This window comes from Streptomyces sp. NPDC001156 (assembly GCF_053598275.1).
The window spans coordinates 1-51,629 of sequence record NZ_JBSFJX010000055.1; the positions used below are offsets into that span (position 1 = coordinate 1).

The following is a 51,629-nucleotide window of genomic DNA, read 5'->3' on the forward strand; positions in this document are numbered from 1 at the left end:
CCGGTCAGGCACATCACCCGCCACCAGGGCTGGCCCTTGTGCGGTGGCTCGGGCTGGGCGTCGGGGCCCTGCGCGGAGCCCTTGCCCATGTCGGAGAGCCCCTCCAGCATCCACGCCCGCAAGCGGCTCGCAGGTGGGTGTTCGGTGGTGGCCATCGGCAATGCTCTCCTGTGTACGGCTCGGTGCGGGACTGGGCCATCACACGGACGGCCGCACCAGCGTATGCGGAGAGTGACGCCTGGGCCCACGGATGTATGCGGCGGGCGCGTCAAGCTTCCGTTAAGAACGAGGGGTCGGGCATCAATGATGCGTCGAACGGATATCAGGAACGCATCAAAACCCCAGGCCGGATCTCGTACCGTTATGCGGCTCGAGCGGCGGACCGCCCTGCCCGCGGCGAACACGCTGCGTCATGACGCAGGTGGTCTCCCCCGGCTGCGAGTGGGCTTCCCGCCGCGTGATGGACGTACTCGCGCACCAGCCGGAAACCCGCGGTCCAGGCGAGCAGACGGCTGGCCCGGTTGTGGACCGAGCAGTTCCAGCTCGGGATGTGACCGCGTGCGGTGATGTCCGCGCAGGGAGCGCGGACACAGCGAGGCCGAGACCGTGGCGGCGGCGTTGGGGGAGGGTGAAGACGGCCGCATCCTCGTACCTGGTGCCGCGGAAGTGCGTACAGGCCACCGCCAGCAGTCGGCCCGTCGCGTCCACAGCCGTCCAGCCGTGACCGGAGGAGGCGAGGCTCGCCGGGCCGCCCCAGGGGGTGTGGATCCTCTCCGCCTCGGGGCCGAGTGCGGCCAGGGCGTCGGCGTCCCCGCGGCCGAGACGGCGTACGGTCGCGTCCCGCGGGGTGGGGGCGGGCTGCGGATCGGCCTGGAGGGTCCAGACCATGCGTTCCCAGGGCGTGAGGCGGTCGAAGGCCGCCCGCAGGGTGGGCAGGAAGCGGGCCGGGGCGTCGATGTAGCGGTGTGCCAGGGGTGCCGGGGCCTCACGGGTGAGCACGTCCGGCGTCCCGCGGAGCACGGTGAATCCCGCGCAGGACACGGCGATCGCGCGGGGCTGGACCGGCCGGTCCGCCCACCAGTGGCCGATGCCGGTGCTCAGTACGTGTTCGCCGACGACGGTCGGCCCCGGCGAGCCCGCGGGCGGCCAGCGGGTGAGCGGCGGCAGTTGGTCGGGTACGAGTTCGATCATCGACGCCTCCGCGTGAGGACGGTGAAGACGCTTCGATGGCGAAGGAGCTCGGACGGCGAAGACGCTTCGGCGGTGAAAGAGGACGAATGGAGGGGGCGAGCGCTTGTGGCCGGACGCTCGCCCCGCCCTGGGTCGGCGTTACCCCTGGTTGGCCTTGTTGCCGTGGTTCGCCTTCTTCTTGCGGCGGGCCTTCTTCTTCCGGGCTCGCTTGGACATGTGGGTCAACTCCTGTTCTGTGATGTGTTGTTCAAGCGCTGCGGCCGACCAGCAGGTCCGCCAGCTTGTTGAGGCGCTTGACCGTGCGCTCCTCCTGCGCGGCCGGTGCCGGGTCCATGCGCTCGTTGCGGTCGTAGTAGGCACCGTTGACGATCTCCACCGCCGGGTCGCACAGCCGGACCACCGAGGCGGCACCTTCGGCGGGGGCGGCGCCTTCGAGCCCGTACAGCGACAGGAGCGCCGTGTCGCAGACGCCCGGGTGCACGGAGACGGCGGTGACGCGCAGGTCGGCCGCGAAGACGGTGAGCGCCAGCTGGGACTGGGCGTAGGCGGCGAGCCGTGAGTAGCGGCGGGTCCGGTTCGGGTCGGACCACTGGATCGACGCCGTCCGGTGCAGGGAGGACGACACGTTCACGACCCGGCCGCCCGGCTCGCTCGTGAGGGCCGGCTCCAGCAGGCAGGTCAGCAGGTAGTGCGCGAGGAAGTTGACCTGGAAGGCGATCTCGTTGCCGTCCGCGGTGACGGTGTGGCGTTCCGGTGCCGCCATGCCGGCGTTGTTCACCAGCACGTCCAGGTGCGGGTGTTCGCGCACGACGCGGTCGGCCAGCGCCTCGACCTCCTCCAGGCGAGCGAAGTCGGCTGCACAGGCCTTCAGTTGGGCCTCTTCGATCCGGGTCGTGGCGACGAGACGGTCGACGGCCGCCTGTGCCTCCTCGGCGGTGCGACCGTGCATTAGCACGGTGGCGCCGCGCTCGGCGAGCCGGCGGGCGGTCTCCAGCCCGATGCCGGAGGTTGCTCCGGTGATCAGAACGGTACGGGACGAAAGGTCGGACATGGTCCATTCCGGGGATGCGGGCACGCCGGCTCGGCCCGTGCGGGCGGCCGGTGAGGTGCGGATATGAGAAGGGGGCGCCGGACGTAGGTCACGGCGCCCCGAGGGCTACGGACAACGCGTCGGCGTCAGTGGACGACGGCGGACACGGGCGTTTCCGGGCAGCGAGGCGCACGACGGGTCACGCCGGGACTCGGCGGCCGGTCGAAGAGAAGCCATGCGCTGTTCACGCCGTCCATCGAAGTCGTTCCGCAGGTCCAGGACAAGCCCGACACGTGATCCCATACGCCGATCTGACGTGCGCATACGCGATCCTGACGAGGTCGTCCGGCGGGGCGGAGGCGTGGTTCGGTGAAGGCTGGGCTCCCACAAGATCACGATGCCGACCACCTCGATGCCGGCGAACGGCAGGACCGGTCCGCCGACATCCGCGGCCCGGGAAGGCCAAAGGGGAGCCCGACTGTGCAGGGAGCCTGAACTCACCTGCTCAGCACGGTATTTGCGCCTTTCATACGTGGCGTGCGGGCAGCCCGTCAAAGTCCCGTCAAACCGCCTTGATGAAGCGTCAGGGGCGCGTCAACGCGGATCGTCCGTGGGCGGAACCGGTCGCAGACTGAGCGGCAACGGGGGACGGGCGACCGTCCGTGGCCTGACGTGGGAGGGACCGTGACCATCACGGCCGGAACAGCGCATGCTCCGCAAGGGGAAGGCGCGCCACCACGGCAGCCGACGGTCGTCCCGCCCGTGGGGGGGACCGGTTCGCGGCCAAGAGGGGGGCCGCGACCGGGCGGGCGGAGGCCTCGCTTCCGCCGCGAGACCGTGGCCGCGCGGGCCGCTCTGCGCCGCCGCTGCTGGGCCACTCTGCCCGCGCGCCTGCGCTTCCTGCGTGCGGTCACGGTCTCGCTCGCCGCCGCCCTGGCCCTGCTGCTCCTGCTGGCCGGCCTGGCCGTCACCGGCACCTGGGACTCCGTCGCCGGCCGCGACGCGCCCCGCACCACCAGTGCCGCCGACCTGAACCTCGCCCTGAACGACATGGACGCGCAGGCCGCCAACATCCTGCTGTCCAGCGGGGACGCGGGTCGTGGGCGCCTTGTGACGCCGTACGAGAAGGCCATCGGCTTCTACGGGGCCGCGCGCCGCGAGATCGGTCACGACCTGCGCGCCCTGGCCGTCGCAGCCCAGGGCGCCCCGGCCGACGAGCGGACCGTCGAATCGCTGACCGACGACTTCGCCGAGTACCAGGAGCTGATCGGCCGCGCACTGGAGAACGACGCGCGCAGCGGCGGCAAGACGGCCGCACTGGCCGACTACCGCACGGCGACGGATCTGCTCCAGCGGAGCCTGCTGCCGGACGCGCGGCGGCTGGTGGAGTCCAACAACACGGTGTTCAACGGACAGTACGCCCAGGCCCGCTCGACCCTGTCCGCGCAGCTCACCGCCGTGCTGATTCTCGGCGCGCTGCTCCTCGCGGTGCTGGTCGTACTGCAGTGGTATCTGGCCCGCCGCTTCCACCGGATCCTCAACCCCGGTGTGCTCGCCGCCACGGTGTGCACCCTCGTCGCGGTACTCTTCGGAGGACAGATGCTGTCCGCCTCCCTGGACCACCTGCGGGTTGCCCGCCATGACGCCTTCGACTCCGTCGTCGCCCTTTCCCGCGCCCGCGCCATCGCTTACGACGCCAACGCCGACGAGAGCCGCTACCTCCTCGACCCCGGGCGCCGCGACCAGTACGCGCGTTCGTTCCTCGCCAAGTCCCAGCAGCTGTACGGCATCGAGGGCGCCACCCTCGCGACGTACGACGCCGGGTTCGCCGTCGGCTGGAACGCCTACCGCACCGACCACCACGATCTGCGTTTCACCGGCGAGTTCCGGCGCGAACTCGACAACATCACCTTCCCCGGTGAGCGGGCCGCAGCCGAGCGGACCGTCGGCACCTACGCCGTGTACCAGCGCGACGACCGCAGGATTCGCGCCCTGCTGGCGGCCGGCAAGGAGCACGAGGCGGCGGAGTTCTGCATGGGCTGGGAGCCCGGCACGTCCAACGCGCACTTCGGGGAGTGGATGGCCGCGCTGGACCAGGTGACGGACATCAACCGCGCCCACTTCGTGTCCTCGGTACGCGAGGGCCGCTCGGCCGTGAGCGGACTGCTGCCGTGGGCGGGCGGCCTGCTGCTCGCGGCCGCCGCCCTCACCGCCCTCGGACTGCGGCCCCGGCTCGCCGAGTTCCGCTGAGCCCTCCCCGGGTGTCAGACGTCCGCCAGCCTGGCCTCTTCCAGGTCCAAGGAGCGCTGCAGGCGCCTGCGGGTGGTGTCGCTGATCGCGTGCTCGTCGTACAGGCGCTGCAGTTCCGCCGTCTCGACCTCGATGAGGTCGCGGCGCAGCTGGCGGTAGACCAGGTCGGCGGATTCTGCGGGCACCCCGCCGTTGGTGTCCGTGAGGCGGTCGCGGGCGTCGTCGAGGCGGGCGTTCAGAGCCCGGCGGAGCCGGTCGAGGACGACGTCCGGCGCCACCTCCAGCGCGGCCAGCTCGTCCAGGCGGCGGATGCCGGCCCCGGCCAGGCTGCAGCGGGCCGCCGCCTCCTCGCGTTCCGTGTGGTCGGGTTCGAGGGCGATGCCCGAGCGGCGGACGACCGGGGCCAGGGTGAACCCCTGGACGACAAGGGTGACGACCACGACCGACGTCGTCAGGACGAGCACGAGCGGCCGCTGTTGCAGAGTGGCGCCGTGTGCCGTGGCCACCGGGATCGACAGGGCCGCGGCCAGGGGGACGACCCCTCGGGTGCCCGCCCAGGTAAGGACCATCGGCACCCGCCAGTTCATGCGCTGGATCCCGCCCCTGCGCTGCACGACCGCGGACAGGGGCGCCACCCACAGCAGACGCACGGCGATGAGCGTTCCGGCGACGGCCAGCGCGTACAGCGGCCAGGTCCGGTCGCCGTCGGACAGCGCCCGCACCTGTGCGGGCAGCGCCAGGCCTATCAGGCTGAAGACGACGCTCTCGAGCAGGAACACCACCGTGCCGTACACCGCGTGCAGTTGGAGCCTGATACGGGCGTTGGTGAGCCGGTCGCCCCGCCCGCCGAGGACCACCCCGGCGACCACGACGGACGTGACGCCGGACGTGTGCGCGGCCTCCGCGAGGACGTAGGCGGCGTACGGCGTGACCAGGGCGATCACGGTCTCCAGCACCGGGTCCTCGGTGCGCCGCCGGATCAGCGTCACCACTCCGGCCAGCGCGGCACCGATCACCGTGCCGCCGCCGGCGAGCAGCATGAACTCGCCGCCCGCCGCGCCCCAGTCGGCGGCCGCGGACGCCACGGCGACGCTCACCGCGACCCGGAACAGCACCAGCGAGGTCGCGTCGTTGAACAGGCTCTCCGCCTGGACCATGACCTGGACCTTGGGCGGCAGCGCCAGCCGCCGGCCGAGCGCGGTGACCGCCACCGGGTCGGTGCTGGCCAGAACCGCGCCGAGGACGAACGCCATGGGCCAGGGCAGCGGTGTCACCAGCGAGGCCACGGCGGCCACCGCGGCCGCCGAGGCAAGGACAAGTCCGACGGCGAGAATGCCGACCGGCTTCCACACGGCGCGCAACTCGCGCCAGGACATGTCCTCGGCGCTCGCGTACAGCAGTGGCGGCAGCACCACGAGCCCGATGACCTCGGGACTGATCTGGATCTGGGGTGTCCCCGGCAGCAGTGCGACGGCAAGGCCCGCCACCACGAGCAGCGAGGGCGCGGGGATACGCCAACGGCGCGCGAAGGTCGCCACTACGGTAGCCAGTATCACCAGTGAGAGAACTGTCCCTACGCTGCGCATGCCGTCCCCTGGGCTCGAACGGAGCCACCTTGGCTCCTCGCCGACCAGACTTCCCGGCACACCGCGTTCACCCTATCGGTCCAGCACTCGTCAAGACAGTGTCAAGGTCCACGTGGGCGGCGCCAAGGAACCGCTAACGGCCGTGCCGACGGGGTCACGGAACGGCTTCCGTGGGAGCAGTGACTGCGAGAAGTGACCTGTTCCCCGCGTGGGAGTTGAGCCAGTGAGCGGAGCGCCTCGGCTGCGATGAGTGACGTACGGCCCGGACGACTGAAGGTGTACCTCGGGGCCGCCCCGGGAGTGGGTAAGACCTACCGCATGCTCGACGAGGGGCGGCGGCGGGCCGCCCGGGGCGCGGACGTGGTGGTCGGGTTCGCGGAGTGCCATGGCCGTCGGCGTACCGAGGAGATGCTGGAGGGGCTGGAGATCGTGCCCCGGGCGCGGTGCGAGTACCGCGAAGGGGTGTTCCCCGAGATGGACCTGGACGCGGTGCTGGAACGCCGGCCCGATGTCGCCCTGGTCGACGAACTGGCCCACACGAACGTTCCCGGCGGCGGGCGCAACCCCAAGCGCTGGCAGGACATCGAACGGCTGCTGGCGGCCGGGGTCGACGTCATCACCGCCGTCAACATCCAGCACCTGGAGTCCCTGAAGGACGTCGTCGAGAAGATCACCGGGGTGCCGCAGCACGAGACGGTGCCCGACGAGGTGGTACGGCGGGCCAACCAGATCGAGCTGGTGGACATGCCTCCCGAAGGGCTGCGCCGCCGTATGGCGCACGGCAACATCTACGCGCCGGAGAAGATCGACGCCGCCCTCGCCCATTACTTCCGGCCCGGGAATCTGACCGCGCTGCGCCAGCTGGCCCTGCTGTGGGTGGCCGACCGGGTGGACGACGCACTGCAGTCGTACCGCGCCGAACACGCCATCGGCCGGGTGTGGGAGACCCGCGAGCGGGTCGTGGTCGCCCTCACTGGTGGCCCCGAGGGCGACACGCTCATCCGGAGGGCCGCCCGCATCGCCGACCGCTCGGCCGGAGGCGATCTGCTCGCCGTGCACGTGGCCCGCAGCGACGGGCTCGCCGCCGGGGTCTCGCTCGCCTCGCTGGCCCGGCAGCGGCGGCTCGTCGAGGACCTCGGCGGCAGCTACCACTCGATCGTCGGCGACGATGTCGCGGCAGCCCTGGTGGAGTTCGCCCGCGCCGAGAACGCCACCCAGCTGGTCCTCGGCGCCAGCCGTCGCGGGCGTCTGGAGCGGTTCCTGACGGGTCTGGGCACGGGGGAGACCGTGACCGCGCTCAGCGGGGACATCGACGTCCACCAGGTCACTCACGAGCGCGCCGGACGAGGCACCCTCCTGCCGTCGCGTCGCCGCACTCTGTCGACAGGCCGCCTGATCGCCGGGCCGGTGGCCGGCCTGGTGCTGCCGTTGCTGCTCACCGTCGCCCTCGCCCAGGTGCGCGGCGCCCTGAACCTCACCAGCGACGCCCTGCTGTTCCTGCTGGCTGTGGTGGGTGTGGCCTGCATAGGCGGGGTCGCCTCGGCGGTGATCGCCTCCGTGACGGCGTCCCTGCTGCTCAACTACTGGTTCATCCCGCCCATAGGGCAGTTCACCCTCGGCGATCCGAACGCGCTGATCGCACTCGCCGTCTTCGCCGTGGTGGCCGCCGTCGTGGCAGCCGTCGTCGACCGTTCGCTGCGTCTGTCCCGGCGCTCGGCACGCGCCGCTGCCGAGGCGGAGACCATGTCCTCCCTGGCGGGCAGCATCGTGCGCGGTGGCCAGACCATTCCGGCCCTGCTGGAACGCACTCGGGAGACCTTCGGAATGGACTCGGCCGAACTGGTGGACGAACCATCGGATGCCGAGGGCGTCACGGCCGTGCCGGCGGGTCCCGGCGCCTTCCTCGCGCTGCGCGGGCGCACCCTGTCGTCGTCCGAGCGGCGTGTGCTCGCCGCCTTCGCCGCCCATGTGGGATCCGCCGTCGAGCGGGCCCGGCTGGCCGAGGCCGCCGCCGAGGTCGAACCGGTCAAGGCCGCCGACCGGATGCGTACGGCGCTGCTGCGGGCCGTCGGTCACGACCTGCGCACCCCACTCGCGGCGGGCTGGGCCGCCGTCACCTCGCTGCGCAGCCGCGACGTGCAGTTCTCGCCCGAGGACCGGGACGAGCTGCTGGCGACCGCCGACGAGTCCATGGCGAAACTCAACCGGCTGGTGGAGAACCTGCTCGACCTCAGCCGTCTCGAGGCAGGGGCCCTCACTCTGAAACTGCGCGTCACCACGCTGGAAGAGGTGCTGCCGATGGCGATGTCGGACTTCTCCGGGGTGGAGGCGGGGAACCTGGAGGACATCCCGCCGGTGCTGGTGGATCCGCCCCTGCTGGAGCGTGTGATCGCGAACCTGGTGAGCAACGCGGCCCGCCACAACCCGGCCGGTGCAACCGTCCTGGTGACCGCCAGCGCCCTCGCAGGCCGTGTGGAGCTGCGCGTCATCGACCGCGGCCCCGGTCTGCCGCCCACCGGCCGCGACCGGCTCTTCGAGCCCTTCCAGCGCCTCGGCGACACCGACAACACCACCGGCCTCGGCCTCGGCCTCGCGCTCTCCAAGGGCCTGGCCGAGGCGATGAACGGAACCCTCACCCCTGAGGACACCCCCGGCGGCGGTCTGACCATGGTGCTGTCGCTGCCCGTCGCCGAGCCGTCCCAGCAGCCCCACTGGCAGGGCGCGCAGAGCGTGGGTGGCCTGTCATGACAGGCCGGGCCGGCATCCGGGGGCCGCGCGGCACGGGGGTCGGCCGCGGCTCGACGGGATCCTCGCCCACCCGTGAGCGCCTCGCTTCGGCGGCGCCTGCCGCTCGCACCCGGCCTTGACGGGATCTCCCGGCGGAGCGCCTCCATGTCCGCCTGCGCGGAACCGTTCGTGCGGGTCGTGGACCGGCCGACGGCGCCCGCAGGATCTGGCGCGCTGTGCGAGCGGGATGGCGCCTTCTGCCAGTGCGGGGTGCACCGGCCGTCCGTAGCGTTCTCGGTGGCAGCAGCCGGGGTCATCGACCGCGAAGCGACACGGAGAGAAGAGAGTCATGCCTGCAGCACTGGTGACCGGAGCCTCGTCCGGCATGGGCCTGGAGACGGCCAGGAACTCCTCGAGAAGGGGTTCACCGTCTACGCCGTCGCCCGCCGGGTCGAGCGGATGCGGGACCTGGAGCAGCTGGGGGCGGTGACGCTCGGGATGGACATCACCGAGGAGGCGGACGGCGCGGCCGTGGTCGAGCGCCTACGACGATCTCGCGCACAAACTGGCGGTGTCCACCCGGGAGAGCTACCGGCCCGGGCGCAGCACGTCCGCGTCCCGTCTGGCCGATGTGATCGTCGGGTCGATCTGCTGCCGGCCGGCAGTGTGTCGACGGACGCCGTCGCCAGATCGCTGACCGTGAGTACCCGCACCCTGCAACGGCAGCTGAACCTCGAGGGCACCACCTTCCAGACGGTGCTCAACGACACGCGTGAAGCCCTGGCCCGCCACTACCTCGCACACTCCGCGCTGACCGTACGGGAGATCGCCTTCCTGCTCGGATACGAGGACCCGAACTCCTTCTACCGGGCTTTCCACTCCTGGACCGGAAAGACCCCCGCCCAGGCGTACAGCGAGGCGGACTGACCGGGGCGCAGGCCGGCACCCAGGGGGACGGGGGCGTGGCGACCACGCGACGTAAAGCGGGGGCTGCTACTCCAGACCGGACATCTTGAACACGGTCCGGGCGGTCTCGCGCTCGATCCGCTCCTGGACACGACGCAGCGCCGTCGCCCCGCACAACAGGGAGCCGAGGTCCTCGGACTTGCGTACGTCCTCGTGGAGGCGGTACCAGAGGTCCGGATTGTTCACCAGCACCTGGGGGTCCAGCTCGACCCGACTGCCGAGCGCGTCCCGCAGCACGAGCCGCTGGGAGACGCCCTCCTGGGAGCGCAGCGACACCAGCATGTCGGTCCGGACCCGCTGGCTGCCCAGCAGCCCGCGCGCGGCCAGCCACCCCTCGCCCGCGGTCACCCGCCGAGGGAAGAGCACGACGAAGAGCAGCCCCGAGAGCGCGAGCCACAGCGCGGCACGCCACCACGTCGTGTTGCCGGAGCCCCAGTCGATCAGGAGCAGCATGGCGAGGAGCATGGCAGCGCACCGGATCGAGCTGTGCAGGTCTGCGGACCAGCGGCGGTCGGACACCGCGTGGTCGCCCTCCTGCGCGTGCGCGCCGACCGTCGCGTTCGGCGCGTCGTTGCTGCTTCCCATAGCGCCGACGATAGGGACCGCGTGAGCCGCCGCAACGCGCCTTGATACGACTCTGACGGGCCGGGGGCCGTTCTTGATGCGGCGCAAGCGGCGGTCGGTGGTTACCCACGTCACACAGGCGTCAAGGCACCGTCAAGCTCGGCGGGTTGAGCGCGAAGAACGCGCAAGGACCGGCCGGTGGCGGCGTGCGCGGGACACAACCTTGGTGCGTCCGCGTGCGACCGCCCGCGCGCGGATGTCGATCCGGCACGAAGGAGCAATCGCCGATGTCCGTTCTGACCGCCGACCCGGGCGCCGTACCGGCCGACGAGGAACCGCCCGACACCGGCGAGCGCCACCGGCTCACCGCCACGACGGGCCTGGCGGCGCTGTCCCTGGACGCGATGGCATCGGTGGCGTACGGACCCGAGGCGATCGTCCTCGTGCTGGCCGCCGCGGGCGCGCACGGCCTCGGCTTCACGCTTCCCGTCACGCTGGCCATCGCCGGACTGCTGGCCGTACTCGTCGCCTCCTACCGGCAGGTGATCGCGGCCTTCCCGGACGGCGGCGGCTCGTACGCCGTCGCCAAGACGCATCTGGGGGCGCGGACGAGCCTCGTGGCGGCCGCCTCCCTGGTGCTGGACTACGTGCTGAACGTCGCCGTCGCCGTGACGGCCGGCGTGGCCGCCCTGACCTCCGCCTTCCCGGCCCTGTACGACGACCGGCTGTGGCTGTGCCTCGCGGTGCTCGCAGTGATCACGGCGGTGAACCTGCGCGGCATCGTGGAGTCGGCGAAGGCGTTCATCGTGCCGACCGTCGTGTTCGTCGGGTCGATCCTCGTGCTGATCCTGGTCGGTCTGTTCCGGTCCGCGCCGGCGAGCACCTTCTCCGCGGCCGGGCACGCCTCGGTCCTCGCGGACAACGCGTCCACCGTGGGCGCTCTGCTGCTGCTGAAAGCCTTCGCTTCGGGTTGTGCCGCGCTGACCGGCGTCGAGGCCATCGCCAACGCCGTCCCCTCCTTCCGGGTGCCGCGCGTCAAGCGTGCCCAGCGGGCCGAGGTCGCCCTCGGCACCGTGCTCGGCGTGATGCTCATCGGCCTCTCGGTGCTGATCTCCAGATTCCACCTCCAGCCGGTCGAGGGCGTCACCGTCCTCGCCCAGCTCGCCGACGCCTCGTTCGGCCACAACTGGGCGTTCTACGTCATCCAGTTCGCCACGATGATCCTGCTGGCCCTGTCCGCCAACACCTCCTTCGGCGGCCTTCCCGTTCTGCTGAAGCTGCTGGCCCGTGACAACTACCTGCCACACGTCTTCGCCCTGAAAGCCGAGCGGCAGGTGCACCGCCACGGCGTGCTCGCCCTCGCCCTTGTCTCCGCCGGGCTGCTGGTGTTCTCGGGCGGTGACACCAACACCCTGGTGCCCCTCTTCGCCATCGGCGTGTTCATCGGCTTCACCATCGCCCAGGTCGGCATGGTCCGGCACTGGCGAGGGGAGCGGGGGCCGGGATGGCTCGGAAAGGCGTTGCTCAACGGATTCGGCGCCCTGCTGACCGGCGTCGCCGGCGTGGTCGTCACGGCGAGCAAGTTCGCCGACGGCGCCTGGCTGATCGTGATCGCTCTGCCTCTGCTGGTGCTCGCCTTCGAGACGGTGCACCGCGCCTACACCCGGATCGGTGAGCGTCTTGGCCTTGGCCGCATCCCCGAGACCCCGCACCGGGACCGCTCGGTCGTGGTCGTGCCCGTCTCCTCGCTGTCCCGTCTGACCTCGGAGGCCCTGACAGCCGCCGCCTCGCTCGGCGACGAGGTCCGCGCGGTCACCGTCTGCCATCCCGACCCGGAGGACCGCGCCCAGATGCACGCCCTGGAGCGTGCCTGGGCCGAGTGGGACCCCGGCGTGCCGCTGGTCCGGCTGACCAGCGAGCGCCGTTCCCTCGGCCGACCCATCGCCGCCTACGTCCGTGAGGTCTGCGCGACCGAGCCGGCCACTCGAGTGACCGTCCTGATCCCGGAGACGGAGCCGGACCGGCTGTGGCAGCGCCTGCTGCAGAACCAGCGGGGGGCCGTGGTGGCGAACGCGGTGCGACGGGAGACCGACGCGGTCATCTGCAGGCTGCGTTTCCGGCTGTTCTGACGAATTTCCGACCGGGACGGCGCCGCCTCCCCGCAGGTCACGGCGGGCGCCGTAAGAGTCCCGTCAAAGGCGCGCAGAGGGCCGTAAGGGACCCGTCAACGGAAGTCGAAACCGGCCAGGAGGGCTGTTTCTCTTAACCGTCCTTGTCCAACGAACCTCAACCCAGGAGTTCACGATGGCCGATCTGGCCTTCGTCGTCACCACGATCGCGTGCTTCGCGCTGGTGATCTTCGTCGCCAAGGGGGTGACGAAGCTGTGACCGCCGAGAACATCGTCGGCCTGGTCGTGGCCGTCGCCCTGCTGGGCTATCTCGTCCTCGCCCTGATCTTCCCGGAGAGGTTCTGAGAAACGACATGGGTCCCGTACTTGCAGGCGTGCTCCAGCTGCTCGCCCTGATCGCCGCACTGGCGCTCTGCTACGTCCCCCTCGGCAACTACATGGCCAAGGTCTACTCCTCCGACAAGCACTGGCGCGTCGAGAAGTGGATCTACAAGGGCATCGGTGCCAACCCCAACACGGAGATGCGCTGGCCCGCGTACCTGCGCGGTGTGCTCGCCTTCTCCGCGGTCAGCATCCTCTTCCTCTACCTGCTGCAGCGGCTCCAGGGTGTCCTGCCCGGTTCGCTCGGCTTCCAGGCCATCGACCCGGACCAGGCGTTCAACACCGCCGTGTCCTTCGTGAGCAACACGAACTGGCAGTCGTACTACGGCGAGCAGGCCATGGGCCACGTCGTGCAGACCGCCGGTCTGGCCGTCCAGAACTTCGTCTCCGCGGCCGTCGGCATCGCCGTCGCCGTCGCGCTGGTGCGTGGCTTCGCGCGCTCGCGCACGGGTGAGCTGGGCAACTTCTGGGCCGACCTGGTCCGCGGCACCATCCGCATTCTCGTACCGCTGGCCGTGGTCGCCGCGGTCATCCTGGTCGCCTGCGGTGCCATCCAGAACTTCGCCGGCATCCACGAGGTCGGCCAGTTCACGGGCGGCTCCCAGCAGTGGAACGGCGGCGCGGTCGCCTCGCAGGAGGCCATCAAGGAGCTGGGCACCAACGGCGGCGGTTACTTCAACGCCAACAGTGCCCACCCGTTCGAGAACCCGACGCCCTTCAGCAACCTCTTCGAGATCTTCCTGCTGACGGTGATCCCGTTCGCGCTGACCCGCACGTTCGGCATCATGGTCGGCTCGGTCAAGCAGGGCTACGCGATCCTCGCGGCCATGGGCACCATCTTCGTGGGCTTCACCGCGCTGATGATGTGGACCGAGTTCGCGCACCACGGCCCGGCCTTCCAGATCGCCGGCGGGGCGATGGAGGGCAAGGAGGTCCGGGTCGGCGTAGGCGGCTCGTCGATCTTCGCCGTGGCGACCACCCTCACCTCGACCGGTGCGGTGGACTCGTTCCACTCCTCGTTCACCGGCCTCGGCGGCGGCATCACCATGCTCAGCATGATGCTGGGCGAGATCGCCCCCGGTGGGACGGGCTCCGGTCTGTACGGCATCCTGATCTTGGCGATCATCGCGGTGTTCATCGCCGGTCTGATGGTCGGCCGTACGCCCGAGTACCTGGGCAAGAAGATCGGCTCCCGCGAGATCAAGCTTGCGGCCATATACATCCTGATCACCCCGGCGCTGGTCCTGGTGTTCACCGCGTTCGCGATGGCCCTGCCGACCCCGGCGCACTCGATGACGAACAGCGGGGCGCACGGATTCGGCGAGATCCTGTACGCCTACACGTCCGCCGCCAACAACAACGGCTCGGCCTTCGCCGGTCTGAACGCGGACACCCAGTGGTTCAACAGCACCCTGGGTCTGGCGATGTTGTTCGGCCGCTTCCTGCCGATGGTGTTCGTCCTGGCGCTGGCCGGCTCGCTGGCCGAGCAGAAGCCGGTCCCGGTCACCGCGGGCACCCTGCGCACCGAGAAGCCGCTGTTCACCGGTCTGCTGGTGGGCGCGATCCTGATCATCACCGGTCTGACGTACTTCCCGGCGCTGGCGCTGGGTCCGCTGGCCGAGGGGCTGGCGTCATGACCACTCGCATAGAGAAGCAAGAGGACACAGTGTCCACAGCCACTCCGACCCGGGCGCCGCACAGCGACGTACCCACCGGGCGCAAGACCGCCGAGGGCCGTGTCGGCGCGGGCCTCTTCGACCCGAAGCAGCTCCTCAAGTCGCTGCCGGAGGCCCTCCGCAAGCTTGACCCGCGGGTGATGATCAAGTCCCCCGTGATGTTCGTGGTGTGGGTCGGCTCCATCCTGACCACGGTGTTCTCCTTCAAGGATCCGGGCGACTGGTTCGGCTGGGCGATCAGCGCCTGGCTGTGGCTGACCGTCATCTTCGCCAACCTCGCGGAGGCCGTCGCCGAGGGCCGCGGCAAGGCGCAGGCCGACACCCTGCGCAAGGCCAAGACCGACACAGTGGCGCGCCGGCTGCTGCAGGACGGCAAGACCGAGGAGCGGGTGCCCGGTACCGACCTCAAGATCGGTGACCTGGTCGTCTGCGAGGCCGGAGACATCATTCCCGGTGACGGTGACGTCATCGAGGGTGTCGCGTCCGTCGACGAGTCGGCGATCACCGGTGAGTCGGCGCCCGTCATCCGTGAGTCCGGCGGTGACCGCTCCGCGGTGACCGGCGGTACGAAGGTGCTGTCCGACCGCATCGTCATCAAGATCACGACGAAGCCGGGCGAGACCTTCATCGACCGGATGATCAGCCTCGTGGAAGGCGCCTCCCGGCAGAAGACGCCGAACGAGATCGCGCTGAACATCCTCCTGGCATCGCTGACGATCGTCTTCCTGCTGGCGTGTGCCACGCTGCCGCCGTTGGCGAACTACGCGGGCACGCACCTGACGATGGTCGTGCTGGTGGCCCTGCTGGTCTGTCTCATCCCGACCACGATCGGCGCCCTGCTGTCAGCGATCGGTATCGCGGGCATGGACCGCCTGGTCCAGCGCAACGTCCTCGCGATGTCGGGCCGTGCGGTCGAGGCCGCCGGTGACGTCTCCACGCTGCTGCTCGACAAGACGGGCACCATCACGCTCGGTAACCGCCAGGCCGCCGAGTTCCTCCCCGTCAAGGGCACCACCGAGGCCGAGGTCGCGGACGCCGCCCAGCTCTCCTCGCTGGCCGACGAGACCCCCGAGGGCCGCTCCATCGTCGTCCTGGCGAAGGAGAAGTACGGCCTGCGCGAGCGTCACCAGGGCGAGTTGGCGCAGGCCGACTGGATTGCCTTCACCGCCCAGACCCGTATGTCGGGTGTGGACGTCGACGGCAGGAAGATCCGCAAGGGCGCGGCCGGTTCGGTCATCGCCTGGGTGCAGGAGCAGGGCGGCACGGTCGCCGAGGACGCGGACACGATCGCCAACCGCATCTCCGAGTCGGGCGGCACTCCGCTGCTGGTCGCCGTCAAGGACGACCAGGGTGCTCGGGTGCTGGGCGTGATCTACCTCAAGGACGTCGTCAAGGAGGGCATGCGGGAACGGTTCGACGAGCTGCGCCGCATGGGCATCAAGACCGTCATGATCACGGGTGACAACCCGCTGACCGCCAAGGCGATCGCCGAGGAGGCGGGCGTCGACGACTTCCTCGCGGAGGCGACTCCCGAGGACAAGATGGCGCTGATCAAGCGGGAGCAGGCGGGCGGCAAGCTCGTCGCGATGACCGGTGACGGCACCAACGACGCCCCGGCCCTGGCGCAGGCGGACGTCGGCGTGGCGATGAACACGGGTACGTCGGCCGCCAAGGAAGCCGGCAACATGGTCGACCTTGACTCCAACCCGACCAAGCTCATCGAGATCGTGGAGATCGGCAAGCAGTTGCTGATCACCCGCGGTGCTCTGACGACGTTCTCCATCGCCAACGACGTCGCGAAGTACTTCGCAATCATCCCGGCGCTGTTCGCGGCGGTCTACCCGGGCCTGGACAAGCTGAACATCATGCAGCTGTCCTCCCCCGACTCGGCAATCCTGTCCGCGGTCATCTTCAACGCGCTGATCATCATCGCGCTGGTGCCGCTCTCCCTCAGGGGCGTGCAGTACCGGCCGGTTGGCGCCGACAAGATGCTGCGCCGCAATCTCGGGATCTACGGTATCGGCGGCCTGATCGCCCCCTTCATCGGCATCAAGATCATCGACATGATCATCTCTCTCATCCCCGGAATCGGCTGATCGCGATGAACAACTCCGTTTCGAACACCGCCCGGTTGCTCGGGGCGGGCCTGCGCGCCCTCCTCGTGCTGACCCTGGTGACCGGCGTCATCTACCCGCTGGTCGTCACCGGCATCGCCCAGGGGCTGTTCAGCAACAAGGCGAACGGTTCCGAGATCAAGGCGGACGGCAAGGTCGTCGGCTCCTCGCTGATCGGTCAGGCCTACAACCTGCCGTTGAAGAAGGGGCAGGAGACCCCGGACCCCGACCTGAAGTGGTTCCAGGGCCGTCCGCAGAACGGCCTCGGCGCCAACAGCGTCAACACCCAGTACAAGCTGATCCTGTCCGGCGCCACCAACCGTTCCGGTGACAACGCCGACCTGATCAAGTGGGTCAAGGACGCCAAGGCCGCGGTCGTCAAGGACAACTCCGTCGGCGGGTACACCGTCAAGCCGTCCGACGTCCCCGCCGACGCGGTGACGTCCTCCGGCTCCGGCCTGGACCCGGAGATCTCCCCGCAGTACGCGGAGATCCAGGTCCACCGGGTCGCCGAGAAGAACGGTCTGCCCGTCGCCCAGGTGGAGAAGCTGGTCAAGGACCACACCACCGGCCGTACCCTCGGCTTCATCGGTGAGCCCCGGGTGAACGTCCTCGAGCTCAACATCGCGCTCAAGGGTCTCGTGTCCAAGAGCTGATGGCGTTACGGCCCCAGCGGGAGTCGGCGGTCCGGGAGGCATCCCGGCGCCGACTCCCGCAGCCATGACGCCGGTTGTGCACAGCCGGCGCCCATGGCCCCACGCACGACACGAAAGGCGCAGCCATGACCCGGGTGCTGGTGGTGGAAGACGACCCGCAACTCGTACGGGCCCTTGTGATCAACATGCAGGCGCGCCGGTACGAGGTGGACGCGGCGCCCGACGGCGCGACGGCTCTGCGTCTGGCGGCCGCACACCAGCCCGATGTGGTGCTACTGGACCTCGGTCTGCCCGACATGGACGGTGTGGACGTGATCAAGGCGCTGCGCGCCTGGACCCGCGTGCCGGTCCTCGTGCTGTCGGCCCGTCAGGCGTCCGACGAGAAGGTCGCCGCGCTGGACGCCGGGGCCGACGACTACGTCACCAAGCCGTTCAGCATGGACGAACTGATGGCCCGGCTGCGGGCCGCCGTCCGCCGGACGGAGGACGTGCCGCTCACGCCCGGGACGACACGGGTGGAGACGGACGACTTCACCATCGACCTCCTCGCCAAGAGGATCGCCAGGAGCGGACGGGACGTGCGGCTGACCCCGACCGAGTGGCACCTGCTGGAGATCCTGGTCACCAACCCCGGCCGGCTTGTCACACAGAAGTACCTGCTCCAGGAGGTCTGGGGGGTCTCCCAGAGCAACAAGACCAACTACCTGCGGGTCTACATGGCCCAACTGCGCCGCAAACTGGAATCCGACCCCTCGCACCCCCGCTACCTCATCACCGAACCCGGCATGGGTTACCGCTTCGAAGGATGAACATGGCACGCGGCAAGCTTCGGATCTACCTCGGTGCGGCACCGGGTGTCGGCAAGACCTACTCGATGCTGTCCGAGGCACACCGGCGCGTGGAACGCGGCACCGACTGCGTGGTCGCGTTCGTCGAGCACCACAACCGGCCCCGTACCGAGGTGATGCTGCACGGACTGGAGCAGATACCGCGCAAGGAGCTGGAGTACCGGGGCACCACCTTCACCGAGATGGACATCGACGCCGTTCTGGCGCGCAGGCCTCAGGTGGCGCTGGTCGACGAACTGCCCCACACGAACATCCCCGGGTCGCGCAACGCCAAGCGGTGGCAGGACGTCGAGGAGTTGCTGGCCGCCGGGATCGATGTGGTCTCGACCGTCAACATCCAGCACCTCGAATCCCTCGGCGACGTCGTCGAGTCGATCACCGGCATTCGGCAGCAGGAGACGGTGCCGGACGAAGTGGTGCGGCGGGCGGACCAGATCGAGCTGGTCGACATGTCGCCCCAGGCGCTGCGCCGCCGGATGGCGCACGGCAACATCTACAAGCCGGACAAGGTCGACGCGGCCCTGTCCAACTACTTCCGGCCCGGAAACCTCACCGCACTGCGCGAGTTGGCTCTGCTGTGGGTCGCGGACCGGGTCGACGAGTACCTGAACGAGTACCGCAGCGAGCACCAGGTGTCGGAGATCTGGGGTTCGCGCGAGCGGATCGTGGTCGGCCTCACCGGCGGTCCCGAAGGACGGACCCTGATCCGCCGCGCCGCGCGGCTCGCGGAGAAGGGCGCAGGCGGCGAGGTGCTGGCCGTCTACATCTCCCGCAGCGACGGCCTCACTTCGGCCTCACCCAAGGAACTCGCCGTTCAGCGCACCCTGGTCGAGGACCTGGGCGGCACCTTCCACCATGTCGTCGGGGACGATGTCCCGGCGTCGCTGCTGGACTTCGCACGCGGTGTCAACGCCACCCAGATCGTGCTGGGCGTCTCGCGCCGCAAGGCCTGGCAGTACATCTACGGGCCGGGCGTCGGCGCGACGGTGGCCCGGGAGTCCGGCCCCGACCTCGACGTCCACCTGATCACGCACGCCGAGGTGGGCAAGGGACGCGGACTGCCGGCACCCCGTGTCGCGCGGCTCGGACGGGTGCGCATCATCTGGGGCTGGCTGGTGGGCGTGCTCGGGCCCGCTCTCCTCACCTTCCTGCTGACCAGCGTCTCGCCCGAAGTCGGCCTCGCCAACGACATGTTGTTGTTCCTGTCACTGACGGTGGCGGCGGCACTGCTCGGCGGGCTGGTGCCCTCCCTCGCCTCCGCGGTGGTGGGCTCGCTGCTGCTGAACTGGTTCTTCACCCCTCCCGTCCACACCTTGACCATCGCCGACCCGAAGAACATCGTGGCCATCGCGATCTTCGTCGGCGTCGCCCTGTCAGTGGCCTCGGTGGTGGACCTGGCGGCCCGGCGCACCCAGCAGGCGGCCCGGTTGCGCGCCGAGTCGGAGATCCTCTCGTTCCTCGCGGGGAACGTGCTGCGGGGTGAGACCAGCCTGGAAGCCGTGCTGGAACGGGTGCGCGAGACCTTCGGCATGGAGTCGGTGGCGCTGCTGGAGCGGGCGAGCGATGTGGCGCCGTGGACCTGCGCGGGCAGTGTGGGGCCGCGGCCTTCGCCGTGCCCCGAGGAAGCCGATGTGGACATGCCCGTGGGGGATCACATGGCGCTCGCCCTGACGGGCCGTGTGCTGCCCGCCGAGGACCGCCGGGTGCTGGCCGCCTTCGCGGCCCAGGCCGCCGTCGTCCTGGACCGGCGACGCCTGCGGGAGGAGGCCGACCAGGCCCGGACCCTCGCCGAGGGCAACCGGATCCGCACCGCACTGCTGGCGGCGGTCAGCCACGACCTGCGCACCCCGCTGGCGGGCATCAAGGCCTCGGTCACCTCGCTGCGTTCGGATGACATCGAGTGGTCCGAACAGGACCGCGCGGATCTCCTGGAGGCGATCGAGGAAGGCGCCGACCGCCTCGACCACGTGGTCGGCAACCTCCTCGACATGTCGCGCCTGCAGACCGGCATCGTCACCCCGATCATCCGTGAGGTGGATCTGGACGAGGTCGTTCCGATCGCGCTGGGCGGCGTACCGGACGCGAGCGTCGAGATGGACATCCCGGAGACCCTCCCGATGGTCTCGGTGGACAAGGGACTGCTGGAGCGGGTGGTCGCCAACCTCGTGGAGAACGCCGTCAAGTACAGCCCGCAGGGCGAACCCGTGCTGGTGTCCGCGAGCGCCCTCGGCAGCCGTGTGGAACTGCGCGTCGTCGACCGGGGCCCGGGAGTACCGGACGAGGCCAAGGAGCGCATCTTCGAGCCCTTCCAGCGCTACGGCGACGCGCCGCGCGGCGCCGGCGTGGGACTCGGCCTCGCGGTTGCCCGCGGCTTCGCCGAAGCCGTCGGCGGCACGCTCGCCGCCGAGGACACCCCGGGCGGCGGTCTGACGATGGTGCTCACCCTGCCGGTGGCGGAACAGCGGGCGCCGCAGCCCTCTGCGCCCGCTACGACGTAGGCCACCGGGGCGAGTTGTGACCACGGCGGCATCTCATCGACCGACCACCCGCCGACCGGGTCGTCGGCCGATGACATGCCGCCAGTGCGCCGCGGGCTACGCCCCGGGCGCGTTCTCCCGCTTCAGCCGTCCGACGTCCAGGCGCAGTCGCCAGATCCTTCTGCGGCGTGTCGCGGCCAGCACGGCTTCGAGCGCGGACGGCGGTACCGCGAGGACGGGGCAGACGGCGTGGTCGACGCAGTAGCGGCTCACGGAGCGGGAGAAGAGACGACGCAGGCGGCCTCGCCGCCCGGCTCCGACGACCAGGAGGTCGTCCTCCCGGTCGGCGGTCTCGACCAGAACGCGGCCGGCCGGACCCCGGCCGACCGCGAGATGGACGGGCACCCCCGGACCGCCGTCACCGAAGAGCCGGTCGACCACGTCGAGCAACTCCACGATGGCGCGCCGCTCACGCTGTTCGACCAGCAGAGGCGGGGCGGAGGAGCGCCCTGCCGTGACGTCGCCACCGGGCACGTCCCAAGCGGCCAGCGCCCACAGTTCGGCGTCCGTGCGCTGTGCCTCCCGGGCCGCCCGGCGCAGCGCGGCGATGCTGCCCGGCGAACCGCTCACGCCGACAACCACCCGGGGACGCCCGGAAGCCGGTGGAGTGGCCGAATCGTTCATGGCTCCTGTCGTCTTCTCGCACGGTACGAAGGACCGGCATACCTCGCAGGTACGCTCCGGTGAACGCGTGGTGGGGCATGAGGGGCTTCACACCGAGCACGGGCCGGCGGAAGGGCTCAGGCGTCCGACAGCCCGGAACGGCCCGGCGCCACCCGGGACGCCTCACTTTCCAGACGGCCGGTGTCGAGGCCGAGTCCCAGGACGTTGCGGCGGTGCGCCACCATGAGTTCGGCCTCCAGAGGCGAGGGCGGCACCGCGAAGACCGGGCACGTGGCGTGGGCCAGGCAGTAGTGGCTCACAGAGCGCGAGCACGCCCGGTGCCAGAGGCTGCGGCGTCCGGCACCGACGACGAGCACGTCACTCTCGCGATCGGCGATCTCCACCAGCGCCACGCCGGGGGCGCCCCGCGCGACCAGGGCTCGCATCGCGACGCCGGGTCCTGCGTCGCCGAAGACGTCATCGAGGGCGCTGAGCAGCCTCTGCCGGGCCAGGTCCTGCCATGCCTCGACCATCACGGTCGCGCCGGGGCCGCGACGGGCGGCCATGTCCCCTCCGGGCGGCTCCCAGGCCAGCACCGGCCACAGCTCGGCGCCTTGGCACCGTGCCTCCGCGGCGGCCCGGCGCAGGGCGGTGAGACTGCCCAGCGAGCCGCTCACTCCCACCAGAACCCGGGCAGCGGTCGAGGGGGCGCCGGTATCGGACATGACTCCACCGTTTCTTCGCACGCGCCCGCGGGGTGTTCCGTGGGCAGCCCTTCGAAGGGGGCTGCCTTCATCTCATCCCTGCTGGGGAGCCTGCCAACAGCCAGTGCACCCTTTCTTGGCGCTCCTCTGACGGGCATTCCCAAGTCCGACCGGACCTCGTATCAGCATTGCGTCAGCGTCGCCCCGATCGCCGTCAGCATCGCGTCATGAGACATCCGGACCTCCAGGGGACCGGGCATAGCGTCAGCGACACGCCCCGGTCGCCTCCTCGCGTTCGGGGCACACCCCCCATCTCGTGACTCACATCGGATCCTCCAGGAGGCATCCCATGGCAGACATCCTGTGCGGCGACGACCCGGAGCCTTCTGATCGGTTCCCGGCCGGACCATTGTTCGTACCGGTCCGGCCGGGTTCGTCGGGCTGTGCGGCCCGTCTCTTCCGCACCCCCCTCGGCGAGCGTACGGCCGTCGGCTTCACCTCCGAGGAGCGTCTGACCGCGACGCTCGGCCCCGACCAGGCCTGGATCAGGCTGGCCGAGCCCGCGCTGCGCGCGCTGGCCGCACCGCTCGGCGTCTCCACCGTCACGGTGGACCCCCAGTTCTCGGCGCCGGCTCCCGCGCCGACCCGCACCGGTGACCTGCCCCGCGTTCCGGAGAAGCCGCCCGTGCGCCGCTCGCGCACAAGTACTTGGGATCCGCAGGCCGTCGGGGTGCTGCGAGTGACCGGGGCCGCCGCGTTCGTCTCGGCCCTGGCGTTGTGGATCGGCTGAAAGAGGTAGGCAAGATGACCACCGTCCACGAACCCACCGTCACCACCACCGGCGAGCTGTCGGTGTGGCCCGCCTCGACGACCGAGCAGCACCGCGGGGACCTCGCGGTGGGCGGAGTACCCCTGGCCGAGGTGGCGGACCGCTTCGGCACCCCGGTCTACGTCCTTGACGAGGCCGAGGTGCGCGACCGCTGCCGTACCTACCGGCACGCCTTCCCGGACGCCGAAGTCCTGTACGCGGCCAAGGCGTTCATGTGCCGAGCCATGGTCCACTGGATGGACGAGGAGGGCCTCGGCCTCGACGTGTGCTCGGCCGGAGAGCTGGAACTCGCCGTCACCACGGGCTTTCCGCCCGAGCGGATCGTGCTGCACGGCAACGCGAAGTCCCCGCGTGATCTGGAGACCGCGCTGCGCCTCGGCGTCGGGCGCATCGTCATCGACAGCCCGTCGGAGATCGCGCGGCTGGCCGCGGCCGTGGGCCCCGGCGGACGCCAGAAGGTGATGGTCCGCGTGGTGCCCGGCATCAGCGCCGGCGGTCACGACAAGATCCGTACCGGCACGGACGACCAGAAGTTCGGGCTGTCCATCGCCGACGGCTACGCCCAGCACGCCATCGCCCGGATACTCGACCAGCCGCAGCTCGAACTCACCGGTCTGCACTGCCACCTGGGATCGCAGATCACCAGTGTCAAGCCGTATCTGCTCGCGGTGCGCCGCATGGTCGGACTCATGGCCCGGCTGCACGAGCAGCACGGAGTGGTGCTTCCGGAGCTCGATCTGGGCGGCGGGCACGGTATCGCCTACCGCCCCGGTGAGGAGGCCCTGGACCTCACCACGCTGGCCCGCAAGGTTCGCGCGGAACTGACCGAGGCCTGCGCCGCGGCAGGGCTTCCGGTGCCCCGCCTCATCATCGAACCGGGCCGCGCCATCGCGGGTCCGGCGGGCGTCGCCCTGTACCACGTGCTGGCCGTCAAACGCACCGGCGCCCACACGTTCGTGGCGGTGGACGGCGGCATGAGCGACAACCCGCGGCCCGCGCTGTACGGCGTGCGCTACGCGCCCCGGCTCGTGGGCCGGCACAGCACCGCGCCCACGGCCTCGGTGACCGTGGTGGGCCGCCACTGCGAGGCGGGCGACGTGCTCGCCTCGGACGTCGAACTGCCCGACGACATCCACCCGGGCGACCTGCTGGCCGTCCCGGTCGCAGGCGCCTACCACCTGTCGATGGCCTCCGGCTACAACATGGTCGGCCGGCCGCCACTGGTCGCCGTCCGCGACGGTCAGGCGCGCCTCCTGGTCCGTCGCGAGTCGCTGGACGACATCCGCAGCCGGGACGTCGGGCTCTAGCCCGCCGTCTCTCAGAACCACCTCCGGGCGAGTCGACGGCCCGGCCCTCGCCCGGAGGTGACCCAATCCTCTTGTCGAGTACTACGTGTGAGGTCTTTGTGACGGCCGAGAACATCGTGGGGCTGATCGTCGCGATCGCCCTGCTGGCCTACCTGGTAGTGGCCCTGATCAAGCCGGAGCGCTTCTGATGACCGCGCCTGCTCCCGTGCGGGAGAAAGCCGCAAACGCCGCACCACCTCGCGCCACTGGTCCGTCGCGCCGGATCGGCGCCGGTCTGCTCGACCCCAAGCAGCTGTGGCAGGCCCTGCCCGCCGCTCTGCGCAAGCTCAACCCGGTGAGCCTGTCCCGCAACCCGGTCATGTTCGTCACCGAGATCGGTGCGGCCCTGACGACGGGCCTGGCCATCGCGCACCCGTCAGGGTTCGGCTGGCTGATCACCGCCTGGCTGTGGCTCACCGTGATCTTCGCGAACCTCGCCGAGGCCGTCGCCGAGAGCCGCGGACGCGCCCAGGCCGACACCCTGCGTGGGATGCGCCGCCAGACCGTCGCCCGGCGGGTGGTGGGCTGGCAGCCCGGCGCCGCCCAGGGCTCGTACATGGAGGAGAGCGTCGCCGCGGGCGAGTTGCGGCGCGGTGATGTCGTGGTCGTCGAGGCAGGGGAGCTCATCCCCGGCGACGGCGACGTCATCGAAGGCGTCGCCAGCATCGACGAGTCGGCCATCACCGGCGAGTCCGCGCCAGTCATCCGCGAGTCGGGCGGCGACCGCTCGGCCGTCACCGGCGGCACGCGTGTGCTCTCGGACCGGATCGTCGTCCGCATCACCCAGGAGCCCGGCGCGTCCTTCCTGGACCGGATGATCTCCCTGGTCGAGGGCGCCAACCGGCAGAAGACGCCCAACGAGCTCGCGCTCAACCTGCTGCTGGTCATGATGACGTTCGTCTTCCTGGTGACGGTCCTCACGCTCCAGCCGATGGCGATCTTCTCCAAGAACTTCATGGCCGCCGCGCACGACACGCAGGCGATCAACGCCGACGGCGTCACCGGCATCGTCCTGGTCTCGCTGCTCGTCTGTCTGATCCCCACGACCATCGGCGGCCTGCTGTCCGCCATCGGTATCGCGGGCATGGACCGGCTGGTGCAGCGCAATGTGCTCGCCATGTCGGGGCGCGCGGTGGAGGCCGCGGGCGACGTCAACACACTGCTGCTCGACAAGACCGGCACCATCACCTACGGCAACCGCCGTGCGAGCGCGCTGCTCCCGATCGACTCCGTGACGGGTCGTCGGATCGCGGAGGCCAGCGCGTTGTCCAGCCTCGCCGACAAGACACCCGAGGGCCGCTCGATCGTCGAGTACGTGCGCGAGAAGTTCGGTCTGGAGCCGTCCGTGCCCGGGGACGCCGTATGGGTGCCCTTCAGCGCCACCACCCGGATGTCCGGGGTGGACCTGCCCGGGGGAGCCTTCAGGCCGGAAGCGCGGCGGCTGCGCAAGGGCGCGGCGTCCGCGGTCACGGCGTGGGTGCAGGAGAACGGTGGCACCGCATCGGAGGCCCTGGACGTCTGCGTGAAGCAGGTCTCCGCCTCCGGCGGCACCCCGCTCGCGGTCGCCGAGCAGGCCGGCGACGGCCCGGCCCGGCTGCTCGGTGTCATCCACCTCAAGGACGTGGTCAAGCCCGGCCTGAGGGAACGCTTCGCCGAACTGCGCCGGATGGGCATCCGCACGGTCATGGTCACGGGAGACAACCCGGTCACCGCCAAGGCCATCGCGGACGAGGCGGGCGTCGACGACTTCCTCGCCGAGGCTACGCCCGAGGACAAGCTCGCGCTCATCAAGAAGGAGCAGGCGGGCGGTCACCTGATCGCGATGACCGGTGACGGCACCAACGACGCGCCCGCACTCGCGCAGGCCGACGTCGGCGTGGCGATGAACACGGGCACGTCGGCCGCCAAGGAGGCCGGCAACATGGTCGACCTTGACTCCGACCCCACGAAGATCATCGACATCGTCGAGATCGGCAAGCAGCTCCTCATCACCCGGGGCGCGTTGACCGCGTTCTCGATCGCCAACGACATCGCCAAGTACTTCGCGATCCTCCCGGCGATGTTCGGCGGGGTCTACCCGGCGCTCAACGCGGTCAACATCATGCGGCTCCACTCGCCGACGTCCGCGATCCTGTCCGCGGTCATCTTCAACGCCGTGATCATCGTCGCGCTGATCCCGCTGGCCCTGCGCGGAGTGCGCTACCGGCCCAGCAGCGCGGACTCCCTGCTCACCCGCAACCTGTGGATCTACGGCATGGGCGGTCTGATCCTGCCCTTCCTCGCGATCAAGTTCATCGACGTCGCCGTCGTCCAGTTCATCCCCGGGATCTGACCATGACCTTCCTCTCCAGGATGCCCGCCTGGGTCGGCCACCACGTGGCGGCGATCCGGGTGGCCATCGTGCTCACCCTGCTCGTGGGGCTCGCCTACCCCCTGGGCATGACCGCGATCGCCCAGATCCCGGGGCTGCGCCAGGCTGCGCAGGGCTCCCCGCTCACCGGTGCCGGCGGAAAGCAGGCCGGCAGCGAGCTGATCGGGCAGTCCTTCCTCGACGCGAAGGGCAACCCGATCCCGTACTACTTCCAGTCCCGGCCCTCCAACGCCGGTACCGGATACGACGCCTCGGCCTCGGCGGCCGGCAACCTCGGCCCCGAGTCGACCGTCGACGTCCTGCCGGTGAAGGGACAGCCGGACTCCGGCAAGCAGAGCCTGCTCACCCAGGTCTGTTCCCGCAGCAAGGCGGTGGGCGAGCTGGAGCACGTCGACGGCTCCCGGCCGTACTGCACGGCCGACGGCGTCGGCGCCGTGCTCGGCGTCTTCCGCGACGGCGGCACGACCGGCAAGGCCACCCGTGTGGTCAGCCTCGACCAGGCGTGCCCCGCCAAGCCGTTCGTCGCCACCTACGAGGCCGTGACGGTCGAGTGCGCCAAGCCGGGGGAGGACTACGCCAAGGCCGTGGTCACGCCGATCCGCGGTGACGCGCCCGCGCACCCCGAGGTCCCGGCCGACGCGGTCACCGCGAGCGGCAGTGGACTGGACCCGCAGATCAGCCCCGCCTACGCCCGGCTCCAGACACCGCGCGTCGCCCGCGAACGCGGACTGAGCGAGGCGGCCCTGCGCACGCTGATCGACCGCTTCACGACCGAGCGCGGGTTCGGATTCCTCGGTGAACCGGCCGTGAACGTCGTCCAGTTGAACGCGGCCCTCGACCGCACACATCCCGTGAAGGGGGCCTGAACATGTACGCCTGGCTCCAGGCCACCCTCATCCTCGCGGTCGTCGTCGCACTGCACGTGCCGCTCGGCGACTACATGGCGAAGGCCCTCGACGGCGGTCCACACAAACGCGTGGAGCGCGCCCTCTACAAGGTGAGCGGCATCGACCCGGACCGTGAGCAGGACTGGCGTCACTACCTGTTCGCGCTGCTTGCCTTCAGCCTGGTGAGCATCGCGGCGCTCTTCGCCCTGTTCACCCTCCAGGGCAAGCTGCCCTGGTCCACCGGCCACGAGGGCATGCCGTGGCGGCTCGCCCTGCACACCGCGGTCAGCTTCACCACCAACACCAGCTGGCAGAACTACGCGGGTGAGTCCACCACCGGCCACCTCGCGGTGATGGCGGGCCTGGGCGTCCAGGCCTTCGCCTCCGCCGCCGTCGGCATCTGCGCCGCGCTCGCCCTCATCCGGGGCCTGGTGCGCCGGGACACCCATCAGCTGGGCAACTTCTGGGTGGACCTGCTCCGTACGATCTTCCGGATCATCCTGCCCCTGTCGATCGTCTTCGGCATCATCCTGATCGCCCTGGGTGTCCCGCAGAACCTGGGCGGCGCACACACCGTCACCACGGTCGCGGGCGGCCAGCAGACCCTGCTCGGCGGCCCGGTCGGCTCCTGGGAGCCACTGAAGCTGATGTCGGGCGACGGCGGCGGCGTCTTCAACGTCAACAGCGCGCACCCCTTCGAGAACCCGTCGGCGTACACCAACGCCATCGAGATCGTGCTGATGCTGCTGATCCCGACCGCCTTCATCCGCACCTACGGCCGGATGATCGGCTCGCTGCGGCAGGGCTGGACGCTGCTCGCGGTCGTCGGCATCCTCTTCGGCCTGCTGCTGGCGGCCGGCAGCCTCGCGCAGAGCGCCCACACCGGCACCGTGACGGCGGCGGTCGGCGGGCAGTACGAGGGGACCGAGACCCGTGTCGGGGTTCCCGGTTCGACGCTCTTCGGTGTGGCGGCCACCGGGTCGGCGGACGGCGCGGCCAACTCCTCGTACGACAGCTTCTCCAGCCTCGGCGGAGGGGTGCTGCTGTCGGCGATGATGCTTGGCGAGATCGCCCCCGGCGGCACCGGCAGCGGTCTGTACGGCCTCATTGTGGCCGTGATGATCGCCGTGTTCATCGGCGGTCTGATGGTCGGTCGGACGCCCGAGTACCTGCGCAAGCGGATCGGATTCCCCGAGATGCGCTACGTCGTCCTGTACGCGCTGGTCGCGCCTACGGCTGTCCTGGGCTTCTCCGCGCTCGCCGTGGCGCTGGGCGACGGCCAGTCGTCCATGGGCAACCCCGGGCCGCACGGTCTGACCGAGCTGGTGTACGCCTACACGTCCAACGTCAACAGCAACGGCAGCGCGATGGCGGGCTTCAACGGCGCCACCGACTTCCACAACCTGCTGATGACCGCGGCCATGCTGATCGGGCGCTATGTGCCGATCGTGTTCCTGCTCGCCCTGGCCGGCCGGCTGGCCCGCCAGCAGCCGGGTGTGGTCACCGTCGGCACCCTCCAGGCCCGCGGCGTCAACTTCGTCGCCCTGGCCACCGGAGCCGCCCTGATCCTGGCGCTGCTCAACTTCCTGCCGGCCCTCTCGCTGGGGTCGCTGGCGGAGGGGCTGCTCTAGGAATTCGTGAATCCCGGGCGGGCCAGTGCTCCTCACCACTGGCCCGCCCGGTCGCATCTGCCGGGACGCGCCCGAAGGCACCGCAGCGGACACTGTTGGGGACCGTCCGACCGGCCGTGGTGAGGTCCCGATGGCGTATGGCCTGGCACGTCGAGAGCTGAGACCGAGAGTCCCCCTGCGTCCGGGCGAGGGCGAGAAGCACCATCTGACAAGCCTGGAGGGCCTGGCCGCGCTCTCCCTGGACGCGTTGAGCTCGGTGGCGTACGGTCCCGAGGCGATCGTGCTCGCCCTGGTCGCCGCCGGGACCGGAGCGCTCAACGCCACGCTGCCCATCACACTCGCGATCACCTTCCTGCTCGCCGCACTGGTGGTGTCGTACGGTCAGGTCATCGCGGTGCACCCGGATGGCGGAGGCGCCTACGCGGTCGCCAAGAAGGACCTGGGCAGGACCACCAGCCTGCTCGCGGCGGCCAGTCTGGTCGTCGACTACGTGCTCACCGTCGCCGTCAGCCTCACCGCGGGCGCCGACGCCCTGGCGTCCGCGTTCCCGGCTCTCGCCCACGACAAGCTCGTCATCTGTCTCATCGGGCTCGTCCTGCTCACGGGCGTGAACCTGCGCGGCGTCGCCGAGAGCGCCCGCGTGCTGATGCTGCCCACCGTGCTGTTCATCGTGGCCATCCTCGGCATCGTCCTCCTCGGTCTGCTCCGTTCCCATCCGGTGGCCCTCGTCGGCACCCAGCAGTCCTTCCCCGCGCACGAGTCACTGGGATTGCTGCTGATCCTCAAGGCGTTCTCGTCCGGCTGTTCGGCCCTCACGGGCGTGGAGGCCATCGCCAACGCCGTACCGACCTTCCGCACCCCCCGGGTCAAACGCGCCCAGCGCACGGAACTCATGCTCGGCGCGCTGCTCGGGCTGATGCTCATCGGCCTCGCCGTGCTCATCCGCCGCGACCACGTCGCCCCGCGCGGGCAGGTCACCGTCCTCGCCCAGCTCGCCGCCGGCGCCTACGGCACCGGTTGGGCCTACTACGCCACCAATCTCATCGTCACCCTGGTGCTGCTGCTCGCCGCGAACACCAGTTTCGGCGGACTGCCGGTGCTCATGAGCCTGCTCGCCCGCGACCACCGCCTGCCACACCTGTTCGGGCTGCGGACCGAACGGCCGGTCTACCGCTACGGTGTGCTGGCCCTGGCCCTGCTGGCCGCCGTGCTGCTCATCGCCGTCGACGCCGACACCCACCGGCTGATCCCGCTTTTCGCGATCGGCGTGTTCATCGGGTTCACCCTCAGCCAGGCCGGTCTCGTACGGCACTGGGCGACCGAGCAACCCGATGGATGGCTGCGCCGCGCGTTCATCAACGGCACCGGCGCACTGCTCACCACGCTGGCCGGTGTCATCCTCCTCACCACGAAGTTCCTGGAGGGCGCCTGGGTGGTCGTCATCGCGGTACCGCTGATGATGCTGCTGTTCAACCGCATCGAGCGCTACTACACGGCCGTCGGGGAGGAACTGGGGCTCGGCCGCATCCCGGATCCCCCGGACCGGCGGACCGAGAGCCTGGTGATCGTCCCGCTCGGCGAGGTGAGCAAGCTCGCCCGGCACGCCATCGCCGCCGCCCTCGCCCTGGGCGACGAGGTGGTCGCGGTGGCCGTCCACGGGGACCCGGACAAGACCCGCGCCCTGCAGGAGGCATGGGACCGCTGGAATCCGGGCGTACGCCTCGACGTCATCGACAGCCCGCACCGCTCCCTGGTCCAGCCGATCGTCGACTACGTGCAGCGCGTCGCCCAGGACGGACGGCAGATCGCCGTCCTGATCCCCGAGGTGGAACCCCGTCACCGCCGCTACGAGATCCTCCAGAACCAGCGTGGCCTGCTGCTCGCCACCGTTCTGCGGGCCCGCACCGATGTGGTGGTGTGCATGCTGCCGTACCGGCTGCGTGTGTGAGGAACGCTCCCGCGCGTCGATCGAAGGGGGGTTCGTTTTCGGGCAGTCAACCTCACGTCCCGGTTACGGAACCCTCAACCTCTGGTGTCGAAGCGGTAAGGGGACGACGATGGGTACATGACTCTGGCCCAGCGCGCCCTGGAAAGACTCGACGCCTGGCCCGACCTCACGGCAGGTCCGGCCAGTTGCGGCGTCGGGCGGGCGCTCCGCTCCCAGTACAGCGAGATCGTCCATTTCCATACCGACCACGAGGCGGACCTGCATCTCACCAATCGTGCCATCGAGCGCATCCACGGCGACCTCGCTGATTCGACCGCCATCCGCATGGTGCCCGGTTCACGATGGGTGACGGTGCACCTGGACTGCGACGCCGACGTGGATCTGCTGCTGAGCCTGGTCAGCGTGGCGCTCAAGGCGCACCAGACGCCTCCGGCCGGAAACCCGCCCGCGGCCTGCAACTTCCGTCGCGTCACGGTGCTTCCGCGCGGCCGTCAGGGCGCCGGTCGCTGAGAGGCGAACGCCTCGAACACGCGGACGCGGGTGCCGTCACGGCGAAGTCGCCGGGCGTCCCGGGCCCGCCACCGCGCAGGTGATCAACGGCTGATGCCCGCCTCGTTCGGGAGGGGCGCGGCCGGGTCGGCGAACAACGTGACCCGGAAGACGCCGTCCCAGGTGTGCCCGCAGTCAGGCGGAAGAAGGTGAACGCCCAGGCACGGGAGCTGCGATCGGCCGTCGTCACTCGGGACCGTGCACGCCTCGGCTCTTGGCGGCGCGCCGGCGGGACGCGTCGATTTCCGCATAGGCATGGTCGCGTCCTTCCCAGTGGGACCCCTCGACCGACTTGCCCGGCTCCAGGTCCATGTAGACCTCGAAGAAGTGGGTGATCTCCCTTTGGTCGAACAGCGGGACGTCGTCGATGTCCTGCACGGCCGCGTAGCGCGGGTCGTGCGCCGGGACGCAGAGGACCTTCTCGTCGGGGCCCTTCTCGTCCCTCATCACGAACATGCCGACGGCGCGGCACTCGATCACACAGCCGGGAAAGGCGGGGTCGCCGACCAGGACAAGTGCGTCTGGGGGTCCCCCGCACGGAGTGTGAAGGAGGGTCACCGTCGCCGCCGAGCGTGTGGTCGATGCAGTCGTAGTCGGCGGGGGTACCTGGTGGAGGTGAACAGCATGCGGTCCAGGCGCAGGCGGTGCAGTTCGTGGCCATTCGGGGATCTCCACGGTCACGTCGAACTCCACGGCGGCCTCCTTGCCTGGTCGGTCCGCGGGCCGGGCGGTCCGGCGGCTGTCATGGAGGCGGGCACGGGGTCCATGGGACAGCCCGCCGCACACGGATGCGCCCTTTCGGTGTGCTCCGCCCCGCCCCGGGCCGACCTGCCGGGGTGCCTGGCCCGGCTCTGCGGGAGACGCCCCGGACAGAGGGTGAGACGGTGTAAAGAGCCGGACGTCGGGTACCCGCGAGCGCCGGACGACGACACAGGACGGAGCGGGTATATCGACGGCGCCACCGATCCGGGAGGAGGAACGGGAGTGCCGCGGATGGCAGAGGATGAGGCGCGGCGGCGGTTCGCCGGAGCCCGCGTCGCGCGGCTGGCGACGGTGGACCCCGTGGGGCGCCCCCACCTCGTACCGGTGGTGTTCGCCCACCACGGTGACGACGGGATCGTCATGGCCGTCGACCGGAAACCGAAGAGCTCCCAGCGGCTGCGGCGGCTGAGCAATATCGCGGCCCGCCCGGCCGTGTGCCTGCTGGCGGACGCGTACGACGAGGACTGGGACCGGCTGTGGTGGGTGCGAGCGGACGGGGACGCCCGCACCGTGCGGCCCGAGGCGACAGCCCAGGAGGACCGCGACGAGTACCGGGCCGCCCTGGCACATCTGGTCCGGAAGTACCCGCAGTACCGGGACAACCCGCCCGACGGACCAGTGATCGCGGTCGCCGTCCGCCGCTGGAGCGGCTGGCGCGCCGCTTCCGACCCCCAGGCGGACGGAGGGCAGGGCGGGGCACGTACTCCGACGAGACGATCCGGGAGGTTCCCATGACCAGGCAGATACGTGACGTGATGTCCCGGGGCGCGGTCGCCGTCGAGCCGATGACCTCCGTGGCGCGGGCGGCCCACCTGATGCGGGACCAGGATGTCGGCGACGTCCTCGTGACCTACGACAGCGATCTGTTCGGGGTGCTCACCGACCGGGACATCGTGATCCGGACGATCGCCGAGGACCGCGATCCGCACTCCACGACCGTGGGGGCCGTGTGCACCCGTCCGCCCGTGGTGACCCTGACCCCCGAGGACACCACCGACCATGCGGCCGAGTTGATGAGCAGGTACGCGGTGCGCAGGCTCCCGGTGGTCGAGAGCGGCGGCTGCCCGGTCGGCATCGTCAGCCTGGGCGACCTCGCCGCCATGGAGGAACCCGATTCGGCGCTCGCGGACATCTGCAACGCCGACCCGAACCGCTGAGGCGGGACAGGCCCGTACCGCCTCAGCGGGGCCGTCAGGACCGGGTGCCGCACTCCTGCCCCCGCGCACCGGGCCCGTTGACCGCTACGGTCGCGGCCCTGCATGCCGGTGGTGTGGCGGCTCCCCGTTCACAGCGGTGTGTGGCCGGCCGTCACGAGGTAGGTGCCGTAGACCACGGAGACCATGACGAGGGCGGCACCGGGCAGCACGGCGTTCCTGGGCCGGACTCTCCAGCTCCGGGCGAAGGCGAGCGCCAGAGGGATCAGAAGGGGGAAGGCAGGCAGCAGGAAGCGCGGCTTCGACGCGAACGGGCCGGATCCGCCGACCGTGATCAGCAGGAGCGTGCCCGCGTACACGACCAGCGCCAGGGGGACCCGCTCGACGCACAGCAGACAGAACAGCAGTACGGCCGCGGCGACGACGATCAGCGCCAGCGGGTAGGTGACCCGGCCGCCGTGCAGCAACAGCGCCTTGACGAAGCGCAGCGAACCGAGGCCGAAGTCGAAGCGGGAGTCCCAGGCCCGCTGCACCGTGAAGTAGCCGCCGAACAGGTCGCCCGTGTGGTCCCCGACCCACAGCACGAAGCCCACCCAGCCGAGCGGGGCGATCGCGGCGCCGATCCACAATCCGAGCGGAACCCGGCCGCGCCGCTTGACGATCTCCTGCACCGCCACCACACCCACCGCGGCGGCCACCGCGAACCCGGTGGGCCGGGACAGGCCCGCAAGCGCGGCCAGGGTGCCCGCCCACAGCCACCGGCCCGTCAGGACGGCGTACAAGGACCAGGCGGCCAGCGCGGTGAGCAGGGACTCCGTATAGGCGATCCCGAGGACGACGGAGCACGGCAGTGCCGCCCAGACGCCGACGAGCGCGGTTCCGACCGCTCGTCCGTACAGATGACGGCCGATCGCGTAGATGCCGTACGCGGCCGCTCCGGCGGCACTCCACGCGACCAACAAGGCGGCGGCGCCCGGGGAGAGCAGGAGGACGGTGGACAGGGCCCGGATGAGTCCCGGGTAGAGCGGGAAGAACGCCCAGTCCCGCTGGACGGCACCGGTGGCGGCGATGACATGGACGTGGGTGCCGTAGCCGTACTCGGCGATGTGCAGGTACCAGCGTGAATCCCACGAATGAGCCAAGCCCTTGAACAGCGGTTGACCGGCGAGGTGGTTCGCCAGGGCGATCGCGCCGATCCCGGCTAGACGGATGGCGGCGAACAGGGCGAGGGCCTGGGCGGCACCGGGCATGAGCCGGTTCGGCAAGGGCAGGCGGACGCGAGGGGCTGCGCCCCCGGCGCGCTCGGTGACAGGGGCGGGCGGAATTGCGCTCACACCTTGACCCTGTGATACCGGCGTGCGGTCCGCAACGTGAGGTTTAGCCATGGATGGGTCATATACCACTGCTGTACGAGAATCAGGCGTGAGTCAGTACTGAACGGGGTGAAACATGCCTGGTCACGAGGGGGGAACGGGGTCACGCAGGGGGAAGTCCGGCGCCCTCGGGGGTCAGGCGGTGCACACCGGCGACTCGCCCAGTGGTGGTCTGTGGAGGTGGAGGCCGTGTGCATTGCTGTCGAACAGCGTGAACCCGGGGCGACCGGGGGGCGGCTGGACGGGCGGTTCGTCCGGGGGACCTCGCCGATCACCCTAGAGTGGGCCGGGTGACGGACAACAGCAGGCCGGTCGCCGTATTCGATCTCGACAACACCCTCGCCGACACCGCGCACAGGCAGCGCTTCCTGGAGGCGCAACCGCGGGACTGGGCGGCGTTCTTCGCGGCCGCGCCGCAGGACCCTCCGCTGGCCGAGGGCGTCGCGCTGGCCCGGGAGACCGCCGAGTCGTGCGAGATCGTCTATCTGACCGGGCGGCCCGCGCGCTACCGGAACGACACCCTTGAGTGGCTCACCACCCACGGCCTGCCCGAGGGGCGCCTGTACATGCGGCCGGACACCGACCGCAGGCCCGCCCGCTTCACCAAGCTGGAGATTCTGCACGAGCTGGCCCGTGGCAGTGAGATCCGCATGCTCGTGGACGACGACGAACTGGTCTGCCACGACGCGGAACGGGCGGGCTTCCCCGTCGTACGCGCGCGCTGGGGAACCCCTTCCGTCGCGCTCAAGGACGCGCAGGAGCGGCAGGGGCGCACCTGACGGGTCCCGCTACTCGCCGCCCTCGATGCGGAAGCCCACCTTCAGGCCGACCTGGTAGTGCTCGATCTCGCCGTTCTCGATACGGCCCCTGACCTGAGTGACCTCGAACCAGTCCAGGTTGCGCAGGGTCTGTGAGGCACGGGCGATCGCATTGCGAACGGCCTGGTCGACGCCCTCGGGCGAGCTGCCGACGATCTCGGTGACCCGGTAGGTGTGGTCGGTCATGCGGGTGCTCCTCTCCGCGTGGCGGCTGTGTCACACGTCACTCCACCGTGCCGTACGATGCGGCGGATCGCGAGACATGGGGTCGTGCAGGGGGCCACGGACGGTGCGTAGAACCGTTCAAGGCGCCCGTGGCGAACGCGCCGGGAGGGGCGGATCCCGCTTGGGCAGCGGGATCCGCCCCTCCCGGCGCAACACCCGGATACGCGCCGGCGGCAGACCGCGCGCCCGTCACCGGGCGACGCACGAGCCGGCGTCATCCGGGACCGGCCCGGTCAGCGCGCCACGCTCAGCGACAGCGCGAACCTCCCCTCCGCGTCCGTCCACCAGTGGGTCAACGCCAGCCCCGTTGCGGCGAGTTCGCGACGCACACCGTCTTTTCGGAATTTGGCCGACACCTCGGTGCGCAGTTCCTCGCCGCGCATGAAGTCCACGGCCAGGTCGAGGGCGGGGACCTTCACGGTCTGCGCCCTGAGCGCCCGTAGCCGCATCTCGATCCACTCGTTCTCGGGGTCCCACAGGGCCACATGGGCGAACGTGCCGGGGTCGAAGTCGGCCCCCAGCTCACGGTTGACGACGGTCAGCACGTTCTTGTTGAACTCGGCGGTCACCCCGGCCGCGTCGTCGTACGCCGCCACCAGCACCGACTCGTCCTTGACCAGGTCGGTGCCGAGCAGCAGCGCGTCTGCGGGCGCTAGGAGCGAGCGTACGGACGTCAGGAACGCCGCCCGCTCGTCCGGCACCAGGTTGCCGATCGTGCCGCCCAGGAACGCCACCAGGCGCGGCCCAGGTGTGTCCGGCAGCTCCAGGCCGGCGGTGAAGTCGGCGATGAGCGCGTGGACGTTCAGCCCGGGCCGCTCGGCGATCAGCGCATGGCCGGCCTGGGTGAGCGCGCTCTCGCTCACATCGACCGGCACATAGGTGTCGAGGCCGGTCAGCGCGTCCAGCAGGTACCGGGTCTTCTCGGAGGAGCCGGAGCCCAGCTCCACCAGCGTGCGGGCGCCGGTCGCGGACGCGATCTCCCCGGCGCGGGCGATCAGGATCTCCCGCTCGGCGCGCGTGGGGTAGTACTCGGGCAGTTCGGTGATTTTTTCGAACAGGTTGCTGCCGTGAGCGTCGTAGAACCACTTCGGCGGCAGTGTCTTGGGCATGTGGGTGAGGCCGTGGAGCACATCGGCGCGCAGCGCGGCGTCCGTGGCGTCCTCGGGAAGGGTGCGGGTGAGATGGAACGGGCTCACGTGCTCGGCTCCTCGCGTGGTACGGATGCCATGTCGTCGCGGAGATCCTTGAGGGGGGTGAGCAGGACGTCGGTGCGCGTGGCCGCGAGCAGTGTGCGGTCGGGCACCTCCTGCCATTGGGGGTCGTCGTCGTAGGGCTCGGAGGCCACGACGGTGCGGCCGGGCTCGGCCAGGTACCAGAGCGTGTCCCCCCACGCGGTGGCGGCGATCGTCTCCCCGTTGGTGAGCAGCAGGTTGAGCCGGGAGCCGGGGGCCGCCTCGCCGATCTCCAGCACGGTGTCGGCCAGCGCCTGTCCCGCCTCGTCGCCGGTGCGCAGCCGGTTCAGTACGAGCGCCCAGACCAGCGCCGAGTCGGTTCGCGCCTCCAGCGACAGCAACTCGGCGGGCGGCAGGGTGCGGGTGAGGTCCGCGACCGAACGGGGCCAGTCGGTGACGGCTCCGTTGTGGCTGAACAGCCACCGGCCCGCGGCGAACGGGGCGGCGGCGGCCTCCCCTGCGGCACACCCTTCGGTGGCGTCGCGCACGGCGGCCAGGAACGCGCCGGAGCGCACGACCCGCGCCAGATCGGCGAAGGACGGGTCGCTCCAGATGGGTCCCATCCGGCGGTACCGGGCCGGTACCGGATCGCCGGCGGCGTACCAACCGACCCCGAAGCCGTCGGCGTTGACCGTCCCGTAGCGCTGCCTGCGCGGCGCCCACGACTGCCGGTAGAGGCTGTGCCCAGGCTCCATGAGGATCCGGCCGAGGGGCTCCTCGGCTCCGAGAAAAGCAAGATGACGGCACATCAGACATCCCTCGCCGTACGGAATCCGGAGAAGATCTGCCGCCGGATCGGATAGTCCCAGTTGCGGAACGTGCCGCGGCAGGCCACCTGGTCCACGGCGAACGAACCGCCGCGCAGCACCTTGTACTCGGGCCCGAAGAAGACCTCCGAGTACTCCTTGTACGGGAACGCGGTGAACCCCGGGTACGGCAGGAAGTCGCTCGCCGTCCACTCCCACACGTCGCCGATCAACTGCCGCACGCCGAGCGGTGAGGCGCCCGCCGGGTAGCTGCCGGCCGGCGCCGGACGCAGATGACGCTGGCCGAGGTTGGCGTGCTCGGGTCCCGGGTCGGCGTCCCCCCACGGGTAGCGGCGGGACCGGCCGGTGTCCGGGTCGTGGCGCGCCGCCTTCTCCCACTCCGTCTCGGTGGGCAGCCGGCGCCCCGCCCAGCGCGCATACGCGTCCGCCTCGTACCAGCACACGTGCAGGACGGGCTCGTCGGGCGGCACCACCTCGGTGGTCCCGAAGCGCCGCCGCAGCCACTGCCCGCCCTCGCGCCGCCAGTACAGCGGGGCCTCGAGGTCGTTGGTGCGGATGTGCGCCCACCCCTCAGGGGTCCACCAGCGCTCTTCGCCGTACCCCCCGTCCTCGATGAACGCCTGGTAGGCGGCGTTCGTGACCGGGGTGGCATCGATGTAGAAGCCGGGGACCAGACGCTCGTGCGCGGGCCGTTCGTTGTCCAGTGCCCACGGCTCGGTCGAGGTGCCCATCGTGAACGGGCCGCCGGGCACGAGGACTTCGGAGGGACCGTCGTACGGCGCCACCGGCTCCGGATCGGGTGCGGTGAGCGCCCCCGGCCCGCGGCGGAGCTGATGCGTGATCAGCATCGTCTCGTCGTGCTGCTGTTCGTGCTGGGCGATCATGCCGAAGGCGAAGCCCGCCTCGGTCAGGCGCCGGCCCTCGAACGGCGTGCTCTCCAGCACGTCCAGGGCCCGGCCGCGCACCTCGGCGGCGTACCGCCGGGCCTCCGTGGGCGGCAGCAGCGGGAGCGTGGGCCGCGCGGCGCGCGGGTGCTCGAAGGCGTCGTAGATCCCGTCGATCTCGGGTCGCATGGCCTCGCGTCCCGCGACCGTGCGCAGCAGCCACAGCTCTTCCTGGTTGCCTATGTGCGCGAGGTCCCACACCAGCGGTGACATCAGCGGTGAGTGCTGGGCCATGAGGTCGGGTTCGTCGACGCAGGTGGTCAGGAGCGCCGTACGGTCGCGGGCCGTGGTCAGCGCGTCCAGTACGCGCTCCCGGAGCTTCTCGGAGTCTGTCGGTGACCGCTCGTCGGTCATGTGCGGATGTCCTTCCCGTGGAACCGGGTGTCCTCCCCGCCGGAACGGGTGTCCTTCCCGTGGAACTGGAGCAGCAGATCGTCGGCGGGGCAGCGGCCCCGGGCCACGTAGCGGTCGGTGAACTCCGCGACCAGGCGCCGGACGCGGGCCGTGGCGCCGAGCCGGGGCAGCGCCTCGGCCGCGGCCGCGAAACAGGCGACGGCGGCCTCGTGCAGCTCGGGGTCGCTGAGACCGTCGCGGGCGGCGGCGACCCACAGCGGATTGCACGGAGCCGGAAGTGAACCAGCCCGCTCCGCCAGGGGTTTCACCGTCCGGTAGGCGGTCTCGGCGGCCTGCGGATCGTCGAAGAGCGCGGTCGTCACGGCGAGCGGCACGATCCATCCGTCGTCGCCCGGCTGGGCGTCGATCATGCGAAATTCAAGATGCCCGCGGGGTCGTACCGGAGGAAACAGCGTGGTGAGGTGGTAGTCGAGGTCACTGCGGCCCGGCGGGTCCGCTGACCGGGTCCAGGCCCGGAAACTCATACCGTCCGGCACACGCCAGGGGCCGGTCTCGGCCCGGACGCACATCACGGGCGCGTCCATCACATGCCGGGCCCACGCGACCCTGGGGTCGCCGCCGAGGGGCGGAGCGCTGCTGCGCCCCGGTTCCATGGCGGCCCACACGAACTGCCGCGTCGAGCGCCAGCCCGTGGGCCGGCCGCGTGACAGCGGAGAGTGCGCGAACGCGGCGACCAGCACCGCGCCCAGCTGGTGCGCCAGCCACCAGCGCCGCCCGTGCCCGAGGGGGCCCGGCTCCTCGTATCCGGCGTCCAGGCACACCTGGACGGAGGCGGAGGAGCACATCATGAAACGGCCCTCGGGGCCGGTGCGATCCAGGTACCGCTCCATGGCGTCGTAGCGTGGCTCACGAAGGAAGCGACGTGGAGGGTTCCAGGGATCCTGGCCGTAGCCGCTGAGGCCGATATCGGCCTCGCGCAGCAGCACGCGGACCGCCTCAAGGTCGGCGGAGACGGCCCCTATGCACTCCATCAGGGAGGCGGCCGGAGCTGAGCTGAGCTCCAGCTGGCCGCCGGGTTCGACGGTGAGCGCCGAACTCAGGGGCAGGGACCGCAGTGCGGCGTAGGCCGCTCGTAGACGTTCGGGTGGTACAGGGAGCCACGGTTTCCGCAGCTCGTGGACGAGCCATTCCACCTCGACACCGAGCGAGCGGGGCGGTCCGGTCTTGAAGCAGATGCCGCGGACCAGCGCCTCCACCTCGGCGTCGGTGACGGCGGAGCGGGGCTCCGTACAGTCACTCACCGAATCGGACATGTCGGGATCCTCCTGAGATTCCACCATGCCTTCGACCCGGTGCCTGATCGACCGGGCCGATTTCACTCGTCCCACCCAAGACCTTGGCGTCGATTCGCACAAGGGTGCCCAGTGGGCTTTGCGGTGCCATCGCTTTCTGTTGGTCGGGGCGAAATCGGTTGTTTTCGGGGGCGGGAAACTCTGTTGCGGCGCAGGTCCAGGATCGCTCACCATTCCTGCGTGAGCACGACGGGGGAGACCGGTGGTGGACCGGAGGAGGCCGTGCGCGCTGCGCTCACGGCGCCCACGGGGGTGACGCCGTGAGCGCGCGCCTGCGGGGAATCGCGCAGCAGACGGAGGAGATCGTCGCTGCGGGCGCCTATCGTGCGGAAGGTGGCCATCGCCGCGGCGGTCGAGGCCGCGCGGAGTGGCACGCGTGTGTTCGGACCGGATCCGGTGCGGACACCGCGGCCCAGCACCGTCCCGACGGTCTTCGAGGTGACCGGGGAGAGCAGTCTGAAGGCCGCCCGGCGCCCTGCTGAGCCGTTCGGGTGAGCGGGTGGCCGCGCTGAACTTCGCCTCCGCGCGCAATCCGGGCGGTGGCTGTCTGAACGGCGCGCAGGCCCAGGAGGAGGCCTTGTGCCGGGCCTCCGCGCTGTACGCGTGCGTCCGTGAGGTCAGGGAGTTCTACGACCACCACCGTGCGCAACGTGACCTGTTCTACATGGACCGTGTAGTCCCAGCAGGGGCTATCAAGATCGGGACATAAGCGTCTTCTGGCAGTTCAGAGCGACAATCCAGGGGAGCGGGCGAGGTCTCACACACTCGACTCACGCCCCCAGATCTCACAGTTGTTCGGCGACACCTGGTTCGGCAGGGCGCAGTTCTCTCGTAACGCCTGGTTCGTCGGCGCCCGGTTTACAGTGGCATTCAACAGCCACCGTACGTCTGCGCTAAACCACAGCAGACCTCGGGCATGCCGTGCGGTCATCCCCCGTCGCGGTCATCGCCCACCCCGCGCCCTTCAGCACCAGTGATGACAGTGACTCGGGTGAGAGCCCGCCAGCGGGGCCCCAAGGGTACGGGTGGCTTCGGTGGGGGCGCGCGGATGCCGCGCACCTGACCCTCACCGACGTCGACCTGACCCCCGGCTTCGAGCAGTGCTGAGTGACGGCCGGTAGCGAATCGTCGTTCCCTTCCTGCATCATCCGCCGCAATATCGACTGGGGAGATCAACCGAGCGAGTCTGGCCAACCCGCGAGCACAGAATGGGGAGATTCAAAGGTCCCCATCAACATGAACAACCGCCTCGACGCCGACAACTGCCCGGTCTGTGCGGGGTCCGGGCGCTGTCGCCCGCAGTAACCCTTCATCCATGGGTATGGGGCAGCGTCCAAGGACTGTGGAGCAGCGGCCATTTCCGTGAAGTGGTGGGGATGGCAGCGAAAGCGGTCAACGCTCAGGCTCAGGCAAAGCCAGGCCGGAAAGACCTCTCGGAGGCCAAGCTGGGCTGTGGGGTGTTCCAGAACGACCCGGCACAGGTGGCCGGGGCGTTTCGGGAACTGCTGGCTGAGGGGCGGTTCGAGGAAATCGTCTTCGGCGTGCTGGACCGCACGCCGGGCACGACGACACGGGCCGCGTTCGCACAGGCCTTCGCCGACGTGTGCGTCCCGTGACCTCGCCGCTCAGTTCCAGCCGTACCTTTCCCGCAGCCGGTGCACGACGAGGTTGAACCGCATCCGGTCCAGCGCGCACGCTTCGCGCCGCATTCCGTTCTCGTGCAGTCGCAGCACGCGGTCGACATCCACCCACGAGTCGCGCCCCGACCGGTCCCAGGGCCCGCTGCCTATCGCCACCCACTCCCGGTCGTGGTCGTGCTGCTTGCTGGACAACTGCACGGCGAGCAGCGTGCCGGACGCCTCCCGGGCGACCACGAGGACCGGACGGTCCTTGCCCCGTCCGTCGTTCTCCTCGAACGGCACCCAGGTCCAGACGATTTCCCCGGGGTCGGGGTCGCCGTCGTGCGCGGGGGAGTACTCGGTCCTCACCCGTCCCACCTGACGGGGGTCGGCCTCGGTGGTCGCGAAGGGGCCGTAGCGACCGGGGATGTCTTCGTCGGCAAAGGCAGTCACGCGGCACACGTTAGAGCCTCGCCGCGGACGCCCGGTGAGGGGGTCCGCGAACGTGACGCCGTGTCAGTTCGCTGTCTACGGCTGCGGCGGGTTGTCCCGGTCCTGCGGGGGCCGCATCTGGTCCCTGAGGGCGTCGGGGCCCTTGTCCACCTGACCGCCGGTCATGCCCCGGGTCTTGTCCTCGGCGATGCGGTCGGCCTTTTCGGCGCCCTCGCCCATGTGTTCCCCGTGGCCCGTCAGGATCCGCTTGAGCTTGTCCATCACGGACATGGTGGCCTCCTTGCGGGTTTTCCCAGGTCTTCCTGGGTCTTCCCCCTTCCTTCAGCATCGGCGTCCCCCGCCGGGGCCGCATCCGCTGCGGCCGGGGCGGGGCCGTCGCCCTTGTGGCGCCCGGTCGCCCGAACCGGTCCGGCCGGTCCGGTGGCACACGCAGGCCGCATCATCGCGAGCGGTGTCCTGATCGCCAAGGGCCGCAAGCCGCGGCCCGGACGGTCGGCGGGGCGGCCGGAAGCCGCGCCGCCGACCGCGAACGTAAAGAGCGGCCGGATCAGAAACCGATCTCGTGCAGTCCCGCGATGCCGCCGGCGAGCGCCGCGCGGGTCTTCCTGGTGAACTCGTCGATGAGGACTTCGTTCGCGTCGTCCTCGAGCGCGCGAAGCGTCTGCTCGGCCACCTCGTCCGCACTCAGCTTCGGGGCGTCCACTCCCGCGCTGAGGTCCGTGTCGACGAAGGCGCAGTGCACGCCCAGCACCTGGGTTCCCTGCTTGCGCAGACCCTGGCGGAGCGCGTTGGTCAGCGACCACTGCGCCGCCTTGGAGGCCGAATATCCGGGTGCCCCCTCGATCGCCCACCAGGAGGCCGCGGACAGCACGTTCACCAGCGCTCCGCCCCCGCGCGCCGCGAGGACCGGAGCGAAGGCGCGGGAGACCGACCAGGTGCCGTAGAAGTTGACCTCCATCGCACGGCGGGCGCCGTCGAGGTCGCCGTCCAGGAGGCGGGTACCGCCACTGGTCTGACCGGCGTTGTTGATCACGATCGTGACGTCCTGGGCGGCCTCGGCCGCCGCCGCGACCTCCCGGGGGTCGGTCACGTCCAGCCGCAGCGGTGTCAGCCGGGGGTCGGTCACGGTCTCCGGGTTGCGCACCGCCGCGTACACCTTGGCGGCGCCGCGGTCCAGAAGGGCCTGGCTCAGAGCCGCGCCTATACCGCGGTTCGCGCCCGTGACCAGGGCTGTCTGTCCGTTGATGCGCATGGGTCGCCTCCCGGCTCAGAGCCAGGACGCCATGAGCCCTGGCTGAATTGGTTCTTCCAAGCTAGCACGTGGATTGGATTCTCCAAGTCATGTAGGTTGGTCACCATGGCCAGAGCGAAGCGACCTGAGATCACTCCGGACCAGCCCGTCTGCTCCATCGAGCGGAGCCTGGGCCTCCTCGGGGACCGTTGGACCCTGCTCGTCATTCGCGAGGCCATGGGGGGCGTGACCCGGTTCAGCGACTTCCGCGACGCCCTGGGCATTGCCACCGACCTGCTCACGCAGCGCCTCGCGGCGCTGGTGGAGGGCGGTGTGATGGAGCGTCGCACCTATCAGGAGCCGGGGCGCCGGGCCCGGTTCGACTACCACCTGACGCCGGCCGGGCGTGAGTTGCTGGTGGTGCTCGGCGCGATCCAGCAATGGGGGGACCGGCACCGTCCGCCCGTGAGCGGACCCAGTGCCCTGCGTCGCAGCCGCAGCACGCTGCGGCCCTTGGGTGTCGCATTCGTGGACGATCATGGCGAGGCCGTCGAGCTCGACGATGTGGAGTTCGTGCTCAAAGACGGCCGTGGCGCCCCTGCACCTGCGGAGGGCGGGGCGCTGTCCGGTTGACCGGGCGCCGCCCATGTTCGGGCGGGGTCGGTGGCGACAGCGCACGGAGCCGTCGGGCTCGGGTCCCGTAGCGCCGATTTCGAGTCTCTGCGGTTCCGGTCGAGTGGTGTCCGGTGAGGATGCCGAGGGAGCTTGACGAATCCAAGTAGACTGGTCATATTAGTTTCAAGTAGACCGGCCATATTGATGCGGCAGAACGAGGTGACACCCCATGGCGCGAGCGTCCAAGCGCGAGCAGATCGCGCAGGCGGCCCTTGAGCAGTTCCACCTGCGTGGCTTCCATGCGACCGGCATCAACGACATCACCGCGGCCGCCGGAGCCCCGAAGGGGTCGTTCTACAACCACTTCTCCAGCAAGGAGGAGAGCGCGCTGGAGGCGCTGGACCGCTACGGCGCCGGGCTGCGGTTCGACATCCTCACCGCACCCGGGCGATCCCCCCTTGAGCGGTTGCGGGCGCACTTCGACCTCCTCCGGCGGCTCGTCGTCGACAGCGGGTTCTCGCAAGGGTGTCTCGTGGGCAACTTCGCGGCCGAGGTCGCCGATCACAACGAAGTGATCAGGGCCGCGGTGCGGCGGGGTTTCGACGAATGGGCCGCCCTGATCGCCCAGGTGCTGGCCGAAGCGCGGGAAGCGGGAGAAGTCTCTGCCGGCCTCGATGCCGACGACGCCGCGCGGTTCACCCTCAGCGCCTGGGAGGGCACGCTGCTCGTCGCCCGCGCCGACAAGTCCTCCGTTCCCTTCGACAGCTTCTTCCACATGGTCTTCGGCGTCGTCCTGCACTGAGTGCCGAGCGCCGGCGGCCCCCTCACATCCACTGTTCGGTTCACGGGACCGACAGGCTATTCAGGAGTATCGACATGTCCACTTATCGAGCCTTCGAGGCCACCGGTGTCCACCAACTGCGGTTGGTGGAACGTGAACTGGTGGAGCCCACACCCGGGCACGTCCGGCTGCGGGTGGAGGCGTGCGGCGTCTGCCACACCGACGTGCTGGCGGTAGAGGGCCTGCGCCCCGACCCCTCGCAGCCGCTCGTGCCCGGACACGAGATCGTCGGGGTGATCGACGCGGTGGGCCCCGGCGTCAGCGCCTGGCGGCCTGGCGACCGGGTCGGCGTCGGGTTCCTCGGCGGCCAGTGCTGGGAGTGCGAGCCGTGCCGCCGCGGCGACTTCGTCAACTGCGTCAACCAGGCACAGACCGGAACCACCGTCGACGGCGGCTACGCCGAGGTGGTCTACGCACGAGCCAGCGGCCTCGTCCGGATCCCCGACGGCCTGACCGCCGCCGAGGCCGCGCCGCTGCTGTGCGCGGGCCTGACCACGTTCATCGCCCTCCAGCAGAAGGCCACCCGGGCGGGCAGCCTGGTGGCCGTGCAGGGCATCGGCGGACTGGGGCACCTGGCCCTGCAGTACGCCCGCAGTCTCGGGTACCGCGTCGCCGCCATCGCGCGCGGGACCGACAAGGAGAAGCTGGCACGGGAACTGGGCGCCCACGAGTACATCGACAGCACCCGTGAGGACCCCGCCGCGGCCCTGCGGAACCTGGGCGGCGCGGCGCTCGTCGTCGCCACCGCGTCGAGCGGCGCCTCCATGAGCCCCCTGGTCGACGGCCTCGCGCCGGGTGGAAAGCTGGTCGTGGTCGGCGCCGCACCCGACCCCATCTCGGTGTCCACGCCCAGCCTGATCTTCGGCACGCGCAGCATCACCGGCAGCCTCACCGGGTCGTCCATCGAGAACGAGGACAACCTCGCCTACTGCCTGGCGCAGGACATCCGGCCGATGGCGGAGACACTGCCGTTCGAGCGGGCGATGGACGCCTACGAGCGGATGCTCTCCGGAGACGCCCGCTTCCGCATGGTCCTCGACATGGCTTCCTGAGACGCCCGGTCCACCGGCGGCGATGCGGCCGGTGCCGAGGCCGCCCGGCGATGGCCGAGCGCGGCCGGATGTTCTGGGCGGCCCCGGTCTCCGGGGCCGTCAGAGTCTGTAGGGGTCGCTGTCGGGCAGCCAGGCGTCCGGGGCGTGGATGCCCAGATCGCCGACCCCCTCGGTCAGGGCGTCCACCACGGCCAGGACCGATGTGCGCTGCTCGCCGCCGCGCCACACCAGCGACCACGTCCAGTAGACCTTCGGGCCGACCAGGGGGCGCGCTACCAGGTCGGGCGGCAGGGAAGTGGTCTGGCCCTTCGGGGAGTTGATCACGGGACGGCGGCAGCGGCGCACATGGTCGAAGAAGGCGGGACCGGTGATGCCGCCGTCGGTGATGGGGACGGCCCGGGCACCTGTGTCCTCGCACAGTTCCTCGGCGAATACGTTCCAGGACGCCCAGGACGTGGTGTCCGCGTCGATCAGAACCGCCGTGTCCCGGACCCGTACATCGCCCTCTGCGGCACCGGCGGCCACGGCGTACAGCCGGTCCGCGCCGATGAGCCGGGCCTTGAGACCCAGGCGCTCCAGATCCTCGTGGCGTATCCAGCACACGGCGATGTCGAGGCTGCCGTCAGCGACCCTGGCGGCCTGGGTGTGCGAGGGTGCGACCCACGCGTCAAGGTGCACTTGGGCCACGGAGGCGGTACGGGTGGTCAAGTCCGGGGGCAGCCAGTTGACGTAACCGAGCCGTACCGCCTCCGAGCCGGCGAGGAGACCGGCACGCCGCTTGAGGTCGTCCGCCCGCTCCACCAGGGCGCGGGTGTGCGGCAGGAGGGCCGACCCGGCCGCGGTCAGCGACACCGAACGGCGGTCACGGTCGAAGAGCTTCACACCGAGGTCGCGTTCCAGCGCCTTGATCTGCTGTGACAGCGAAGGACCGGCGATCAGCAGCCGCTCGGCGGCCCGGCCGAAGTTCAGCTCCTCGGCGACCGCGAGGAAGTACCGCAGTTGGCGCAGTTCCACGCTCGCCATGCTACGGCGCTGAGAGGTTGCGCCTTCCAGCAGCGAGACGGCCGGTCGTGGCGCCGTTCGCGGCTGCGGGGACACGATGGGCTCGTGACCATGCCTCGGCACCCCCGGTCCCACGGGGGCCTGCCCACCCCCTTTGGAGAGCGATGAGCATGCGTGAGTTCCTGGTCGAGATCACCACCACGGTTCCCGAGGGCACCAGCCAGGAAGAGGTCGACCGACGGCGCGCGGCCGAAGCCGAGCGCGCGAGGGAACTCGCCGCCACCGGCCACCTCGTGCGGCTGTGGCGCCCGGTCGGCGAGATGCGCAGCTACGGGATCTGGCGTGCCGCCGACGAGGCACAACTGCACGAGAAGGTGCTCGGCACGCTGCCGCTGAATCCGTGGATGACCTTCACCGTCACGCCGCTCGAATCCCACCCCAACGATCCTGGCCGGACCGGCTCGGCGTCCTGACCCCGAAGCCCCGCCCCCTCACGCCCCCGGTGGCGAAGGCCGGCGACGCCTGCGGATCCACGCTCCCCGGACCACCTCCAGAGGACTCCCTCATGAGTGCGCGCACCCAGCGCCCTTCAGCCACCGGAACGAACATCCCCGTGAACTCACCCTGGGCGCACGTCGCCAGGGCGGCCGCCGCACTCGCGGCCGGTATGGGAGTCGGCCGGTTCGTCTACACGCCGATCCTTCCTCTCATGCACGCCCAGGCCGGGCTGTCCGCGAGCGCGGGCGCGAACCTGGCCACCGCCAACTACGCCGGCTATCTCATCGGTGCCCTGATGGGCATCCTCGCGCCCGCGCTGATCCGCTCACCCCTCGCCCTGCGGGCCTGCCTGGTCGCTCTGACCCTCACCCTGGCCGGGATGCCCGCGACGCACAGCACGGCCGTGTGGCTCGTACTGCGGCTGCTGGCCGGGATCGCCAGCGCCCTGATCTTCGTCATCGCGGCGAACTCCCTCCTCAGCCACCTCGGCGAGCACCCCGCCCATCTGCCCGGCTGGGCGTTCGGCGGAGTCGGCGCGGGTATCGCGCTGTCCGGGCTGCTGGTTCTCGTACTGCGCACCGCCGCCGACTGGCAGGCCGCCTGGTGGGCCTCGGCCGCGCTCTGCGCCGCACTCGCCGCCGTCTCCTGGGACCTGCGTCCCGAGCAGACGCCCCCGTCCGTCGAAGGTGCCACGGCCCGGCGTCCCAGGACGTCCACCCACCGCTGGTTCGGTGCGCTGTTCGTCAGCTACACGCTCGAAGGCGTCGGCTACATCGTGGCGGGCACCTTCCTCGTCGCCGCGATCGGGCAGAACTCACCGGGCTGGGTCGGCGCCGGCGCCTGGGTGCTGGTCGGTCTCGCCGCCGTGCCGTCAGCGGCCCTGTGGGCCCGGCTGGGGCGCCGCTGGTCGCGCCCCGACCTGCTGCTGGCCGCACTCCTCGTCCAGGCGGTCGGTATCGCGCTGCCCGCGGTGCTCGGGTCGGTGGCGGCCGCGCTGGTCTCCGGGCTGCTGTTCGGCGCCACCTTCATCGGTGTCAGCACCCTCGCGCTGGCGACGGGCGACCAGCTGCGGTATCCGCGGTCCGTCGCCCTGCTGACCACCGGGTACTCGGTGGGCCAGATCCTCGGTCCGCTGGTCGTCGCCCCGCTGCTCCAGCACGGTTACCAGCGGGCCCTGCTACTGGCCGCTGCCGTGGTCCTCGCCGCCGCCCTCGCGTCGGGAGTGCTCCGGATCGGATTCCCGCACCCCACGGCGGGCGTACGGCACGGTGGTTCCAAGCACCCGTCGACAGCCGTCGAGGCCGCTCCGGCCTCGACGGACCGCACCTGAGCCGGTCGCGTTAGGGTCGGGCTGACGGGGCCGGCGCTCAGCGTCGCGCTGCCACCAAGTCCGAGACGTGGAGCCACGCATGACCATCGCACGGGACCTGCTCATCGTCGCCCTGGACGCTGCCCCGGGCCGTCCTGCCGAACCGGGTGACCTGTCGCTTTCGCTCGCGGGGGCGGAGTTGCTCGACCTCATGGACGCCCGTGCCGTTTCGCTGGACGGGGACCTGCTCGTCCCGGCCGACCCGCCGGTGACGGACGACCGCATGCTGCAGGAGGCCGCGTCGTCACTCGTCCGGCAGAGCCCGTACGAGTCGGTCGAGGACTGGCTGTGGCGCCGAGGGCGCGGTCTGTCCTCGGCGTATCTGGCCGCCTTCGAGGAGGAGGGGCTGTTCGCCCGGCAGCGCCGTCGCTGGCTGCCGTCCTGGACCGGTGAGGCGGTGCTGATCGACTCGCCCGCCCGGCGGGAGGCGACGGACCGCTGGGCCGCCGGGGAGCCCGTACTGGCCACGCTCGCCGCGACCGCGGGGATCCGTGAGATGCCGGCCGACGGACTCCCGGATGACACCGACGAGGCGGTGACGACGGTACTGGGCGCCGTCGACGACGCGGTGACGGAACTGACGGCCGTACGGCAGCGGCGGGACATAGAGAAGGCGGCCTTCGACAACATATGGCGGGGGCAGTGACGGGTGTGCCGTGCGGCCCCTGGATGCGCGGGGCGAGGTGACGCGTGTGCGGTGCGGCGCGAGGGCAGTGACGGGTGTGCCGAGCGGCGCCTGGACGCGCGGGGCGAGGTGATGCGCTTGGCGTGCGGCGCGGGGGATGTGCGGGGCGAGTGACGCGTGTGCCGTGCGGCGTACGTGAGGTGCGAGGCCGTTGCGCGTGAGGGACTGGGCTGCCGTATGGTGCGGGGCCGCTGCGTGCGGCGGACGGACTACGGGATTTTGCGGGTCGTCCCCGGAATCGAGAGGAGCTCGGTGTGCGTCGTAGACAGCCGCCGGTGCCCGGTGGGCGGCTCACCGGGATGCGCGAGGCCGTTGCGCGGGAGTGATCAGGCTGCCGTGTGGTGCGGGCCGTGGCGGGCGGCGGGCAGACTGCGGGTCGCGCTGCTGGTCATCCGAATCCGGTCCAGGCACAGGAGATGTGCGAGGCCGTTGCGCGCGGCGGGCGGCCCGTGGTTATGCGGGGCGTGTGCGGCGGTCGGCCGCCGGAGTCCGGCCGACCGCCCCCGGCGTTCAGAAAGGCTCGGCGTCGAGGGGGCGGCACAGGTTGGCCTTGACCTCCCTCGTGTGCTGGTCGGCGAGTACCTCGACCCGGTCGTCGGCCAGGGCCTGAACGGTCTGCTCGGCGACGTCCTCGGCGCTGAGCTTGGGCATGTCCACCCAGGAGGACAGGTCCGTCTCCACGAATCCGGCGTGCACTGCGACGACCAGGGTGCCCTGGTCCCGCAGCCCCTCGCGCAGCGCACCGGTCAGCGACCACTCGGCCGCCTTGGACGCCGCGTACCCGGGCCATCCGGGCCGGGGGAGCCAGGACGCCACCGACAGCATGTTCACCAGGGCGCCGCCCCCGTTCCTGGCCAGAACCGGGGCGAAGGCGCGGGCGATGGCCCAGGTGCCGAAGAAGTTGACCTCGAGCGCCTGGCGGGCCCCGTCGAAGGGGCCTTCGATGAGCTTGGTCTCCCAGCCGCCCACACCGGCGTTGTTGATCACGATCGTCACGTCGCCCGCTGTGCCGGCGGCCGCGGCGACCTCATCGTGATCGGTGACGTCCAGACGCAGCGGCGTGACATCGGCATCGGTCACGCTTTCGGGGTCCCGCGCGGCGGCGTAGACCTTGACCGCCCCGTGGTCGAGCAGCACACGTGCGAATGCTCTGCCGATGCCGCGGTTGGCGCCCGTGACGAGAGCCACCGATCCCTTGATGTCCATCGCTCGCCCTCCGCCCTCTTTTTCCGTCGTGTGCAGGGGCGGGCACCCGGCGCGTGAACGGGGCGCAACCCCTCACGACTCACCATCGCCCTCGGAGCCAAGGCCCGCATCCGCGAGGGCTTCTGACTCCCGTCCACGCCGCTGGGGCAGGCGTCTCAGTGGTCGGTGATGACCCGGGACACGTGGTACTGCCGGATCCGCCACGCGTCGTTCTCGCGCTGGAGTACCAGCGACATATGGACCGCCGCCTCCCAGCCGTGCGGGTCCTTGAAGGTCACGTCCGCGAAGCCGCCGGCCGCCTGATCGCCGATGGTGTACGTGCTCAGGACGGTGACGTCGGCCGAGCGGTCGTCCGCTACCGCGTCGTAGTAGGCGCGCACCGCGTCGCGCCCGGACGTGACCTCGGGGCCGAACCCCTGGAAGAGCGCATCGTCCTTGAATCCTCCCCCAGCTGAAGCAGGGGATTCCTGGCTCACGTTGGCTGCGGGTCAGCGACCAGCAGCTCTTACACGATCAACACCAGCCGGGTTGAAACCAGCCCGGTTTTGTACGGC

Annotated in this window: 46 protein-coding genes and 2 pseudogenes; 29 read left to right on the forward strand and 19 right to left on the reverse strand. The window is 70.7% G+C overall.

Going from position 1 to position 51,629, the window contains the following annotated elements:
• Nucleotides 1-333 precede the first annotated feature (333 nt).
• Together ACWDA7_RS24610 and ACWDA7_RS24615 are read right to left on the reverse strand one after the other, a co-directional pair.
• Nucleotides 334-1,191 carry a GNAT family N-acetyltransferase gene (locus ACWDA7_RS24610; RefSeq protein ID WP_450606365.1) on the reverse strand — a complete coding sequence of 286 codons (858 nt, stop codon included), beginning with the start codon at nucleotides 1,189-1,191 and terminating at the stop codon, nucleotides 334-336.
• 247 nt (nucleotides 1,192-1,438) lie between these two features.
• Entirely contained in the window at nucleotides 1,439-2,242 is an 804-nt protein-coding gene (locus ACWDA7_RS24615; protein ID WP_450606366.1) for an SDR family NAD(P)-dependent oxidoreductase, read from the reverse strand.
• 816 nt (nucleotides 2,243-3,058) lie between these two features.
• Between ACWDA7_RS24615 and ACWDA7_RS24620 the strand changes: the two genes are divergently transcribed.
• A complete protein-coding gene (locus tag ACWDA7_RS24620; RefSeq protein ID WP_450606367.1) occupies nucleotides 3,059-4,471 on the forward strand; it encodes a hypothetical protein in 1,413 nt (470 codons plus the stop codon).
• A 14-nt stretch (nucleotides 4,472-4,485) separates the two neighbouring features.
• On the opposite strand, the gene ACWDA7_RS24625 is transcribed toward ACWDA7_RS24620, so the two are convergent.
• The gene (locus tag ACWDA7_RS24625; RefSeq protein WP_450606368.1) at nucleotides 4,486-6,057 is read right to left on the reverse strand and encodes a Na+/H+ antiporter; all 1,572 of its coding nucleotides are present in this window, start codon (nucleotides 6,055-6,057) and stop codon (nucleotides 4,486-4,488) included.
• A gap of 246 nt (nucleotides 6,058-6,303) precedes the next feature.
• On the opposite strand from ACWDA7_RS24625, the gene ACWDA7_RS24630 reads away from it, so the two are divergent.
• Together ACWDA7_RS24630 and ACWDA7_RS24635 are read left to right on the forward strand one after the other, a co-directional pair.
• Nucleotides 6,304-8,805, forward strand: coding sequence for an ATP-binding protein (locus tag ACWDA7_RS24630; RefSeq protein ID WP_450606369.1), 2,502 nt, complete (start codon nucleotides 6,304-6,306; stop codon nucleotides 8,803-8,805).
• Nucleotides 8,806-8,949: 144 nt separating this feature from the next.
• On the forward strand, nucleotides 8,950-9,711 hold the full coding sequence (locus ACWDA7_RS24635) for a helix-turn-helix domain-containing protein (protein ID WP_450606370.1): 762 nt from the start codon (nucleotides 8,950-8,952) through the stop codon (nucleotides 9,709-9,711).
• Between the two features lie 66 nt (nucleotides 9,712-9,777).
• Here the strand turns inward: ACWDA7_RS24635 and ACWDA7_RS24640 are convergent, their stop codons facing one another.
• Nucleotides 9,778-10,335, reverse strand: coding sequence for a hypothetical protein (locus ACWDA7_RS24640; RefSeq protein ID WP_450606371.1), 558 nt, complete (start codon nucleotides 10,333-10,335; stop codon nucleotides 9,778-9,780).
• 266 nt (nucleotides 10,336-10,601) lie between these two features.
• Here ACWDA7_RS24640 and ACWDA7_RS24645 point away from each other — a divergent pair, with 266 nt between their 5' ends.
• The 7 genes from ACWDA7_RS24645 to ACWDA7_RS24675 all read left to right on the forward strand — a co-directional run bounded on the left by ACWDA7_RS24645 (nucleotide 10,602) and on the right by ACWDA7_RS24675 (nucleotide 20,616).
• A complete protein-coding gene (locus tag ACWDA7_RS24645) occupies nucleotides 10,602-12,443 on the forward strand; it encodes an APC family permease (RefSeq protein ID WP_450606372.1) in 1,842 nt (613 codons plus the stop codon).
• 255 nt (nucleotides 12,444-12,698) lie between these two features.
• A complete protein-coding gene (gene kdpF, locus ACWDA7_RS24650; protein WP_016434100.1) occupies nucleotides 12,699-12,788 on the forward strand; it encodes a K(+)-transporting ATPase subunit F in 90 nt (29 codons plus the stop codon).
• A gap of 8 nt (nucleotides 12,789-12,796) precedes the next feature.
• Nucleotides 12,797-14,461: a potassium-transporting ATPase subunit KdpA gene (gene kdpA / locus ACWDA7_RS24655; RefSeq protein WP_450606373.1), complete on the forward strand. Its 1,665-nt coding sequence runs from the start codon at nucleotides 12,797-12,799 to the stop codon at nucleotides 14,459-14,461.
• Nucleotides 14,458-16,596 (forward strand): potassium-transporting ATPase subunit KdpB, encoded by a 2,139-nt coding sequence (gene kdpB / locus ACWDA7_RS24660; protein ID WP_450606374.1) that lies wholly within the window; start codon nucleotides 14,458-14,460, stop codon nucleotides 16,594-16,596. Before kdpA (ACWDA7_RS24655) ends, kdpB (ACWDA7_RS24660) begins: the two co-directional genes overlap by 4 nt.
• A 5-nt stretch (nucleotides 16,597-16,601) precedes the next feature.
• A complete protein-coding gene (locus ACWDA7_RS24665) occupies nucleotides 16,602-17,270 on the forward strand; it encodes a potassium-transporting ATPase subunit C (RefSeq protein WP_450606375.1) in 669 nt (222 codons plus the stop codon).
• A 125-nt stretch (nucleotides 17,271-17,395) separates the two neighbouring features.
• Entirely contained in the window at nucleotides 17,396-18,079 is a 684-nt protein-coding gene (locus ACWDA7_RS24670; protein WP_450606376.1) for a response regulator, read from the forward strand.
• A 2-nt stretch (nucleotides 18,080-18,081) separates the two neighbouring features.
• Nucleotides 18,082-20,616, forward strand: coding sequence for an ATP-binding protein (locus ACWDA7_RS24675; protein WP_450606377.1), 2,535 nt, complete (start codon nucleotides 18,082-18,084; stop codon nucleotides 20,614-20,616).
• Between the two features lie 96 nt (nucleotides 20,617-20,712).
• On the opposite strand, the gene ACWDA7_RS24680 is transcribed toward ACWDA7_RS24675, so the two are convergent.
• Together ACWDA7_RS24680 and ACWDA7_RS24685 are read right to left on the reverse strand one after the other, a co-directional pair.
• A complete protein-coding gene (locus tag ACWDA7_RS24680; protein ID WP_450606378.1) occupies nucleotides 20,713-21,279 on the reverse strand; it encodes a universal stress protein in 567 nt (188 codons plus the stop codon).
• A 116-nt stretch (nucleotides 21,280-21,395) separates the two neighbouring features.
• Nucleotides 21,396-21,983: a universal stress protein gene (locus ACWDA7_RS24685; protein ID WP_450606379.1), complete on the reverse strand. Its 588-nt coding sequence runs from the start codon at nucleotides 21,981-21,983 to the stop codon at nucleotides 21,396-21,398.
• Nucleotides 21,984-22,311: 328 nt separating this feature from the next.
• Here ACWDA7_RS24685 and ACWDA7_RS24690 point away from each other — a divergent pair, with 328 nt between their 5' ends.
• The 8 genes from ACWDA7_RS24690 (at nucleotide 22,312) to ACWDA7_RS24725 (ending at nucleotide 31,484) form a co-directional block, all read left to right on the forward strand.
• Nucleotides 22,312-22,752 carry an SAV_915 family protein gene (locus ACWDA7_RS24690; RefSeq protein ID WP_359410527.1) on the forward strand — a complete coding sequence of 147 codons (441 nt, stop codon included), beginning with the start codon at nucleotides 22,312-22,314 and terminating at the stop codon, nucleotides 22,750-22,752.
• A gap of 14 nt (nucleotides 22,753-22,766) precedes the next feature.
• Nucleotides 22,767-24,098: a diaminopimelate decarboxylase gene (gene lysA / locus ACWDA7_RS24695; RefSeq protein WP_361004436.1), complete on the forward strand. Its 1,332-nt coding sequence runs from the start codon at nucleotides 22,767-22,769 to the stop codon at nucleotides 24,096-24,098.
• A gap of 98 nt (nucleotides 24,099-24,196) precedes the next feature.
• Nucleotides 24,197-24,286: a K(+)-transporting ATPase subunit F gene (kdpF, locus tag ACWDA7_RS24700; protein ID WP_059129256.1), complete on the forward strand. Its 90-nt coding sequence runs from the start codon at nucleotides 24,197-24,199 to the stop codon at nucleotides 24,284-24,286.
• Nucleotides 24,286-26,469, forward strand: coding sequence for a potassium-transporting ATPase subunit KdpB (gene kdpB / locus ACWDA7_RS24705; RefSeq protein ID WP_450606380.1), 2,184 nt, complete (start codon nucleotides 24,286-24,288; stop codon nucleotides 26,467-26,469). Before kdpF (ACWDA7_RS24700) ends, kdpB (ACWDA7_RS24705) begins: the two co-directional genes overlap by 1 nt.
• A 2-nt stretch (nucleotides 26,470-26,471) precedes the next feature.
• The gene (locus ACWDA7_RS24710) at nucleotides 26,472-27,374 is read left to right on the forward strand and encodes a potassium-transporting ATPase subunit C (protein WP_450606381.1); all 903 of its coding nucleotides are present in this window, start codon (nucleotides 26,472-26,474) and stop codon (nucleotides 27,372-27,374) included.
• Nucleotides 27,375-27,376: 2 nt separating this feature from the next.
• On the forward strand, nucleotides 27,377-29,026 hold the full coding sequence (gene kdpA / locus ACWDA7_RS24715) for a potassium-transporting ATPase subunit KdpA (RefSeq protein ID WP_450606382.1): 1,650 nt from the start codon (nucleotides 27,377-27,379) through the stop codon (nucleotides 29,024-29,026).
• Nucleotides 29,027-29,156: 130 nt separating this feature from the next.
• The gene (locus ACWDA7_RS24720) at nucleotides 29,157-30,974 is read left to right on the forward strand and encodes an APC family permease (protein ID WP_450606383.1); all 1,818 of its coding nucleotides are present in this window, start codon (nucleotides 29,157-29,159) and stop codon (nucleotides 30,972-30,974) included.
• Nucleotides 30,975-31,091: 117 nt separating this feature from the next.
• Nucleotides 31,092-31,484, forward strand: a complete 393-nt coding sequence (locus ACWDA7_RS24725) for a luciferase domain-containing protein (RefSeq protein ID WP_450606384.1) — start codon at nucleotides 31,092-31,094, stop codon at nucleotides 31,482-31,484.
• A 225-nt stretch (nucleotides 31,485-31,709) separates the two neighbouring features.
• On the opposite strand, the pseudogene ACWDA7_RS24730 reads toward ACWDA7_RS24725, so the two are convergent.
• Nucleotides 31,710-32,216 (reverse strand): annotated as a pseudogene (locus ACWDA7_RS24730) (inorganic diphosphatase).
• A gap of 291 nt (nucleotides 32,217-32,507) precedes the next feature.
• On the opposite strand from ACWDA7_RS24730, the gene ACWDA7_RS24735 reads away from it, so the two are divergent.
• Together ACWDA7_RS24735 and ACWDA7_RS24740 are read left to right on the forward strand one after the other, a co-directional pair.
• Nucleotides 32,508-33,020, forward strand: a complete 513-nt coding sequence (locus ACWDA7_RS24735; RefSeq protein ID WP_450606385.1) for a TIGR03668 family PPOX class F420-dependent oxidoreductase — start codon at nucleotides 32,508-32,510, stop codon at nucleotides 33,018-33,020.
• A complete protein-coding gene (locus tag ACWDA7_RS24740; protein ID WP_450606386.1) occupies nucleotides 33,017-33,442 on the forward strand; it encodes a CBS domain-containing protein in 426 nt (141 codons plus the stop codon). The genes ACWDA7_RS24735 and ACWDA7_RS24740 overlap by 4 nt, the downstream gene beginning before the upstream one ends.
• 128 nt (nucleotides 33,443-33,570) lie before the next feature.
• On the opposite strand, the gene ACWDA7_RS24745 is transcribed toward ACWDA7_RS24740, so the two are convergent.
• On the reverse strand, nucleotides 33,571-34,773 hold the full coding sequence (locus ACWDA7_RS24745; RefSeq protein WP_450606387.1) for a hypothetical protein: 1,203 nt from the start codon (nucleotides 34,771-34,773) through the stop codon (nucleotides 33,571-33,573).
• Between the two features lie 329 nt (nucleotides 34,774-35,102).
• On the opposite strand from ACWDA7_RS24745, the gene ACWDA7_RS24750 reads away from it, so the two are divergent.
• Complete coding sequence (locus ACWDA7_RS24750; protein WP_359411927.1) at nucleotides 35,103-35,591, forward strand: phosphatase domain-containing protein; 489 nt, start codon at nucleotides 35,103-35,105, stop codon at nucleotides 35,589-35,591.
• Nucleotides 35,592-35,600: 9 nt separating this feature from the next.
• Here ACWDA7_RS24750 and ACWDA7_RS24755 read toward each other — a convergent pair whose 3' ends face one another.
• The 5 genes from ACWDA7_RS24755 to egtA all read right to left on the reverse strand — a co-directional run bounded on the left by ACWDA7_RS24755 (nucleotide 35,601) and on the right by egtA (nucleotide 40,465).
• Nucleotides 35,601-35,816 (reverse strand): dodecin, encoded by a 216-nt coding sequence (locus ACWDA7_RS24755; protein WP_359411925.1) that lies wholly within the window; start codon nucleotides 35,814-35,816, stop codon nucleotides 35,601-35,603.
• 272 nt (nucleotides 35,817-36,088) lie between these two features.
• Entirely contained in the window at nucleotides 36,089-37,051 is a 963-nt protein-coding gene (gene egtD, locus ACWDA7_RS24760) for an L-histidine N(alpha)-methyltransferase (protein ID WP_450606388.1), read from the reverse strand.
• Nucleotides 37,048-37,836 carry an ergothioneine biosynthesis protein EgtC gene (gene egtC, locus ACWDA7_RS24765; RefSeq protein ID WP_450606389.1) on the reverse strand — a complete coding sequence of 263 codons (789 nt, stop codon included), beginning with the start codon at nucleotides 37,834-37,836 and terminating at the stop codon, nucleotides 37,048-37,050. Before egtC ends, egtD begins: the two co-directional genes overlap by 4 nt.
• On the reverse strand, nucleotides 37,836-39,152 hold the full coding sequence (gene egtB, locus ACWDA7_RS24770) for an ergothioneine biosynthesis protein EgtB (RefSeq protein ID WP_450606390.1): 1,317 nt from the start codon (nucleotides 39,150-39,152) through the stop codon (nucleotides 37,836-37,838). Before egtB ends, egtC begins: the two co-directional genes overlap by 1 nt.
• Entirely contained in the window at nucleotides 39,149-40,465 is a 1,317-nt protein-coding gene (egtA, locus tag ACWDA7_RS24775; protein WP_450606391.1) for an ergothioneine biosynthesis glutamate--cysteine ligase EgtA, read from the reverse strand. The genes egtB and egtA overlap by 4 nt, the downstream gene beginning before the upstream one ends.
• Nucleotides 40,466-40,764: 299 nt before the next feature.
• Between egtA and ACWDA7_RS24780 the strand changes: the two are divergent.
• Both ACWDA7_RS24780 and ACWDA7_RS24785 read left to right on the forward strand, forming a co-directional pair.
• Nucleotides 40,765-41,204: pseudogene (locus ACWDA7_RS24780) on the forward strand (TIGR02452 family protein); the annotation flags it as partial.
• Nucleotides 41,205-41,712: 508 nt separating this feature from the next.
• Nucleotides 41,713-42,120 carry a TIGR02391 family protein gene (locus tag ACWDA7_RS24785; protein ID WP_450606392.1) on the forward strand — a complete coding sequence of 136 codons (408 nt, stop codon included), beginning with the start codon at nucleotides 41,713-41,715 and terminating at the stop codon, nucleotides 42,118-42,120.
• 9 nt (nucleotides 42,121-42,129) lie between these two features.
• On the opposite strand, the gene ACWDA7_RS24790 is transcribed toward ACWDA7_RS24785, so the two are convergent.
• The 3 genes from ACWDA7_RS24790 to ACWDA7_RS24800 form a co-directional block, all read right to left on the reverse strand.
• Nucleotides 42,130-42,576 (reverse strand): type II toxin-antitoxin system PemK/MazF family toxin, encoded by a 447-nt coding sequence (locus tag ACWDA7_RS24790; RefSeq protein WP_450606393.1) that lies wholly within the window; start codon nucleotides 42,574-42,576, stop codon nucleotides 42,130-42,132.
• 75 nt (nucleotides 42,577-42,651) lie between these two features.
• Nucleotides 42,652-42,846, reverse strand: coding sequence for an antitoxin (locus ACWDA7_RS24795; RefSeq protein WP_450606394.1), 195 nt, complete (start codon nucleotides 42,844-42,846; stop codon nucleotides 42,652-42,654).
• Between the two features lie 277 nt (nucleotides 42,847-43,123).
• Nucleotides 43,124-43,828 carry an SDR family oxidoreductase gene (locus ACWDA7_RS24800; protein WP_450606395.1) on the reverse strand — a complete coding sequence of 235 codons (705 nt, stop codon included), beginning with the start codon at nucleotides 43,826-43,828 and terminating at the stop codon, nucleotides 43,124-43,126.
• 105 nt (nucleotides 43,829-43,933) lie between these two features.
• Here ACWDA7_RS24800 and ACWDA7_RS24805 point away from each other — a divergent pair, with 105 nt between their 5' ends.
• The 3 genes from ACWDA7_RS24805 (at nucleotide 43,934) to ACWDA7_RS24815 (ending at nucleotide 46,315) form a co-directional block, all read left to right on the forward strand.
• Nucleotides 43,934-44,440 carry a winged helix-turn-helix transcriptional regulator gene (locus ACWDA7_RS24805; protein WP_450606396.1) on the forward strand — a complete coding sequence of 169 codons (507 nt, stop codon included), beginning with the start codon at nucleotides 43,934-43,936 and terminating at the stop codon, nucleotides 44,438-44,440.
• 211 nt (nucleotides 44,441-44,651) lie between these two features.
• Complete coding sequence (locus ACWDA7_RS24810; RefSeq protein WP_450606397.1) at nucleotides 44,652-45,224, forward strand: TetR family transcriptional regulator C-terminal domain-containing protein; 573 nt, start codon at nucleotides 44,652-44,654, stop codon at nucleotides 45,222-45,224.
• Between the two features lie 74 nt (nucleotides 45,225-45,298).
• Nucleotides 45,299-46,315 carry an alcohol dehydrogenase gene (locus ACWDA7_RS24815; RefSeq protein WP_450606398.1) on the forward strand — a complete coding sequence of 339 codons (1,017 nt, stop codon included), beginning with the start codon at nucleotides 45,299-45,301 and terminating at the stop codon, nucleotides 46,313-46,315.
• 99 nt (nucleotides 46,316-46,414) lie between these two features.
• Here the strand turns inward: ACWDA7_RS24815 and ACWDA7_RS24820 are convergent, their stop codons facing one another.
• Entirely contained in the window at nucleotides 46,415-47,338 is a 924-nt protein-coding gene (locus tag ACWDA7_RS24820) for a LysR family transcriptional regulator (RefSeq protein ID WP_450606399.1), read from the reverse strand.
• Nucleotides 47,339-47,487: 149 nt separating this feature from the next.
• On the opposite strand from ACWDA7_RS24820, the gene ACWDA7_RS24825 reads away from it, so the two are divergent.
• The 3 genes from ACWDA7_RS24825 to ACWDA7_RS24835 all read left to right on the forward strand — a co-directional run bounded on the left by ACWDA7_RS24825 (nucleotide 47,488) and on the right by ACWDA7_RS24835 (nucleotide 49,830).
• Complete coding sequence (locus tag ACWDA7_RS24825; protein ID WP_450606403.1) at nucleotides 47,488-47,790, forward strand: muconolactone Delta-isomerase family protein; 303 nt, start codon at nucleotides 47,488-47,490, stop codon at nucleotides 47,788-47,790.
• A gap of 92 nt (nucleotides 47,791-47,882) precedes the next feature.
• On the forward strand, nucleotides 47,883-49,145 hold the full coding sequence (locus ACWDA7_RS24830) for a YbfB/YjiJ family MFS transporter (protein ID WP_450606400.1): 1,263 nt from the start codon (nucleotides 47,883-47,885) through the stop codon (nucleotides 49,143-49,145).
• A gap of 79 nt (nucleotides 49,146-49,224) precedes the next feature.
• Complete coding sequence (locus ACWDA7_RS24835; RefSeq protein ID WP_359396013.1) at nucleotides 49,225-49,830, forward strand: GOLPH3/VPS74 family protein; 606 nt, start codon at nucleotides 49,225-49,227, stop codon at nucleotides 49,828-49,830.
• Between the two features lie 549 nt (nucleotides 49,831-50,379).
• On the opposite strand, the gene ACWDA7_RS24840 is transcribed toward ACWDA7_RS24835, so the two are convergent.
• The gene (locus ACWDA7_RS24840) at nucleotides 50,380-51,075 is read right to left on the reverse strand and encodes an SDR family oxidoreductase (protein WP_450606401.1); all 696 of its coding nucleotides are present in this window, start codon (nucleotides 51,073-51,075) and stop codon (nucleotides 50,380-50,382) included.
• A 155-nt stretch (nucleotides 51,076-51,230) separates the two neighbouring features.
• Nucleotides 51,231-51,551 carry a nuclear transport factor 2 family protein gene (locus tag ACWDA7_RS24845; protein ID WP_450606402.1) on the reverse strand — a complete coding sequence of 107 codons (321 nt, stop codon included), beginning with the start codon at nucleotides 51,549-51,551 and terminating at the stop codon, nucleotides 51,231-51,233.
• Between the last annotated feature and the right edge of the window lie 78 nt (nucleotides 51,552-51,629).

What these genes read in the sequence shown, in the direction of transcription:
- ACWDA7_RS24670 (WP_450606376.1), top strand. Translation starts at nt 17,396, where the DNA reads ATGACCCGGGTGCTGGTGGTGGAAGACGACCCGCAACTCGTACGGGCC.
- ACWDA7_RS24645 (WP_450606372.1), top strand. Translation starts at nt 10,602, where the DNA reads ATGTCCGTTCTGACCGCCGACCCGGGCGCCGTACCGGCCGACGAGGAA.
- egtB (WP_450606390.1), bottom strand. Translation starts at nt 39,152, where the DNA reads ATGACCGACGAGCGGTCACCGACAGACTCCGAGAAGCTCCGGGAGCGC.
- ACWDA7_RS24625 (WP_450606368.1), bottom strand. Translation starts at nt 6,057, where the DNA reads ATGCGCAGCGTAGGGACAGTTCTCTCACTGGTGATACTGGCTACCGTA.
- ACWDA7_RS24805 (WP_450606396.1), top strand. Translation starts at nt 43,934, where the DNA reads ATGGCCAGAGCGAAGCGACCTGAGATCACTCCGGACCAGCCCGTCTGC.
- ACWDA7_RS24785 (WP_450606392.1), top strand. Translation starts at nt 41,713, where the DNA reads ATGGGGAGATTCAAAGGTCCCCATCAACATGAACAACCGCCTCGACGC.
- ACWDA7_RS24690 (WP_359410527.1), top strand. Translation starts at nt 22,312, where the DNA reads ATGGCAGACATCCTGTGCGGCGACGACCCGGAGCCTTCTGATCGGTTC.
- ACWDA7_RS24820 (WP_450606399.1), bottom strand. Translation starts at nt 47,338, where the DNA reads ATGGCGAGCGTGGAACTGCGCCAACTGCGGTACTTCCTCGCGGTCGCC.
- ACWDA7_RS24640 (WP_450606371.1), bottom strand. Translation starts at nt 10,335, where the DNA reads ATGGGAAGCAGCAACGACGCGCCGAACGCGACGGTCGGCGCGCACGCG.
- ACWDA7_RS24615 (WP_450606366.1), bottom strand. Translation starts at nt 2,242, where the DNA reads ATGTCCGACCTTTCGTCCCGTACCGTTCTGATCACCGGAGCAACCTCC.
- ACWDA7_RS24740 (WP_450606386.1), top strand. Translation starts at nt 33,017, where the DNA reads ATGACCAGGCAGATACGTGACGTGATGTCCCGGGGCGCGGTCGCCGTC.
- ACWDA7_RS24710 (WP_450606381.1), top strand. Translation starts at nt 26,472, where the DNA reads ATGACCTTCCTCTCCAGGATGCCCGCCTGGGTCGGCCACCACGTGGCG.
- ACWDA7_RS24725 (WP_450606384.1), top strand. Translation starts at nt 31,092, where the DNA reads ATGACTCTGGCCCAGCGCGCCCTGGAAAGACTCGACGCCTGGCCCGAC.
- ACWDA7_RS24830 (WP_450606400.1), top strand. Translation starts at nt 47,883, where the DNA reads ATGAGTGCGCGCACCCAGCGCCCTTCAGCCACCGGAACGAACATCCCC.
- ACWDA7_RS24630 (WP_450606369.1), top strand. Translation starts at nt 6,304, where the DNA reads ATGAGTGACGTACGGCCCGGACGACTGAAGGTGTACCTCGGGGCCGCC.
- ACWDA7_RS24610 (WP_450606365.1), bottom strand. Translation starts at nt 1,191, where the DNA reads ATGATCGAACTCGTACCCGACCAACTGCCGCCGCTCACCCGCTGGCCG.
- lysA (WP_361004436.1), top strand. Translation starts at nt 22,767, where the DNA reads ATGACCACCGTCCACGAACCCACCGTCACCACCACCGGCGAGCTGTCG.
- ACWDA7_RS24665 (WP_450606375.1), top strand. Translation starts at nt 16,602, where the DNA reads ATGAACAACTCCGTTTCGAACACCGCCCGGTTGCTCGGGGCGGGCCTG.
- ACWDA7_RS24720 (WP_450606383.1), top strand. Translation starts at nt 29,157, where the DNA reads ATGGCGTATGGCCTGGCACGTCGAGAGCTGAGACCGAGAGTCCCCCTG.
- ACWDA7_RS24835 (WP_359396013.1), top strand. Translation starts at nt 49,225, where the DNA reads ATGACCATCGCACGGGACCTGCTCATCGTCGCCCTGGACGCTGCCCCG.
- kdpA (WP_450606373.1), top strand. Translation starts at nt 12,797, where the DNA reads ATGGGTCCCGTACTTGCAGGCGTGCTCCAGCTGCTCGCCCTGATCGCC.
- ACWDA7_RS24755 (WP_359411925.1), bottom strand. Translation starts at nt 35,816, where the DNA reads ATGACCGACCACACCTACCGGGTCACCGAGATCGTCGGCAGCTCGCCC.
- ACWDA7_RS24800 (WP_450606395.1), bottom strand. Translation starts at nt 43,828, where the DNA reads ATGCGCATCAACGGACAGACAGCCCTGGTCACGGGCGCGAACCGCGGT.
- egtC (WP_450606389.1), bottom strand. Translation starts at nt 37,836, where the DNA reads ATGTGCCGTCATCTTGCTTTTCTCGGAGCCGAGGAGCCCCTCGGCCGG.
- kdpB (WP_450606380.1), top strand. Translation starts at nt 24,286, where the DNA reads ATGACCGCGCCTGCTCCCGTGCGGGAGAAAGCCGCAAACGCCGCACCA.
- ACWDA7_RS24795 (WP_450606394.1), bottom strand. Translation starts at nt 42,846, where the DNA reads ATGTCCGTGATGGACAAGCTCAAGCGGATCCTGACGGGCCACGGGGAA.
- ACWDA7_RS24680 (WP_450606378.1), bottom strand. Translation starts at nt 21,279, where the DNA reads ATGAACGATTCGGCCACTCCACCGGCTTCCGGGCGTCCCCGGGTGGTT.
- ACWDA7_RS24815 (WP_450606398.1), top strand. Translation starts at nt 45,299, where the DNA reads ATGTCCACTTATCGAGCCTTCGAGGCCACCGGTGTCCACCAACTGCGG.
- kdpB (WP_450606374.1), top strand. Translation starts at nt 14,458, where the DNA reads ATGACCACTCGCATAGAGAAGCAAGAGGACACAGTGTCCACAGCCACT.
- ACWDA7_RS24635 (WP_450606370.1), top strand. Translation starts at nt 8,950, where the DNA reads ATGTCCGCCTGCGCGGAACCGTTCGTGCGGGTCGTGGACCGGCCGACG.
- ACWDA7_RS24685 (WP_450606379.1), bottom strand. Translation starts at nt 21,983, where the DNA reads ATGTCCGATACCGGCGCCCCCTCGACCGCTGCCCGGGTTCTGGTGGGA.
- egtA (WP_450606391.1), bottom strand. Translation starts at nt 40,465, where the DNA reads ATGTCCGATTCGGTGAGTGACTGTACGGAGCCCCGCTCCGCCGTCACC.
- ACWDA7_RS24825 (WP_450606403.1), top strand. Translation starts at nt 47,488, where the DNA reads ATGCGTGAGTTCCTGGTCGAGATCACCACCACGGTTCCCGAGGGCACC.
- ACWDA7_RS24675 (WP_450606377.1), top strand. Translation starts at nt 18,082, where the DNA reads ATGGCACGCGGCAAGCTTCGGATCTACCTCGGTGCGGCACCGGGTGTC.
- ACWDA7_RS24810 (WP_450606397.1), top strand. Translation starts at nt 44,652, where the DNA reads ATGGCGCGAGCGTCCAAGCGCGAGCAGATCGCGCAGGCGGCCCTTGAG.
- kdpA (WP_450606382.1), top strand. Translation starts at nt 27,377, where the DNA reads ATGTACGCCTGGCTCCAGGCCACCCTCATCCTCGCGGTCGTCGTCGCA.
- ACWDA7_RS24840 (WP_450606401.1), bottom strand. Translation starts at nt 51,075, where the DNA reads ATGGACATCAAGGGATCGGTGGCTCTCGTCACGGGCGCCAACCGCGGC.